Annotated in this window: 48 protein-coding genes and 4 pseudogenes (2 of these 52 only partly in view); 33 read left to right on the forward strand and 19 right to left on the reverse strand. The window is 70.5% G+C overall.

Annotated elements, in window-relative coordinates; all coding sequences use genetic code 11:
• From EDD93_RS14370 to EDD93_RS14380, 3 genes are all read left to right on the forward strand, one after another.
• Positions 1-4,637, forward strand: the 3' portion of a protein-coding gene (locus EDD93_RS14370; protein ID WP_260255736.1) for a putative T7SS-secreted protein. The gene continues 109 nt to the left of window position 1, outside the view; the window shows 4,637 of its 4,746 coding nt (coding positions 110-4,746); the start codon falls outside the window, past its left edge; the stop codon is at positions 4,635-4,637.
• Positions 4,638-4,702: 65 nt separating this feature from the next.
• A complete protein-coding gene (locus EDD93_RS39390) occupies positions 4,703-5,083 on the forward strand; it encodes a hypothetical protein (protein WP_148083864.1) in 381 nt (126 codons plus the stop codon).
• A 345-nt stretch (positions 5,084-5,428) separates the two neighbouring features.
• A complete protein-coding gene (locus tag EDD93_RS14380) occupies positions 5,429-5,902 on the forward strand; it encodes a hypothetical protein (protein WP_123525521.1) in 474 nt (157 codons plus the stop codon).
• Between the two features lie 268 nt (positions 5,903-6,170).
• On the opposite strand, the pseudogene EDD93_RS14385 reads toward EDD93_RS14380, so the two are convergent.
• Together EDD93_RS14385 and EDD93_RS14390 are read right to left on the reverse strand one after the other, a co-directional pair.
• A pseudogene (locus EDD93_RS14385) lies at positions 6,171-6,595 on the reverse strand (transposase); the annotation flags it as partial.
• A gap of 224 nt (positions 6,596-6,819) precedes the next feature.
• On the reverse strand, positions 6,820-7,521 hold the full coding sequence (locus tag EDD93_RS14390) for a TMEM175 family protein (protein ID WP_123525522.1): 702 nt from the start codon (positions 7,519-7,521) through the stop codon (positions 6,820-6,822).
• A 374-nt stretch (positions 7,522-7,895) separates the two neighbouring features.
• On the opposite strand from EDD93_RS14390, the pseudogene EDD93_RS14395 reads away from it, so the two are divergent.
• The 4 genes and pseudogenes from EDD93_RS14395 to EDD93_RS14410 form a co-directional block, all read left to right on the forward strand.
• Positions 7,896-8,216 (forward strand): annotated as a pseudogene (locus EDD93_RS14395) (transposase); the annotation flags it as partial.
• A gap of 288 nt (positions 8,217-8,504) precedes the next feature.
• Positions 8,505-9,254, forward strand: a complete 750-nt coding sequence (locus tag EDD93_RS14400) for a hypothetical protein (RefSeq protein WP_123525523.1) — start codon at positions 8,505-8,507, stop codon at positions 9,252-9,254.
• Positions 9,255-9,350: 96 nt separating this feature from the next.
• Positions 9,351-9,839 (forward strand): hypothetical protein, encoded by a 489-nt coding sequence (locus EDD93_RS14405; RefSeq protein WP_185092313.1) that lies wholly within the window; start codon positions 9,351-9,353, stop codon positions 9,837-9,839.
• Positions 9,840-10,266: 427 nt separating this feature from the next.
• Positions 10,267-10,677 carry a VOC family protein gene (locus EDD93_RS14410; RefSeq protein WP_123525524.1) on the forward strand — a complete coding sequence of 137 codons (411 nt, stop codon included), beginning with the start codon at positions 10,267-10,269 and terminating at the stop codon, positions 10,675-10,677.
• Positions 10,678-11,652: 975 nt separating this feature from the next.
• Here the strand turns inward: EDD93_RS14410 and EDD93_RS14415 are convergent.
• Together EDD93_RS14415 and EDD93_RS14420 are read right to left on the reverse strand one after the other, a co-directional pair.
• The gene (locus EDD93_RS14415) at positions 11,653-11,856 is read right to left on the reverse strand and encodes a DUF397 domain-containing protein (RefSeq protein ID WP_185092314.1); all 204 of its coding nucleotides are present in this window, start codon (positions 11,854-11,856) and stop codon (positions 11,653-11,655) included.
• On the reverse strand, positions 11,813-12,691 hold the full coding sequence (locus EDD93_RS14420; RefSeq protein ID WP_123525525.1) for a helix-turn-helix transcriptional regulator: 879 nt from the start codon (positions 12,689-12,691) through the stop codon (positions 11,813-11,815). Before EDD93_RS14420 ends, EDD93_RS14415 begins: the two co-directional genes overlap by 44 nt.
• A gap of 117 nt (positions 12,692-12,808) precedes the next feature.
• Here EDD93_RS14420 and EDD93_RS14425 point away from each other — a divergent pair, with 117 nt between their 5' ends.
• Together EDD93_RS14425 and EDD93_RS40810 are read left to right on the forward strand one after the other, a co-directional pair.
• Positions 12,809-13,042 carry a hypothetical protein gene (locus EDD93_RS14425; protein ID WP_123525526.1) on the forward strand — a complete coding sequence of 78 codons (234 nt, stop codon included), beginning with the start codon at positions 12,809-12,811 and terminating at the stop codon, positions 13,040-13,042.
• Positions 13,039-13,344 (forward strand): annotated as a pseudogene (locus tag EDD93_RS40810) (ATP-binding protein); the annotation flags it as partial. The gene EDD93_RS14425 and the pseudogene EDD93_RS40810, both read left to right, overlap by 4 nt.
• Positions 13,345-13,437: 93 nt before the next feature.
• On the opposite strand, the gene EDD93_RS39590 reads toward EDD93_RS40810, so the two are convergent.
• The gene (locus tag EDD93_RS39590) at positions 13,438-13,857 is read right to left on the reverse strand and encodes a hypothetical protein (protein WP_185092315.1); all 420 of its coding nucleotides are present in this window, start codon (positions 13,855-13,857) and stop codon (positions 13,438-13,440) included.
• 132 nt (positions 13,858-13,989) lie between these two features.
• Entirely contained in the window at positions 13,990-17,313 is a 3,324-nt protein-coding gene (locus EDD93_RS14435; RefSeq protein ID WP_123525527.1) for a S41 family peptidase, read from the reverse strand.
• A 181-nt stretch (positions 17,314-17,494) separates the two neighbouring features.
• Here EDD93_RS14435 and EDD93_RS14440 point away from each other — a divergent pair, with 181 nt between their 5' ends.
• The 3 genes from EDD93_RS14440 (at position 17,495) to EDD93_RS14450 (ending at position 21,934) form a co-directional block, all read left to right on the forward strand.
• The gene (locus tag EDD93_RS14440) at positions 17,495-18,067 is read left to right on the forward strand and encodes a TetR/AcrR family transcriptional regulator (protein ID WP_123525528.1); all 573 of its coding nucleotides are present in this window, start codon (positions 17,495-17,497) and stop codon (positions 18,065-18,067) included.
• Positions 18,068-18,191: 124 nt separating this feature from the next.
• Complete coding sequence (locus EDD93_RS14445) at positions 18,192-20,420, forward strand: MMPL family transporter (protein ID WP_123525529.1); 2,229 nt, start codon at positions 18,192-18,194, stop codon at positions 20,418-20,420.
• A 245-nt stretch (positions 20,421-20,665) separates the two neighbouring features.
• Entirely contained in the window at positions 20,666-21,934 is a 1,269-nt protein-coding gene (locus EDD93_RS14450) for an MFS transporter (protein ID WP_185092316.1), read from the forward strand.
• A gap of 26 nt (positions 21,935-21,960) precedes the next feature.
• On the opposite strand, the gene EDD93_RS14455 is transcribed toward EDD93_RS14450, so the two are convergent.
• Positions 21,961-22,332, reverse strand: a complete 372-nt coding sequence (locus tag EDD93_RS14455; RefSeq protein WP_123525531.1) for an SsgA family sporulation/cell division regulator — start codon at positions 22,330-22,332, stop codon at positions 21,961-21,963.
• Between the two features lie 200 nt (positions 22,333-22,532).
• Here EDD93_RS14455 and EDD93_RS14460 point away from each other — a divergent pair, with 200 nt between their 5' ends.
• From EDD93_RS14460 to EDD93_RS14490, 7 genes are all read left to right on the forward strand, one after another.
• Positions 22,533-23,600 carry an energy-coupling factor ABC transporter permease gene (locus EDD93_RS14460; protein ID WP_123525532.1) on the forward strand — a complete coding sequence of 356 codons (1,068 nt, stop codon included), beginning with the start codon at positions 22,533-22,535 and terminating at the stop codon, positions 23,598-23,600.
• Positions 23,600-24,361, forward strand: a complete 762-nt coding sequence (gene cbiQ, locus EDD93_RS14465) for a cobalt ECF transporter T component CbiQ (RefSeq protein ID WP_123525533.1) — start codon at positions 23,600-23,602, stop codon at positions 24,359-24,361. Before EDD93_RS14460 ends, cbiQ begins: the two co-directional genes overlap by 1 nt.
• Entirely contained in the window at positions 24,358-25,131 is a 774-nt protein-coding gene (locus EDD93_RS14470; protein WP_123525534.1) for an energy-coupling factor ABC transporter ATP-binding protein, read from the forward strand. The genes cbiQ and EDD93_RS14470 overlap by 4 nt, the downstream gene beginning before the upstream one ends.
• Before the next feature lie 66 nt (positions 25,132-25,197).
• Positions 25,198-26,358 carry a serine hydrolase domain-containing protein gene (locus tag EDD93_RS14475; protein ID WP_123525535.1) on the forward strand — a complete coding sequence of 387 codons (1,161 nt, stop codon included), beginning with the start codon at positions 25,198-25,200 and terminating at the stop codon, positions 26,356-26,358.
• Positions 26,355-27,149, forward strand: a complete 795-nt coding sequence (locus EDD93_RS14480) for an SDR family NAD(P)-dependent oxidoreductase (RefSeq protein ID WP_123525536.1) — start codon at positions 26,355-26,357, stop codon at positions 27,147-27,149. Before EDD93_RS14475 ends, EDD93_RS14480 begins: the two co-directional genes overlap by 4 nt.
• Before the next feature lie 83 nt (positions 27,150-27,232).
• Entirely contained in the window at positions 27,233-27,796 is a 564-nt protein-coding gene (locus EDD93_RS14485; RefSeq protein WP_123525537.1) for an RNA polymerase sigma factor, read from the forward strand.
• Positions 27,793-28,722, forward strand: a complete 930-nt coding sequence (locus tag EDD93_RS14490) for a CU044_5270 family protein (RefSeq protein ID WP_123525538.1) — start codon at positions 27,793-27,795, stop codon at positions 28,720-28,722. Before EDD93_RS14485 ends, EDD93_RS14490 begins: the two co-directional genes overlap by 4 nt.
• A 78-nt stretch (positions 28,723-28,800) precedes the next feature.
• On the opposite strand, the gene EDD93_RS14495 is transcribed toward EDD93_RS14490, so the two are convergent.
• From EDD93_RS14495 to EDD93_RS14505, 3 genes are all read right to left on the reverse strand, one after another.
• Positions 28,801-29,247, reverse strand: coding sequence for a DoxX family protein (locus EDD93_RS14495; protein ID WP_123527771.1), 447 nt, complete (start codon positions 29,245-29,247; stop codon positions 28,801-28,803).
• A gap of 18 nt (positions 29,248-29,265) precedes the next feature.
• Positions 29,266-31,023, reverse strand: coding sequence for a discoidin domain-containing protein (locus EDD93_RS14500; protein WP_123525539.1), 1,758 nt, complete (start codon positions 31,021-31,023; stop codon positions 29,266-29,268).
• A 208-nt stretch (positions 31,024-31,231) separates the two neighbouring features.
• Positions 31,232-32,341: a DUF1996 domain-containing protein gene (locus EDD93_RS14505; RefSeq protein WP_185092317.1), complete on the reverse strand. Its 1,110-nt coding sequence runs from the start codon at positions 32,339-32,341 to the stop codon at positions 31,232-31,234.
• Between the two features lie 497 nt (positions 32,342-32,838).
• On the opposite strand from EDD93_RS14505, the gene EDD93_RS14510 reads away from it, so the two are divergent.
• Complete coding sequence (locus tag EDD93_RS14510) at positions 32,839-33,516, forward strand: GNAT family N-acetyltransferase (RefSeq protein ID WP_123525541.1); 678 nt, start codon at positions 32,839-32,841, stop codon at positions 33,514-33,516.
• Here EDD93_RS14510 and EDD93_RS14515 read toward each other — a convergent pair.
• From EDD93_RS14515 to EDD93_RS14535, 5 genes are all read right to left on the reverse strand, one after another.
• Entirely contained in the window at positions 33,471-33,926 is a 456-nt protein-coding gene (locus EDD93_RS14515) for a hypothetical protein (protein WP_123525542.1), read from the reverse strand. The two genes, EDD93_RS14510 and EDD93_RS14515, sit on opposite strands and share 46 nt — an antisense overlap.
• An 86-nt stretch (positions 33,927-34,012) precedes the next feature.
• Complete coding sequence (locus tag EDD93_RS14520) at positions 34,013-34,864, reverse strand: EamA family transporter (RefSeq protein ID WP_123525543.1); 852 nt, start codon at positions 34,862-34,864, stop codon at positions 34,013-34,015.
• Positions 34,861-35,376 carry a YbaK/EbsC family protein gene (locus EDD93_RS14525; protein WP_123525544.1) on the reverse strand — a complete coding sequence of 172 codons (516 nt, stop codon included), beginning with the start codon at positions 35,374-35,376 and terminating at the stop codon, positions 34,861-34,863. Before EDD93_RS14525 ends, EDD93_RS14520 begins: the two co-directional genes overlap by 4 nt.
• Positions 35,377-35,497: 121 nt before the next feature.
• Entirely contained in the window at positions 35,498-37,153 is a 1,656-nt protein-coding gene (locus EDD93_RS14530) for a penicillin-binding transpeptidase domain-containing protein (protein WP_185092318.1), read from the reverse strand.
• A 140-nt stretch (positions 37,154-37,293) separates the two neighbouring features.
• Positions 37,294-39,072 (reverse strand): dolichyl-phosphate-mannose--protein mannosyltransferase, encoded by a 1,779-nt coding sequence (locus EDD93_RS14535; RefSeq protein WP_123525546.1) that lies wholly within the window; start codon positions 39,070-39,072, stop codon positions 37,294-37,296.
• A gap of 53 nt (positions 39,073-39,125) precedes the next feature.
• Here EDD93_RS14535 and rsmI point away from each other — a divergent pair, with 53 nt between their 5' ends.
• The 6 genes from rsmI (at position 39,126) to EDD93_RS14565 (ending at position 43,761) form a co-directional block, all read left to right on the forward strand.
• Positions 39,126-40,022, forward strand: a complete 897-nt coding sequence (gene rsmI / locus EDD93_RS14540) for a 16S rRNA (cytidine(1402)-2'-O)-methyltransferase (RefSeq protein ID WP_123525547.1) — start codon at positions 39,126-39,128, stop codon at positions 40,020-40,022.
• A gap of 160 nt (positions 40,023-40,182) precedes the next feature.
• Complete coding sequence (locus tag EDD93_RS14545; protein WP_123525548.1) at positions 40,183-40,614, forward strand: hypothetical protein; 432 nt, start codon at positions 40,183-40,185, stop codon at positions 40,612-40,614.
• 50 nt (positions 40,615-40,664) lie between these two features.
• On the forward strand, positions 40,665-41,531 hold the full coding sequence (locus tag EDD93_RS14550) for a TatD family hydrolase (RefSeq protein ID WP_123525549.1): 867 nt from the start codon (positions 40,665-40,667) through the stop codon (positions 41,529-41,531).
• Between the two features lie 151 nt (positions 41,532-41,682).
• Positions 41,683-41,907, forward strand: a complete 225-nt coding sequence (locus EDD93_RS14555; RefSeq protein ID WP_311318334.1) for a G5 domain-containing protein — start codon at positions 41,683-41,685, stop codon at positions 41,905-41,907.
• 61 nt (positions 41,908-41,968) lie between these two features.
• On the forward strand, positions 41,969-42,856 hold the full coding sequence (gene rsmA, locus EDD93_RS14560; protein ID WP_123525550.1) for a 16S rRNA (adenine(1518)-N(6)/adenine(1519)-N(6))-dimethyltransferase RsmA: 888 nt from the start codon (positions 41,969-41,971) through the stop codon (positions 42,854-42,856).
• Complete coding sequence (locus EDD93_RS14565) at positions 42,853-43,761, forward strand: 4-(cytidine 5'-diphospho)-2-C-methyl-D-erythritol kinase (RefSeq protein ID WP_123525551.1); 909 nt, start codon at positions 42,853-42,855, stop codon at positions 43,759-43,761. Before rsmA ends, EDD93_RS14565 begins: the two co-directional genes overlap by 4 nt.
• A 35-nt stretch (positions 43,762-43,796) precedes the next feature.
• Here the strand turns inward: EDD93_RS14565 and EDD93_RS40215 are convergent.
• Positions 43,797-43,934: pseudogene (locus EDD93_RS40215) on the reverse strand (type II toxin-antitoxin system prevent-host-death family antitoxin); the annotation flags it as partial.
• A gap of 27 nt (positions 43,935-43,961) precedes the next feature.
• Complete coding sequence (locus tag EDD93_RS14575; protein ID WP_123525553.1) at positions 43,962-44,621, reverse strand: lipoprotein; 660 nt, start codon at positions 44,619-44,621, stop codon at positions 43,962-43,964.
• Positions 44,622-44,780: 159 nt separating this feature from the next.
• On the opposite strand from EDD93_RS14575, the gene EDD93_RS14580 reads away from it, so the two are divergent.
• The 5 genes from EDD93_RS14580 to EDD93_RS14600 all read left to right on the forward strand — a co-directional run bounded on the left by EDD93_RS14580 (position 44,781) and on the right by EDD93_RS14600 (position 53,655).
• Positions 44,781-46,604: an ABC-F family ATP-binding cassette domain-containing protein gene (locus tag EDD93_RS14580; protein ID WP_123525554.1), complete on the forward strand. Its 1,824-nt coding sequence runs from the start codon at positions 44,781-44,783 to the stop codon at positions 46,602-46,604.
• A 164-nt stretch (positions 46,605-46,768) separates the two neighbouring features.
• Positions 46,769-48,565 carry a PQQ-binding-like beta-propeller repeat protein gene (locus EDD93_RS14585; protein ID WP_123525555.1) on the forward strand — a complete coding sequence of 599 codons (1,797 nt, stop codon included), beginning with the start codon at positions 46,769-46,771 and terminating at the stop codon, positions 48,563-48,565.
• Positions 48,566-48,816: 251 nt separating this feature from the next.
• Positions 48,817-50,700, forward strand: coding sequence for a PQQ-binding-like beta-propeller repeat protein (locus EDD93_RS14590; protein WP_123527772.1), 1,884 nt, complete (start codon positions 48,817-48,819; stop codon positions 50,698-50,700).
• Between the two features lie 115 nt (positions 50,701-50,815).
• Positions 50,816-52,714, forward strand: coding sequence for a PQQ-binding-like beta-propeller repeat protein (locus tag EDD93_RS14595; protein ID WP_123525556.1), 1,899 nt, complete (start codon positions 50,816-50,818; stop codon positions 52,712-52,714).
• A 248-nt stretch (positions 52,715-52,962) separates the two neighbouring features.
• Positions 52,963-53,655: a LuxR C-terminal-related transcriptional regulator gene (locus tag EDD93_RS14600; protein ID WP_123525557.1), complete on the forward strand. Its 693-nt coding sequence runs from the start codon at positions 52,963-52,965 to the stop codon at positions 53,653-53,655.
• Positions 53,656-53,696: 41 nt separating this feature from the next.
• Here EDD93_RS14600 and EDD93_RS14605 read toward each other — a convergent pair whose 3' ends face one another.
• Positions 53,697-54,005, reverse strand: a complete 309-nt coding sequence (locus tag EDD93_RS14605) for a hypothetical protein (RefSeq protein ID WP_123525558.1) — start codon at positions 54,003-54,005, stop codon at positions 53,697-53,699.
• 15 nt (positions 54,006-54,020) lie between these two features.
• Positions 54,021-55,691: a sodium:solute symporter family protein gene (locus tag EDD93_RS14610; protein WP_123525559.1), complete on the reverse strand. Its 1,671-nt coding sequence runs from the start codon at positions 55,689-55,691 to the stop codon at positions 54,021-54,023.
• Between the two features lie 298 nt (positions 55,692-55,989).
• Between EDD93_RS14610 and galT the strand changes: the two genes are divergently transcribed.
• On the forward strand, positions 55,990-57,033 hold the full coding sequence (galT, locus tag EDD93_RS14615) for a galactose-1-phosphate uridylyltransferase (RefSeq protein WP_123525560.1): 1,044 nt from the start codon (positions 55,990-55,992) through the stop codon (positions 57,031-57,033).
• On the forward strand, positions 57,030-57,671 hold the 5' portion of the coding sequence (gene galE / locus EDD93_RS14620; RefSeq protein ID WP_123525561.1) for a UDP-glucose 4-epimerase GalE. 339 nt of this gene lie beyond the right edge of the window; 642 of the gene's 981 nt are visible here — the first part of the coding sequence; its start codon is at positions 57,030-57,032; its stop codon lies off the right edge, out of view. Before galT ends, galE begins: the two co-directional genes overlap by 4 nt.

The following is a 57,671-nucleotide window of genomic DNA, read 5'->3' on the forward strand; positions in this document are numbered from 1 at the left end:
CGGCCGACCGGCTGGATGACGTCGGCTGGGAGTCCGGTGCGGACTGGGTGCGGGAGCAGTCGCGTTCGGTCGCCAACCGGATGGGTGCCGAGGTCGACGAGATGGACCTCGGGCAGACCGAGGACAAGACGAAGCTGATCTACGGCAGCGTCAGCAAGCTCAATGCCACCGTCACCAAGCTCCGCGCCTTCCAGGCGGCGTTCGACGGGACCGGTGACGGTCTGAAGGGGCTGGATTCCGGGCAGCTCAAGGGTGAGACGGCCAATGCGCTGCGCACGGCGGTGAGTACGCAGCCGCCGAAGTGGTACGCGGCCGCCGACGCGACGACGAAGGCGCTCGGGGCGCTGGATTCGTTCTCTTCCACGGTGAGCTGGGCGCAGGGCCAGGCGCAGACGGCGATCGACAAGTGGAAAGAGGGCGTCAAGGCGTCCGAGACCGCCGCCGACGCGCACCGTAAGAAGGTCGACGACTTCAACAAGGCGGTCGACCGCTACAACGCCAAGCCGTCCGACAAGCGTGATCCGTCCGAGCTGCCGCCCCGGCCCGCCTCGACGTTCGAGGACCCGGGCAAGAAGCTGATGAAGGATGCGCAGGACATCCTGGCCGAGGCGCGTGAGCAGCGGAACTCGGCGGCGCAGACCGCCCGCACCGCGATCAGCGCGGCCCGCGACATGGCCCCGAAGAAGCCCTCGTACTCCGAGCAGTTGCGTGACGGGTTCGACGAGGCGCAGATCATGGGGATGCATATAGACGGCGGGATCATCAAGGCCACTGCGGGCACGCTGAACTTCGTTCGCAGTGTGAACCCGATGGATCCGTACAACCTGACGCATCCGGCCGAGTACGTCACGTCCCTGAACAGTCTGGCCGCAGGCCTGGTGGTCGCCGCGAACGACCCGACCGGCACGGGCATTCAGATGGCCAAGGACTTCATGAAGGACCCGGCCGAGGGCTTCGGGCGGCTGATCCCCGATATCGCGATGACGATCGCCACCGGTGGCGGCGGCGCCGCGGTGAAGGGCGTCCGCGTCGCCGACGAGGCCGCCGAGGCCGCCCGGCTGCGCCGGCTGGTCGATGACGCCCCGGAGGGCACCCACGGCCGGACGGACGCGAAGCGGGTCAGCAAGGACACCGACCCGGTCGACCTGGCCACGGGCCGGATGTATCTCCCGCAGACCGATGTGGCGATCCCCGGGATCCTGCCGCTGGTCTTCAGCCGCCGTACCGAGTCCGGTCTGGCCATCGGCCGGTTCCTGGGCCCGTCCTGGACCTCTACCGTCGACGAACGCCTGCAAGTCGACGCCATCGGCATCCTCCACATCACAGCCGACGGACTCCTGATCCGCTACCCGCACCCGGTCCCCGGCACCCCCACCACGCCGGAGTCGGGCGCGTCCCGCACCCTGCTGGCCCGCGACGGCAACGGCGACTACACCCTCACCGACCCCGACAGCGGCCTCGTCCTCGACTTCAACGCCCCGGCCGGCGCCGAACCGGGGGGCGACGGCGTGGCCTGGCTGTCGGAGATCAGCGACCGCAACGGCCACACGATCGCGATCGACCGCGACGAGGACGGTGTGCCGCTGGCCCTGGCCCACTCGGCGGGCCACCAGCTCAACCTGTCCACCACAGGCGGCCTGGTCACCGCCCTGTCCCTGGCCGGGGCGGGCGAGGGCGGCACGGATCTGCCGCTGATGGGCTACGGCTACCGGGACGGTGTCCTGACCACGGTCACCAAGCCCTCGGGCGCCACGACCACCTTCCTGCACGACCACCGCCACCGCGTCATCGCCTGGATCGACTCGAACGGCAGCCGCTACGACTACGTCTACGACGACCAGGACCGGGTGATATCCGAGGGCGGTGAGGCCGGCCACGTCCACATCACCCTGGCCTACACCGAACCCGACCCGGAGACGGGCCACCGCACCACCACCCTCACCACCGCCGACGGGCACGCCACCCGCCATGTTTTCGGCCCCGGCTGCCTCCCGCTGGCCGTCACCGACCCGCTCGGCCACACCACCCGGTTCCACTACGACCCGCGCGGCAACCTCACCACCCGCACCGACCCACTGGGCCGCACCACCGCCTTTGCCTACGACGAGAACGACCGGCGCGTCTGCACCACCGGCCCCGACGGGGGCGAACTGCGCACCGTGCGAGGCCCGTCCGGTCTGCCGGTGGAGGTCGTGGGCCCGGACGGCAACCGCGTGCTCAACGAGTTCGACGAACGCGGCAACCGCACGGCGGCCACCGACCCGGCCGGCGCCACAACCCGCTACACCTACGACCGGGCCGGCCGGCTCACGTCGGTCACCAACGTCCTCGGCGCCACGAGCCATGTCGTGTGCGACGCGGCGGGCCTGCCCATGGAGGTGACGGACCAGGACGGTGCCGTCACCCGCACGGAGCGGGACGCCCTTGGCAGGCCGGTCCGCATCACCGATCCGCTGGGCGGTGTCACCCGCCTGGAGTGGCACGCCGACGGCCAACTCGCCCGACGCACCGGCCCCGACGGCGCCACCGAGTCCTGGACGTACGACGGCGAGGGCAACACCCTCAGCCACTCCGACTCGACCGGTGGCACCTCCCGCTCCGAATACACCCACTTCGACCTGCTGGTCGCCCGCACCGGACCCGACGGCGCCCGCTACGAGTTCGAGCACGACAACAAACTGCGCCTCACCCGCGTCACCAACCCCCAAGGCCTCTCCTGGGCCTACGAGTACGACGCGGCCGGCAACGTCGTCTCCGAGACCGACTTCGACGGCCGTACCCTCACCTACGGGTTGGATGCCGCAGGCCAGGTCGCCACCCGCACCGACGCACTCGGTGGGACCATTACGTTCGAGCGCGACCAGCTCGGTCAGGTGGTCGGCAAGGACGTCGACGGGCAGGCGACGACGTACGTCTACGACCGGGCCGGACGCCTGCTGGAAGCTGCGGGCCCGGACAGCCAACTCCGCTATCAGTACGACCGCCGGGGGAAGGTCAAGACCGAACTGGTCGACGGCCGACCGGTCTCCTATGCGTACGACGCCCTGGGCCGTCGTACCCGCCGCACCACACCCACCGGCCACGTCACCTCCTACACCTACGGCAGCGACGGCCGGCCCCAGCACCTGAGCAGCGGCGATCACCGGATCGACTTCACCCACGACGCCGCGGGCCGGGAGCTCACCCGCGCCTTCGGCGACACGATCACGATGACGTCGGCCTGGGACGAGGCCGGGCGGCTTTCGGCGCACCACATCACCGCCGGAGCACGCCCCGTCAACAGCCGCACGTACGCCTACCGCGCCGACGGCCATCTGGCCTCCGTGGCCGACCAGCTCTCGGGCACCCGGACCTTCGACCTCGACCGCGCGGGCCGCGTCACCACCGTCCACGCCAAGAACTGGACCGAGCGCTACGCCTACGACGACGCCGGCAACCAGACCTCGGCATCCTGGCCGGACCGCCACCCCAGCAGCGAGGCAACCGGTTCCCGCACCTACAACGGCACCTCCATCACCCGCGCCGGAGACGTCCGCTTCACACACGACGCACTCGGCCGGATCACCCAGCGCCGCAAGACCCGCCTCTCCCGCAAACCCGACGTCTGGCACTACACCTGGGACGCGGAGAACCGCCTCACCGCCGCCACCACGCCCGACGGGACCCACTGGCGCTACCGCTACGACCCCCTGGGCCGCCGCACCACGAAGCAACGACTCGCCGCCGACGGCGAAAGCGTGGCAGAGGAGATCCGGTTCACCTGGGACGGCCTGACGCTCTGCGAACAGACCACCCACCACCCGGACGCCCCGAACACGGTCGCCCTCACCTGGGACCACCGCGGCCACACGCCGCTGGCCCAGACCGAACGCATCCTCACCGACGACGACCGCCAGACCGAGATCGACCGCCGATTCTTCGCCATCGCCACCGACCTCATCGGCACCCCCACCGAACTCATCGACGAGACCGGCGACATCGCCTGGCGCTCCCGCTCCACCCTCTGGGGCACCACTGCCTGGTCCCGCAACAGCGGCACCTACACCCCGCTCCGCTTCCCCGGCCAGTACTACGACCCCGAAACCGGCCTCCACTACAACCTCTTCCGCCACTACGACCCGGAGACGGGCCGTTACGCCTCCCCCGACCCCCTCGGGCTGGCTCCAGCACCCAACCCGGTGGTGTACGTACACAACCCTCACACCTGGGTGGACCCGCTTGGGCTCGCTCCCGACTACCACGAGTTCCACACCGTCCAGGACGCCGCGAACGCGACTCGTCTGCGGGGAGACGGAACGCCCTGGCCAACAGAAGACATTCGTGGACAATACGGAGAAGGCGTCTACTCATGGAAGACGCCGGAGGAGGCAGCACGCTACGCGGAACGGCTCCGTGGCCGTGGAGTCGACGTCGAAGTCCTGAAATTCAGAATATCCGATTCCGATTTCTCATCCTTGCACAAAGCCGACGTCGTGGAGATGTCTCCCGCCGAAGCAGAATCGTTCATGGACAACTACAGCCGTCTCTACGGAGACGGAAATCCTCACGACTTCGACTACATCCGAGGCCACACAGGAATGGGCGACGAGCACTACTTTCACAGGCGCGTTTTCGATCGCCTCAACTTCGGGGACTGAAGGACATCGTGACCCAAGTATTCAAGTTCCGATATCGAGTAGCAGGGGGCAGGGGTGGGCTCGCAGTGGACCTGCGGGCCGAAACCGCTCCGCTCGAAGACGTGGTTCCGCCGCACAGCATGCAGATCCACAAAAAAGTCTGGCTCGGCCTACCCGCATCCGGCCTGCACTGGAAAGACGCCGCCTGGCTGGCCTTCGGGGTCGCCATCAATGCACCCGCCCTGAGCGAACTTCTTCCCGCTGGAGTTTTCATTCGAACAGCTTCACTCGATTATCCCCTCAGTGACTATCAGTCCGAGGTGGCGGCGTTGGCCATGGACGGGTGGCTTCATGAGCAGTTCGATATGGAGAGTTCAGGTGCTGCCGTCACTTACGAGGCTTCACAAAGAAATTTCGCATTCACGTGGGGGGATATCGCCCATCCCTTCTCCGACGCCCCGCATTGATGCGTATGAGCATGGATGACGACGCTGGCGGTGAGATCCAGATCTACTCGGTGGAGGAGAGGAGCGCTGCGACCGCAACGTGCGCCATTCGCTGCGTAGGGGGAGTGGTGCGCACCGGCCGGCCGTTCAGGCTTCGCCTGAACGATGTCACAACAGGCGACCCGGTAACCCTGAGCCTCGACTGGATCAAACTCTATGAAAGGGTTACGGACTCTCTCTATCCGCCCTGTAGTGCCTTGGTCCAGCTGTCGGGAGACGGTGTGAGTCTTCTGGTGAGAGGTCTGACCCTTACCTCTTCCGCGAATGATGGTTCATGAACAGAATGCCCGGGGGCAAGGTGGACCCGTGGGCGGGCTGACAGTGAGATTCCGCAAGTGGGAGACGCAGTACTTCCCGGCAGGAGAACCGGTCACGGCCGACGAGCCGATCGCCGGTTTCGACGAACTGGAGGACCGCCTGCTCGCGGACCGTCCCCGCATGCGCAGGATCGTGTTCCGCCTCCGTCCCGGCCGGCCGTTGCACCGCTACTACCTGCACTGGAGCGATGGCACCGACCTGGAATGCCTCGACAGGCGGGTCGCCGCCGGGACAGCGACCGAAGCGGACTTCGCCGGGGCCGTCGTCGGTGAGCCGTACAGCACCTCGCATCCAGCCTGCGGTGCGAGGTTCCGGGTGATCGAACTGACCACGGCCGTTCCGCTGTTCTCCGACAGCCTCGAACGCTCACGCGCCCACGCGTACCGCAACGAGTGCCCGGCCTGCGGAGAGCGCTTCACCGGCAACGCGCTGGAGTTCATCACCCCACCCGTAGCGCCGTGAAGGTGAGGATGACCATGAAACTGTCATTCGGTGGCGACTGGCACGCGACGGTCACGGATGGCCCGCTGCACATCACCCCCCGCTTCACGGGTGGCTCCGTGGAGGTGGCGCCCTGCACGGACAGGGCGGAGCGGGTGAGGTTCTTCGCTAACTCCTTCGGTAGTGAGCACTGGCTTTGGCCAACGAGAAGACCGGCACCGGGCCGAAGTCCTGCGCGGTCTTGTCACCACCTACCTGAAGGACTAACAACGGCTATCGCAATGAGCGGATCTGTCGGTGGGTGATGAGGCAGCAGACGAGTTGAGGAAGGCTTCGTGGATGTCGGCTCGGCGTTCCCAGCGGATGCGTGGCTGGAGTCGGCCACCGCCCGCGACCAGTCGAGGCGGGCCGCGGCGTTGAGCTCGGCCGGCAGCACTTCGTGCAGCTGCTGCCAGACGCCGGCCTCGTTCCAGTCCCGCAGCCTCCGCCAGCACGTCATGCCCGACCCGAAGCCCAACTCTTGTGGCAGGTACTCCCATTGGATGCCCGTGTGCAGCACGAAGAGGATGCCGCACAGCACCTGCCGGTCCGGCAGCGGCTTCCGGCCCGGGTGCCGGAACCGGCGTTCCTTGCGCGGCAGCAGCGGCTGTATCCGCTCCCACAGTTCATCCGACATGATCCACGGCGAAGTCCCCATGCCCGGCCAACGCCCAACTCCTGACGCGGAGACGGCCAACAGCACCGATCCACCTCATTGCGATAGCCGTCGTTACTGGCCCGCACCTCCGTACCTCGGGACGAGGCTTGTGCCGGCTTCTTCTCGCTCGTCTTCTTCGCCACGCCGTCCCCACCACGTTCACCTGATCGACGGGGACGGCTGGGAACGGCCTTCGCGGTGACCCACGCCCGGCGCGGGCCGCGCGCCGGTCTTCCAGTGGTCAGTGAGCGGCGCGCCAGCGCGTGAAGGGCAACCGCCCCGCCACGATCAGCAGCAGAAGGCTGTAGTACTGCAGGACGGGCACGGCGAGCGCGATGGCGAACGCGACGACCACGGTGAGGGCGTTGACGAAGCTCTCGGTGTAGAGGTTCGCGGTCCTTAGGCGGGTCCCTTCGCTGTCCCCCTCGACTATCCCCGGGTTGGACTTCAGGATCCTCAGCATGGCCACCCGGCACACCATCCCGGCCAGGAGCGCCGCGTAGTAGAACGCCCCCACGAACCGGTCGTGGCCCCCGAAGGTACCGATCATCTCCGTCGGGAGGGGAATGACGACGACGGAGAGCAGCCACCCCATATTCCAAACCGTCAGGGTGCGGGTGGCCGTCTTGACCGTCGAGAAGGCCCGGTGGTGCTCTCGCCAGATGTTCGCGATGACCACGAAGCTGAGCAGGAAGCTCCAGATCTGGCTGACGTGGCCGGTGATCACGTCGCTGGCGGGCTTGTGGGCGGACGCGACTTCCGGGACGAGCTCCACCAGCGGCAGGACCAGCAGGGTGATGGAGATCGCGGTCACCGCGTCGGTGAAGAGGACCAGGCGCTCCCCCGAGACGCCTCCCTCGCTTGCGTCCGACGCGGGAACCGACACCTCTGCCGGGTCACCCCTTCCAGCCCCGTTCTCGTCGACGACGTCACTGGCACCCATACGTTCGCACCTCTCCATGTCCGGTCCAACGCGTCCTGCCGTCCCTTTTGGAGCGAAGCTCCTCACTGGACGCTAGCTTTAGCTAATCAGAGTGAGGCTCCAGTCGGAGGGAGGGGGCGTGAGGTGAAGTGCCGCCCACCTCCGCGCGGGCGGGGTGCGGGGCGGAGCAAACGGGAGCGAACCGGCCCGCTCGGAGAGTGCATACGAAGTCGCCACCGATCTGCTGATCGACACCGCGGCTCGCGGCGACGCGGTGGCCCGCTGATAGGTAGAAGGCGGAACCGCTCCAGGGCCTGTTCTCGGCTGTCGTGCAGGGGCGAGTACGGCGGCAAGTCCTGCGCGGACCAAGGACCACTAACGACGGCTATCGCAATGAGGCCATCCCACCCATCAGAGGCAGGATCGGGCACCCGCGACCCAAGCCGGACTCACTCTTCGCCGACCGCGGATACGACCACGACATCTACCGCGACCAGGTCCGCCAACGCCGCATCGTTCCGGCCATCGCACGCCGCGGCACCCTCCACGGCACCGGACTGGGCACCTCCCGCTGGGTCGTCGAACGCAGCTTCGCCTGGCTCCACGGCTTCAAACGCCTCCGCATCCGCTGGGAACGCCGAGCCGACATCCACGAAGCCTTCCTCAAACTCGCCTGCTGCCTCATCACCCACCGACAGATCCGCTCATGGCGATAGCCGTTGTAGGGCTCTTGATCGAGCGGCAGCTTTCGTCGTGGCGGCTCACGAACATGGCAGGATTCGATGATCTCCGAACCGTCTCGCGATGGTGAGGAGCGAGTCCACCAAATGGCTTCAGCAATGGCGGAGACGGCCCGGGTCTCCGCCCGGTCTCGGTCGAGGGGGCCGGCGGCACGTGGAACCTCCCGGCGGCCGCCAACAACGCTGTCTGCGAGGTAACTTCGAGGTTCAGAGTGGCCACCGACGGGGTCGGAGATCGTTGGCCGGAACGGGGCGAAGTACATCATGAAACTGACTTTCAGCAACGGCTGGCGCGCGACGGTCGCAGAGGATCCGCTCCTCCTCCTTCCCCGCTTCGCGGGCACCTCTGTGCGCGTAGTGCCCTACACGGGTGAGACGGAGCGGGGCATATTCCTCCTGAACACGTTCGGCAGTCAGGAATTCTTGTGGGACGTCTCCGACGAATTCCGGTTCGCGCCGGACGGCCGGCAACTGGTCGGTGTCGATCTCTATCTGCCTGACAACTCTGCTTTCGCCGAGGACGCCGCCCGCGTCCCGACCACGCCTGCGGTGCGGCCGGGCGGGCTTCGCGCGGACGAGGCCCGGAACTTCCGCCACAGTGCGTGCACGGTGCTCTGCCGTGCTCCTGAGGACGCCGTGCTGACGTGCCTGCGTGACCTCGACGTCCTCGACGAGCCACTGGATGCCCGCATCGGCATCGCACCCGATGTGGCGCTTCTGGTCCAGCACGGCGCCGTCGTGGGGTGGAGCCTCACGGATCCTGCGCGGTACCTGACCACCCCGTTTGCCGCGCCCGACGCCGACCCGCCGTCCTTGACCACGCGTCGGCTGCTCACCGAGTGCCTGGACCTGATCACTCAGCCGGTGATCAGTGACGTGGAGGAGTCCGACCCGGCCGCCCTGGCCAGGCTCAGGACGCTCGACGACGCCCTGCGCAACCAGCGCGAGGACCGCCACCGGGCCGACGCCCTCCGCACGTTCATCGCGGAACTTGTCGAGATCTACGCGGCCTGATCGCGAACCGGTCGGTGGTGTTCGTGAGCAAGGTGGCCCCAGGGGCGGGCCGGTGGTGAGACCCGCCCAGACCCCCTCCGGTGAGGAGCCACCACCGTGAAAGTCACCATCAATGGCGACTGGACCGCGACCGTGGCGGGCGAGCCCTTGGCGGTCGTACCGCGCTTCGACTTCCGGGACTTCCGTGTGCACATCGGGACTTACGCGGACGCTGAGGAGCGCTCGCAGTTCCAGCTCGACACCTTCGGCAGTACGGAATGGCTGTGGGACACCCCTGACGAGCTCCGCTTCGACCGGGAGAGCCGGCAACTGGTCGGCGCGGAGTTCCGCCTCCCCGATGGGGCTGCGGACGGCGAGGACAGCGGTCGCGTACCCGTCACACCCGCCGTTCGGCCGGGCGGGCTTCGTGCGGATGAGGTTCGGGACTTCCGCATGGATACGACCACGGAGCTGTGCCGCGCTCCCGGGGACGCCGTACTGACGTTTCTGTGCGACCTCGATGTGCTCGACGAGCCGCTGGAGGCCCGCATCGGCATCGCCACCGGCACGGCGCTCCTCATCCAGGACGGCACGGTCGTCGGTTGAAGCCTCACGGATCCCGCGCGCTACCTGACCAGTGGGTTCACTGCCCCGGACCGGCAAGGCGTCCGCAGGTTCCTCGATGCGGGGTACAGCCTTGACGCCGCTGCCGGTCGTGAGTGCCGATCCGGTTTGGAGGGCCTCCAGGACCGAAATGAGCATATGGGACATGCTGTCTCACTGCTTTGCCCCGTTCAACTCGATGGACGGGTCCACTGTGACGGCGCAGCACAGTTGGCAAATCAGCGCGCTTGTTGGCAAACGACGCTGATGTCACCCTGTGGTTGCTTTGTGAAGTGATGTCCCGTCGCATTGAAGCTGTCGGATTCCCACCCGTTCTCGTTCGTTCTGTCGGATTCTCACTGAGGTGCGTGCTGAGCGGCGGCGTTGGGCCTGCCCGAAGCCTGGTGTCAGCTTGTGACAAGATCGCGAGATGCTGCGACTCACCGATTTCATTATCGACTGCCCGGACACGATGAAGCTGGCCGCTTTCTACTCCGAGGTGACGGGCCGTCCAATCAAGGAAGGCGGCTCCGAGGACTGGACTGGCATCCAGTTCGGCGAGATCGAGCTGGCATTCATCCGGGTGGACGACTACCGCGCTCCGCAGTGGCCCGACAGCGAGCACCCCAAGCAGTTCCACCTCGACTTCGAAGTGGACGAGATCGAGTCCGAGCAGCGTCGCGTCCTCGACCTCGGCGCGACGCTGAGGCAGGACTTCATCGGCCCCAACGGCTACGGCTGGCAGGTCTACACCGACCCGATCGGCCACCCCTTTTGCCTGTGCCGCAACAAGGGCGTCATATGGACCGAGCAGGGCCCGATCTGGCCCAAGCGCGACTAATTGGATTCCGGTCATGGAGAACGGTGACATCACGATCAAGTTCACCCCCGACGAGGCCCTGGTCCTCTCGGACTGGCTGGCTTGACCCTCTCCGACCTGGCCATGCGGGCATCGGCTCGGTCCTGGTCTACGCGGCCACCGGCCGGATGCCCTTCGCTACCACCCAGACCGGACCACACGTGCTCATGTTCCGCGTCGCGGAGGAGGAGCCCGACCTGGAGGGCGTCCCGGGGGGCCCTCGCGAGTCTCGTACGCGACTGCATACGGAAGGAACCCGCCGCGCGCCCCGGTCTCGCGGAGGCCCTGTGGTGCACAGGAGTGCAGGACACGGTCGCCGACGGCCGGTTCCCGAGCCGTGGCTGCCCGGCCCCCAGAAGGACGGCAAAGGCACCTACCACTGCGTCTTCAAAGGCGCCCTGGCGCACGCGCCGAGCTCCAACGGTTGGGTGCACATCGACCCGACCACCGAAGTGGTCGCCGAGCCGGCTTCCTCCTGCAAGCCGGGCAAATACATCACGCTCAGGCTGCTGTCGAACGGCGCCCTGCGCAGAGCGAAGGACGACGGCGGGGAGAGCCTGACCTACGCCCGCAGCCAATCGGTGCCCCGGCGTCAGCTGCCGAGCGGTTCTGCGAGTTCGCTGTCTCGGGCAAGTTCAAGTCACCTCTGGGCACCGAGTTCCCCACTGCGCGGGAAAGCGGTCCTGCCGCGACCACTTTCAACAGTGACACCAAGCAGTACAGGGGCACCGGCGTCGTCTACGACCATGACTCCTCCGGCGGCAAGGTCCGCAAGAACTACGTCTGCGCCCTGACTTCCAAGGGAATCGGCACCTGGCACGTCGACAACCTGGACATCGTCGGCCACTGAGCCGTCTTCAACCTGACGGGCCCGACGTCCTCCACACCCTCATCGCGCAGCTCGCCGAGATCTACGCGGCATGACTGCGAACCGGTCGCTGCGGCCCGCCAGGGGGCTCAGGACGCCTTGACGGACTCGATGAACGGAGTCCAGGCGGCCGCGTGCACGATGAGCGCGGGGCCGTCGGGGCGCTTGGAGTCGCGTACGGGGACGAGGCCAGGGAGCCCGTCTGCTACCTCCAGGCAGTCACCGCCGCTGCTGTTGCTGTAGCTGCTCCTACGCCAAGTGGCGGCGGTCAAGTCGTGCTGGCTGAACGCCATTTCGGTAGTCCTCTGCCGCTTCCTCGATCATGGTGAGGGACGCATCCGGCGGCGAGGCGGCGGCCCTCAGAAGATCGTACGACCTCCGATACTGCTTCACGAGGCCCGGATCGTCGACGGTGTTTCCGTGGTGCTGGCCCTCCATGTACACCAGCGGAGGAGCGTCCGCGAAGTCCAGCACCATCGCGTTGCTCAGCATGAGCGGGTGCGGCCCTGAGTTCCACGGGAGGATCTGCGTAATGATTCGGCCGCGCCTGGTGAGAGCGGTGATGTGGTCGAGCTGCTCCGCCATGTGCTGCGGCGACACGATCGGCAGCCGTAGCAGGGTTTCCGGCAGAATCGCCCAGTACTGCGGTGTCTGATGGCTTGCATCGAAGAGACTTGCCCGCGCAAGCCGAGCGTTGACCTTCGCGTCGGTTTCCTCCTGGAGTTCAGGCATACGCTCGGCGCAGATCACGGCTCGTGCGTACGCTGCCGTCTGGAGCAGGCCGGGGAAGACTCCTGGTGACCATTGCTCAATGGATGACGCGTGTTTCTCCGCCTCCAGCACACGCTCGAAGTAGTCCGCGTGCCCCTTGCGCCTCGCCTTCCGCACGTCTTCACAACGCCGCTGGAAGAACCCGTCCGTCTTCAGCACCCGGTCCACGTGCTGCGCCAGCTCCACCGGCATGCGACGGTGCCCGTGCTCGATCTCGCTCAGGTACGTGATGCCGAAGAAGCTGCCGTCCACCAGCTTCTCCAGGGTCAGGCCCGCTTCCTCCCGTTTGAAGCGGAGCTCGTTCCCGTAGAACTGCGGGACTCCCGCCGAGCCGTCGATTTCCTTGCGTGTGGCCACCGCTGACCGCCTTTCGCGCTGCGCTCTGTGGAGCGAAATCGCCTTCCACCGTAGAGGCGCATGCGGCAGCGTGTGAGGTGTTCGTCACAGTCAGCAACGAAAGGTGTACGGCTCCTCATGGACGACGTGACGCAGGACCGGCCCGACTCACCCACGTACGACATCGTCGAGGACATCGACGTGCTGCGCGCCGCGCTCGCCGCGCACGGCATCACCCTGCCGTCCCTCGGCGTCGATCCGCTGACGCTCGCCGGGTGGACGAAGCACCCGCCGCTGGTCGCGCTCGGCAACTGCACGGTGGTGACCGCGCGGCGGCTGGCCGAGGCGCTGCGTGCGGGGGCCGGGGGATGAGCGTGCTGCCGTTCACGGTGGAGCTCCTCGCCGTGCCGGAGGCCGTACCGGAGGTGCGGCGGATGCTGCGGTGGCGGTTCGGGGAGGTAGAGGTGCCCGATCTGCTGCTCTGCGTCAGCGAGTTGCTTACCAATGTGATCGTGCACGTGGGGGCGGGGGTGCCGGTCACGTTGCGGATCAGCGCTACGGGGTCCGGGCGCATCCGGGTCGAACTGAGTGATCCCGCGCCGGGGGTGTGGCCGGCGATGCGGTTCGCGGCGGGTGATGCGGAGACCGGGTGCGGGCTGTTGCTGCTGGACGCGTTCGCGCTGCGGTGGGGCGTGGAGCAGGGGCCGTACGTGAAGACGGTGTGGTGCGAGCTGCGCGCTCCCGGTCGTCGGTTCGGGCCGGGCGCCTCAGCCTGCCGCGGGGGCGGGTGGCCAGACGGTCAGCTGCGATCCGTCGCAACTGACCGTCCGGCCCGGGTACATGGCCTGGACGGCGGCCCGGTCCAGGCCGTCGATGTCGCCGCGCAGGATGACCGCGCCCGGCTGGTGGGAGACCCACACCGTGCCGACCGGCCACACCACGATCGTGTTCCGGCACCGGGTGACGTGCCGCCAGGGGTACACCCTGCGGAGGTCCGCCAGTGCGCTGTCCCCGCGACCGTCGGCGTAGTCGCCTTCCAGGCACACGAGGGTGTGGTGGCGGCTCGCCCGGACGGTGCCGTCGGGCCACGGCCGGTCGTAGGGTCGGGCGCCGCCGAGCGTGCCGGTGTGGTTGCGTCCGAACAGGAGATGTTCCGGAACGTGAACGTACTCATGTGAATCGGACACCGGGCAACCCCCCAAGTCGCTTGTCACCTCAAGAGGTTGCAGCACCCTCAAGGCTTTGCTTGAGGAAAGCTACAAGGTTGCTTCCGCGAATGGCAAGCGATATCGGGGGTCGCGACGCGGACGGGCGGGCGTTCAGGATGTCCGCGGTGACGGGCCTCCGTCCGCGGCGCCGGACCCGCGCGGCGGCAGCGGCGGACGCCTCCGGTCCGGGACCGCGTCGTAGGTCGGCGGTGTCGCGGGCGGGGTCGCTGTGAGGAGGTCCAGGGCCATCCAGACCGCGTCGTCCAGGACCGCGTGCCGGCCCTCCGCCCAGTCAAGGGGGGTGCGCAGGGCCTCCACGTCGGGGGAGACGCCGTGGTTCTCCACCGACCAGCCGTAGGCGTCGAACCACGCGGCGTTCATCGGGACCGTGATCACCGTGCCGTCGCCCAGCCGGTGGCGGCCGGTCATGCCGACGACGCCGCCCCAGGTGCGCTGGCCCACCACAGGGCCCAGCTTCAGCAGCCGGAACGCGGCGGTGATCATGTCGCCGTCCGATGACGTCGCCTCGTCGGCCAGCGCGACCACCGGGCCGCGTGGGGCGTTGGAGGCGTACGACACCGGTTGGGCGTCACGGGTGAGGTCCCAGCCGAGGATCGTGCGGGTGAGCTTCTCGATGACGAGTTCGCTGATGTTGCCGCCCGCGTTGCCGCGCACGTCCACGATCAGGGCCTGGCGGGAGACCTCCAGGCGCAGATCGCGGTTGAACTGGGCCCAGCCCGAGCCGCCCAGGTCGGGGATGTGCAGGTAGCCGCAGCGGCCGTCGCTCAACTCCCTTACGACCTGGCGGCGTTTGGCCACCCAGTCCTGGTAGCGCAGCGGGCGCTCGTCGACCAGCGGGACGATCGCGACCCGGCGGGAGCGGCCCTCGCCGCCGGCCGGGGTGAAGGTCAGCTCGACCGTGGTGCCGCCCGCCGCGGAGAGCAGCGGGTAGGGGCCGGTGACCGGGTCGACCGGGCGGCCGTCCACGTGGGTGAGGACCGCGCCCTCCCTGATGCCCGTACCGGCGAGCGGGGAGCGGGCCTTGGAGTCCGAGGAGTCGCCGGGCAGGATGCGCTGGACGGTCCAGTCGCCGTCCCGGCACACCAGGTTGGCGCCGAGCAGGCCCATCGCCCGCTGGTAGTGCGGCGGGCCCTCGTTGCGGCGGGCGGGGGCGACGTAGGCGTGCGAGGTGCCCAGTTCGCCCAGGACCTCGCGCAGCAGGTCCGCGAACTCGTCCGGCGTGGCGACCCGTTCGACCAGCGGACGGTACTGGTCCAGGATCGCGTCCCAGTCGATGCCGCACATGTCCGGCTCCCAGAAGTAGGAGCGGATGATGCGGCCCGCCTCGGCGTAGGCGCCCCGCCACTCCGCCGCCGGGTCGACGTCGTGCAGGATGCGCCGCAGGTCCAGGTAGACCGTGGAGTCGTTGTCGCCGGGCTCGGTCGCCGGGACGGCGCGCAGCTCACCGTCGTCCATCACCACCAGCCGGGAGGCGTCGCCGCTGACGGCGAACCAGTCGAGGTGGCCGACGAGTTCGGTCTTCTTCGCCTTGGCGATGCTGAAGTGCTCCAGGGTCGGGCGCCCCGACATGTCCGCCGGGTTGGCGAAGGTCTCCCCGAGCGCGCCGGAGATCGGCCAGCGCAGCCAGACGAGGCCGCCGCCACTGACCGGGTAGAGCGCCGAGTACTTGGAGGCGGCGACCGGGAACGGCGTGACCCGGCTCTCCAGGCCCTCGAACTCGACGGTGACCGTGGACCCCTCGGCCGCGCCCGCCTCGTCGGAGTCCAGCGGGTCGAGGCCGCCTGCGGCCGGGCGGCCGTCGGGGGAGAGCGCGAAGGGCGAGGGCGTCGCGGAGGAGAGCGGGACCAGGTAGGGGCGGCAGCCGAGCGGGAAGGACAGGTCGCCGGTGTGCACGTCGTACACCGGGTCGAAGCCGCGCCAGGACAGGAACGCGAGGTAGCGGCCGTCGAGGGTGAAGACGGGGTTCTCGTCCTCGAAGCGGCCGTTGGTGACATCGACGATCACGGGTGATCCCGCGCCCGTGATGCGCGCGAGCTTGATCTGGCGCAGGGAGCGGCCGATGCCGGGGTGCGACCAGGTCAGCCAGGCCCCGTCCGGGGAGAACGCCAGGTCGCGGACCGGGCCGTTGACCGAGCGGATCAGTTCGACGGGTTCGCCGTCGGCGTCCTCGTCGGTGTCCAGGAGGAGGAGGCGCCCGTCGTGCGAGGCCATCGCGAGGATCTCGCCGTCCGGGTCGGCGATCAGCTCCTGGACCCGGCCCACCCGGCCGGAGGCGAGCCGGCGCGGGGCGCGGTCGCCGCTGGCGCGCGGCAGGGAGGCGATCTCGATCGCGTCCTCGCCCTCCGCGTCCGTCACGTACACCACCTGGCCGCCGCTGCCGAGCATCTCCGGGAGCCGGACCCGGACGCCGGGGGTGTCCGCGATGGTGCGGGCGGGGCCGTCGCGGTGGGTGAGCCAGTACAGGCTGCCGCGCACCGATACGGCGCTGGCCCGGCCGGTCTCGTCCACGGAGAGCGAGTCGACGTGGCTGGAGGCGGGCACCTGGTAGGCGCGCCGGCCGGCCCGGGGGCCGCCGAGCCGTACCTCCAGCCTGCGCGGGAGGGCGTCGGGCGATTCCAGGTCGTCGGCCAGCCACAGCTCGCCCGCGCACTGGTAGACGACCCGGTGCCCGTCGCTGGAGGCGTGCCGGGCGTAGAACGCGTCGTGGTCGCTGTGGCGGCGCAGGCCGGTGCCGTCGGGCAGGCAGGAGTAGAGGTTGCCGACGCCCTCGTGGTCGGAGAGGAAGGCGATCCGGCCGGCCACGAACATCGGTGAGCCGAGGTGCCCGCCGATGTCCGGGAGCAGCCGCTCGCCGTGCAGCCACAGGCGCCCCGTAGCCCCGCCCCGGTAGCGCTTCCAGGCGGCGGGCTCGTGCGGCGGGGTGCCGGAGAGCAGCAGGGTGCGGCGCTCCCCGCCGATGTCCGCGACGGCGATGTCGGAGACCGGCCCCCAGGGCAGCCGGCCCCCGGGGCTGCCGTCCGTGGGCACGCTGTAGGCCCAGGAGAAGTACGAGAACGGCTGCCCGTGCGAGGAGACGGCGAGGATCTGCGCGGCGTCCCCGGCGTCCGGGGTCCAGCCGCAGACCCGGGCGTCCGTCGACCCCCAGTGGGTGAGCCGGCGGGCCGGGCCGCCGGTGACCGGGGCGAGGTGGATCTCCGGGTCGAGGCTGCGCCAGGTCGTGTACGCGATCCGGGTCCCGTCGGGTGAGAAGCGCGGATGGCTGACCCGGGTGCGGTCGACCGTCACCCGCCAGGCGCGTCCCGGGGTCTCGCCCTCGGGGGCGAGGGGAGCGACCCAGAGATCGTCCTCCGCCGCGAAGCAGAGGAGATCCTCGTGGAGGTGCGGGAACCGGAGATACGAGACGTCGTCACTCACCCCCCAATGCTTTCCGCGTGAGCGGGCCGCGGCAACTTGTGGTGCGGAACACAAGCGAAACGATTTCGTTTCGCTGGGCGCCCGGGGTACCGTCGAGGTGTACGAAACAGTTTCGTTCGATTGACTCACGTTCGATCGAGTGACGTACACATCGCACGAGCTCGGGAACGGGGGTTGGCACATGGCACGCACACGGCTCACGCCCGAACGCGAGAGCGAGCTGTACGCAGCTGTGCTCGACCTGCTCCGCGAGGTCGGCTACGACGCCCTGACCATGGACGCCGTCGCCGCACGCACCCGTTCCAGCAAGGCCACCCTCTACCGCCAGTGGGGGAGCAAGCCCGAGCTCGTCGTCACGGCTCTGCGGCACAACAAGCCCGTCTCCCTCGGCGAAGTCGACACCGGCTCGCTGCGCGGTGACTTCTACGCCGTCCTGAGCCGTACCGATGACTGTCAGATGGAGAAGGACGCCGCGCTGATGCGGGGTCTGAGCCATGCCGTCCACGACAACCCCGACCTGCTCCAGGCCCTGCGCGCACTGCTGGTCGAGCCGGAGCTCTCCGGTCTCGAAGTGCTGCTGAACCGAGCTCTGGACCGGGGTGAGCTGCGTCCGGACAATCCGGCGCTGAAGTACGTACCGCACATGCTGATCGGTGCTTTCACCGCTCGGCAACTGATCGAGGACCGCGCTGTAGACCACGCCTTCCTCACCGACTACGTCGATTCCGTGATTCTCCCCGCTCTCGGAGTCTGACAGCCGTCCCCACGGCACCCGCACGGCCCTCTCCCCAAAAGCCCCACCTGACACGCCGCTCTCGTCGTCGGGCTGGTTCCTCACGCCTTTTTCCACTCAACGACCTGACCGGGAGTACGCCTCCGTGGCCACATTCCTCTACAAAATCGGGCGGCTCGCCTTCCGGCGCCGCCGCTATGTCGCCCTGATCTGGGTGGCCCTGCTGGCGCTCGCCGGATTCGGCGCGGCCTCCGCGTCCACCGCCACCTCCAGCTCCTTCTCGATCCCGGGCACGGAGGCGCAGAAGGCCTTCGACCTGCTGGAACAGCGATTCCCCGAGGCCAGCGCCGACGGCGCGACCGCGCGCATCGTCTTCAAGGCACCCGCGAACGAGAAGATGACGGACCCGGCCAACAAGGCCGACGTCAAGAAGATCACCGCGCAGCTGAAGTCCGGCTCGGACCAGGTGGCCTCGGTCGCCGACCCGTACACCGGTGACGCCGTCTCCAAGAACGGCTCGACCGCGTACGTCTCGGTGACCTACAAGGTCAACTCGATGGAGCTGACCGACGCCACCAGGGACGCCCTGGAGGACGCGGGCGAAGCGGCCCAGAAGACCGGGATGACCGTGGAGATCGGCGGTGACGCGCTCCAGGTGATGCCGGAGACCGGTGCCACCGAGGTCATCGGCATCGCGCTGGCCGCGGTGGTGCTCGTCATCACCTTCGGCTCGCTCATCGCGGCGGGGCTGCCACTGCTCACCGCGCTGATCGGTGTCGGCATCGGCGTCTCGACGATCACCGCGCTGGCCAATGTGCTGGACCTCGGCTCCACCACCTCGACCCTCGCGATGATGATCGGCCTCGCGGTCGGCATCGACTACGCGCTGTTCATCGTCTCCCGCTACCGCGCCGAACTGGCCGAGGGCCGGGAACGCGAGGAAGCGGCGGGACGGGCGGTCGGCACGGCCGGCTCCGCGGTCGTCTTCGCCGGGCTCACCGTGGTCATCGCCCTGGTCGGACTGGCCGTCGTCAACATCCCGATGCTGTCGAAGATGGGCTTCGCCGCCGCCGGCACGGTCGCCATCGCCGTCCTCATCGCGCTCACCCTCGTCCCGGCCATGCTGGGCTTCGCGGGCAAGCGGGTCATGGGGCGCAAGGCGCGCAAGGCCGCCGAGGCCGAGAACCGGCCCGAGGCCAAGCCGAACATGGGCACCCGCTGGGCACGGTTCGTGCTGCGCAAGCCCGTGTGGGTGCTGCTCGTCGGCGTCCTCGGCCTGGGCGCCATCGCGATCCCGGCCGCCTCGCTGGAGATGGGCCTGCCGGACGACGGCTCCCAGCCCACCAGCACCACCCAGCGCCGCGCCTACGACCTGCTTTCCGACGGCTTCGGCCCCGGCTTCAACGGCCCGCTGATGGTCGTCGTCGACACCGAGAACAGCTCCGACGGCAAGGCGGCGGCCAAGCGGGTCGGTGACGAGATCTCCGAGATGAAGGGTGTCGTCGCCGTCACCCCGGCCCACTTCAACAAGGCCGGCGACGCGGCGATGATCACCGTCGTCCCGAAGGACCGGCCGAGCTCGGTCGAGACCGAGAACGTGGTCCACGCGATCCGCGACGCGGGTACGGACATCAAGGCCGACACCGGGTCCCAGGTCCTGGTCACCGGTGCCACCGCGATGAACATCGACTTCTCGCAGAAGATGAACGACGCGCTGCTGCCCTACCTGGCCCTCGTCGTCGGCCTCGCCTTCCTGCTGCTGATGGTGGTCTTCCGGTCGATCCTGGTACCGCTGAAGGCGGCGCTCGGCTTCCTGCTCTCGGTCGTCGCGGCCCTGGGCGCGGTCGTCGCGGTCTTCCAGTGGGGCTGGCTCGGCTCGCTCTTCGGGGTCGAGCAGACCGGTCCGATCATGTCGATGATGCCGATCTTCATGGTGGGTGTCGTCTTCGGTCTCGCGATGGACTACGAGGTCTTCCTCGTGACCCGGATGCGGGAGGCGTACGTCCACGGCGAGAAGCCCGGCCAGGCGATCGTCACCGGCTTCAAGCACGGTGCCCGGGTGGTCACGGCCGCAGCCGTGATCATGATGGCCGTCTTCTCCGGATTCATCGGCTCCAGCGAGCAGATGATCAAGATGATCGGCTTCTCCCTGGCCATCGCCGTCTTCTTCGACGCGTTCATCGTCCGGATGGCCATCGTGCCCGCGGTCCTCGCCCTGCTCGGCAAGCGGGCCTGGTGGCTGCCGCGCTGGCTGGACCGGGTGCTGCCCAACGTCGACGTGGAGGGTGAGGGGCTGCGCAAGGAGCTCGGCGCCTCCGCCGACGACGGCGCCGGTCCCGACCACGGCGGCGAGCGCGAGCTGACCCGCGTCTGAGCCTCTCACCGAGAGCCGCTGACCTCCGGAGCCGCGTCTGAGCGGAGCGCGGCCCCGGAAGCGCCGGTTACCTGTGGGGACGGGGGACCGGAGCGACGAGAGCCCCCGTGCACCTGGTGTGCACGGGGGCTCTCGGCATGCCACGGGGCGGGCCTGGGGCGTCGTGGGACGCCCCCTTCCGCCGGGCTTTCGGCGGGTCCGGGGGCGCCGGTGCGGCCGGGGCGGCGCCGAGTACGGTACGTCGCGTGAGCACGTACTCCGTGGCCTCGACGAACTTCAGGCGGTTCTGGTTCGGGCAGACGCTCTCCCAGTTGGGGACGCGCGTCGGCACGCTCGCACTGTCCGTCACGGCTGTCGAGCTCCTGCATGCCGGCAGCCGGGAGGTGGGCCTGCTCGGCGCCGCGTCCACCGTCTGCTACCTCCTGATCGGCCTGCCCGCAGGCGTGTGGGTGGACCGGATGTTCAAGCGCCGGACGATGATGTGGGCCGCCCTCGCCCGCGCCCTGGCCGTACTCGTCATCCCCGTCCTGTGGTGCACGGGCGACCTGGGGATGGGGGCGCTGTACGCGGTCGCGCTGGTCGTCGGCGTGGTCACGGTCTTCTTCGACGTCGGCTACCAGTCCTACGTCCCCGTCCTCGTACCCGGGCGCGACATCGCCCCGGCCAACGCGCGCCTGGAATCGACGGCGCAGGTGTCCACCCTGGCCGGACCCGCGCTGGCGGGGCTGCTCATGCGGGCCGTGAGCGCGCCCGTCGTCCTGCTCGTGGACGCCTTCGCCTACCTCGCCGGCTTCCTGTGCCTGGCGGTGACCGAGGACGGTGAGCAGAGGTCCGACCTGGCTCCCCGGACCAGGGGGCGGCTGGGGGCGGACATCGCGGAAGGGCTGCGCTTCGTCCGGGACCAGCCGGTGATCCGGCGGCTCGCGGTGTCCATGGGCGTGTCCAACTTCTTCGCCACGATGGTGGCCACCCTGGTCCCCGTACTGGTCATGCGCACGATCGGCTTCGACGCGTTCATGCTCGGGCTCGTCATGAGCTGCGGCGCCGTCGGCGGAGTGCTGGGAGCGGTGCTCGCCCCCCGGGCCCGGCGGCGGCACGGGGCCGGCGCGATCATGTCGGCTGGACTGCTCACCGCCGCGTTCTTCACCGCGGCCAGCCCCCTCGCGGCCCTGGCCGGCGAATCCGACCGGGCCCTGGCCGCAGCGGTCCTGCTGGTCGGGGAGTTCGGGCTCACGGCCGGGGCGCTGCTCTACAACGTGACCCAGGTCAGCCTGCGGCAGCAGCTCTGCCCCAGGAACCTGCTCGGCCGGATGAACGCTTCCATCCGCTTCGTCGTGTGGGGCAGCATGCCGCTCGCGGCGCTCGCGGCGGGCTGGCTGGGCACGGCGATCGGCGTCGTCCCCACCCTGTGGATCGGCGTGGCCGGAGGCGCCGCCACCGTCCTGCCCATCCTCACGATCGACAAGGTCGTCCGGGCCGCCGGCGCGCGCCCCGGCGGCGTGGTGGTTCCGTGAGCGCTTGAGCCCGCTCCCGGCGCGGGTCAGGCGGGAGCGGCCTCGGACCTGGCTCCGGGGGTTTCGGCCCTGGCCCCGGTGTGGGTGCGCCGCAGGAAGCGGATCAGGGGGGCGCTGTCGAACTGGACCACCTCGACGCCGGCCGCCGAATGGAGCTCGACGACCAGCTGGGCCCGGCCGCACGGCCAGATCCGGTAGCTGTCGTGCTCGACCGGGGCGCGCAGCCCGCGCTCCAGCAGTTCGCGTTCGAGGGCCCACTCGGTGCCGCCGGGGAAGGCGACCCGGATCGTATGCGGATCGTCGGCGGTGTCGTAACGCAGCTCGACCGGGACCACGGGCAGGTCGCGGGCGTCTGTGACGAGCCGGGCTCGGGCATGTTCTCTGATCACGGGGGACATGGGCCGGCTCCTCCTGTACATACGCCTTTTCTGTACGTCTTCGTCCTCCAATGTCCCATATTTTACGAAAAGAGCACTGTGAGGGCCTTGGGTAGTTGTGACGGCAACGCTCTTGCGAACGGTTCGCAACAGCGCTCTATTATTGAGAGGTTCATGACCCCGCGCAGCAACGCAGTAACGCAGGAAGCGGAGCCTCCCCCATGCATGTACCCGACGGATTCATCAACGCCCCCGTCTCCGCCGTAGCCGGAGTCGTGGCCGCCGGTGCCGTGGCCGTCAGCCTGAAGGGGGCCCGCCGGGAGCTGGACGAGAGGACCGCGCCGCTGGCCGGGCTGGTCGCCGCGTTCATCTTCGCCGTGCAGATGCTGAACTTCCCGGTGGCCGCCGGTACCAGCGGCCACCTGCTGGGCGGGGCGCTGGCCGCCATCCTGGTCGGGCCGTACACCGGAATCCTCTGTATCTCCGTCGTCCTGCTGATGCAGGGCATCCTGTTCGCCGACGGCGGGCTCACCGCGCTCGGCGTGAACATCCTGGACATGGGCATCGTGACCACCGTCGTCGCGTACGCCCTCTTCCGCGGCCTCACCGGCCTGCTGCCGCGCACCCGCCGCTCGATGACCGCCGCCGCCTTCGTCGCCGCGCTCGTCTCCGTACCGGCCGCGGCCTGCGCCTTCACGCTGATGTACTGGATCGGCGGCACCACCGACATCCCGATCGGCAAGGTCTTCACCGCGATGGTCGGCGTCCACGTCCTGATCGGCATCGGCGAGGCCGTGATCACCGCGCTGACCGTCGGCGCCGTCATCGCCGTACGCCCCGACCTCGTCCACGGCGCCCGCGGACTCACCGCCCCGCTCAAGCTCCGCATCGACGGCGAACTCGTCGACGCACCCGCCCGCGAGCCCGTCGCCGCCGCACCCGCCGCCCGCTCCAACCGGGGCCTGTGGGCCACCGGCCTGGTCACCGCGCTGGTCCTGGCCGGCTTCGTCTCCTTCTACGCCTCCGCCAACCCCGACGGCCTGGAGAAGGTCGCCACCGACCAGGGCATCGACAAGAAGGCCGAGGAGCACGCGTCCAAGGACTCCCCGCTCGCCGACTACGGCGTCAAGGACGTCTCCGACGCCCGGATCTCCGGCGGCCTGGCCGGCGTGATCGGCGTCGGCGCCACCCTCGTCGTCGGCAGCGGCGCGTTCTACGTCGTCACCCGCCGCCGTCGCAAGGGCGACGAACCGGCCGGCAGCGACTCCCGCACCGACGAGAAGGTCTGATGGGCGCGGGGCACGCCCACAAGCTCTACCGGCACGGGCACTCGCCGGTCCACGACCTGCCGCCGCACTGCAAGCTTGCCGCAGTCTTCTGCTTCGTCGTGGTCGTCGTCACCACCCCGCGCGAGGCGGTGTGGGCCTTCGGGCTGTACGCGCTGCTCATCGCGGGCGTCACCGTGCTGGCCCGCATTCCGGCCGGCTTCCTCCTCAAGCGGCTGCTGATCGAGGTCCCGTTCGTGGCGTTCGCGCTGCTCATGCCGTTCGTGGTGCCTGGCGAGCAGACCCACGTGCTCGGCCTCTCCGTCAGCGTCCCCGGCCTCTGGGGCGCCTGGAACGTGCTCGCCAAGGGCACCCTCGGCGTCGCCGCCTCCGTACTCCTCGCCTCCACCACCGAACTGCGCTCGCTGCTGCTCGGTCTGCAACGCCTCAGGCTGCCGCCGCTGCTCGTCCAGATCGCCTCCTTCATGATCCGGTACGGCGATGTGATCACCGACGAGATGCGGCGGATGTCCATCGCCCGCCGCTCGCGCGGCTTCGAGGCGCGCGGGGTGCGGCAGTGGGGCGTGCTGGCCAAATCGGCGGGCGCGCTGTTCATCCGGTCCTACGAGCGCGGGGAGCGCGTCCACCTCGCGATGGTCAGCCGCGGCTACACCGGCACCATGCCGGTCATCGACGAGGTGACCGCCTCGCGCACCCAGTGGGCGTACGCCTCGGCACTCCCCCTGCTCGCCCTCGTCGTGTGTCTGCTGGGATGGACCGTATGAGCCCCGATCCCGACCCCGTACCGCCCTCCCTCGAAGTCAGCGGCCTCGCCTACGCCTACCCCGACGGCCACCAGGCGCTCTTCGGCGTCGACCTGACCGTCGCCCGCGGCGAGCGCGTCGCCCTGCTCGGCCCGAACGGCGCCGGCAAGACCACCCTCGTCCTGCACCTCAACGGCATCCTCGACGCGGGCGCCGGCAGTGTCCGGGTCGCCGGGCTGCCGGTCGAGAAGCGCAACCTGGCCGAGATCCGGCGCCGCGTCGGCATCGTCTTCCAGGACCCTGACGACCAGCTCTTCATGCCCACCGTCCGCGAGGACGTCGCCTTCGGGCCCGCGTCCGGCGGACTGCGCGGCGCCGAACTGGAGGAACGGGTCACCGACGCGCTGAAGCAGGTCGGCATGGAGGAGTTCCTCAACCGGCCCCCGCACCACCTCTCCTTCGGCCAGCGCCGCCGCGTCGCCGTCGCCACGGTCCTCGCGATGCGGCCGGAGATCCTCGTCCTGGACGAGCCCTCCTCCAACCTGGACCCGGCCTCCCGCCGCGAACTGGCCGACATCCTGCGCTCCTTGGACGTGACCGTGCTGATGGTCACGCACGATCTGCCGTACGCCCTGGAGCTGTGCGGCCGGGCCGTCATCCTCAGCGAGGGCGTCATCGCCGCCGACGACCGCACCCAGAACCTCCTCTGCGACGAGGAACTGATGCGCGCCCACCGGCTGGAGCTCCCCTTCGGGTTCGACCCGCGCTCCGTGACGGTGAACATCGGGTAACCCGCCCCTCCTGCGACCTGCGGCGCAATGCACCATGGAGGGATGAGCGGGAGCGCGGGAACAGGCGTGGACGTACGGGGCGCAGTGGTGCCCGGATTCGAACCGGTCCGGGATGCTTTCATCCGTAACTTCGAACAGCGCGGCGACCGAGGGGCAGCGGTCACCGTCTACCGGCACGGGCACAAGGTCGTCGACCTGTGGGCCGGGACCAGGGACGTCGACGGCGCCGAACCCTGGGCCGTGGACACCGTGCAGGTCGTCCGCTCGGCCGGCAAGGGCATCGCCGCCGCCGTCCCGCTGCTGCTGCACCAGCGCGGCCAGATCGATCTGCACGCCCCCGTCGGCACCTACTGGCCGGAGTTCAAGGCCAACGGCAAGGAGCGCGTCCTCGTCCGCGATCTCCTCGCCCACCGGGCCGGCATCCCCGCCCTGGACCGGGCGCTGACCCCCGACGAGGCGGCCGACGGGGTGAGCGGGCCGCAGGCGGTCGCCGCCCAGCGCCCCCAGTGGGAGCCCGGCACCGACCACGGCTACCACGCGCAGACCTACAGCTGGCTCGTCGGCGAACTGGTGCGACGCGTCACCGGGCGCACCGTGGGCCGCTGGGTCGCCGAGGAGATCGCCCGCCCGCTCGGCCTGGACTTCTGGTTCGGCCTCCCCGCGGACGAGGCCCACCGGGTCGGCCGGATCGGCCCCGTCGAGGCACCTGCGGGCGAGGGCACGGGCGCGCTGCGGATGCGCCCCAAGCGCTCGGTCGTCGACGCCTACCGCGACCCGGACTCACTGACCCGCCGGGCGTTCGGCGCCATCGACCCGTTCCCCGACGAGAACGAACCCGGCTACCGGGCCGCCGAACTCCCCGCCTCCAACGGCATCGCCACCGCCCGGGGCCTGGCCCGCTGCTACGCCGCGATGATCGGCCCGGTCGACGGCCACCGGCTGTTCGCCCCCGCCACCCTGACCCTGGCCCGCACCGAGGAGTCCGCCGGCCCGGACCGGGTGCTGGTCGTCAACACCCGTTTCGGGCTGGGCTACATGCTCCACGGACCGGCCTCCCCGCTGCTGGCCCCGGGCTCCTTCGGCCACCCGGGCCGGGGCGGTTCGCTCGGCTTCGCGGACCCCGAATCGGGCATCGCGCTCGGCTATGTGACGAACGGTCTGCAGAAGGGAGTCACCGCCGACCCCCGCGCCCAGGCACTGGTCCGGGCAGTACGGTCGGCGCTATGACTTCTGCCACGCTCACGCGATTCGACGGATACGGCGTCCTCATCACCGGTGCGGGCCAGGGCATCGGCGCCGCCACGGCCCGACGCCTCGCGGCCGAGGGCGCCCGGGTCCTGGTCACCGACCTGGACCCGGACCGGGCCGCGCGGGTGGCCGCGGACATAGCCGAGGCGGGCGGCCGGGCGCGGTCGCTGGCCTGCGACGTGACGGACCGGGCGGCGGTCGAGGCGGCGGTTGCGTACGCGGTCGCGGAGTTCGGCGCGCTCGACGTGCTGGTGAACAACGCCTACTCGTGCGCCCCCGACCAGGCGCTGTTCGAGGACGAGCCGGACGACGTCTGGGAACGGGACCTCGACGTCACCCTCAGCGGCGCCTACCGGTGCGCACGCGCCGCGCTGCCGCACCTCGCGGCGTCCGGCCGGGGCGCGATCGTCAGCATCGGGTCCGTCAACGGAATCCAGGACTTCGGCAACCACGCCTACAGCGCGGCCAAGGCGGGCCTGACGAGCCTCACCCGGACCCTCGCCGGCCACGCCGGACCGCGCGGCGTGCGGGTCAACCTCGTCGCGCCCGGCACGGTCCGTACCGACGCCTGGTCCGGCCGCGAGGGCGAACTCTCCCGGGTCGGCGGCCTCTACCCCCTCGGCCGGGTCGGCGAGCCCGAGGACATCGCCGCCGCGGTCGCCTTCCTCGCCTCCCGCGACGCGGCCTGGGTCACCGGCACGACGCTGTGCGTGGACGGCGGGCTGACCGCGGTGAACACCGGCTTCCGGCAGGCGCTCACCAAGGAGTAGCGGGCCGCCGCGAACGCCCGCCCCGCTCCTGTGCAAGTACGGGGTGAGACCGCCACCCCGGGCGGGATCGGACAGGAGACTCCATGGATCCGGACGAGGATCTGCTCAGTCGCGCCGCACGGGAGCCGACGGCCTTCGAACCGCTGGTCGCCCGGCACTCGGCCGCCCTGCACGGCTATCTCGTACGCCGGGCACCCGCGGCCGCCGACGACCTGCTCTCCGAGGTATGGCTCCAGGCCTACGCCCACCGCCGCACCTACGACGCGGTACGCGGCTCCGCCAGGGGCTGGCTGTTCGGCGTCGCCAGGAACGTCCTGGCCCGGCACCGGCAGACCGTGGCCCGTGCCGCCACCCGCCCGCAGGTGTCCGCCGACGCCACCGTGGGCGACCCGTGGCAGGCCGTCGACCAGCGGCTCGACGCCGCTGCGGTGGGCGAGGAGCTGCGCGACCGACTCGCTGAACTGCCCGAGACGGAGCGAGAGCTGCTGCTCCTGGTGGCGTGGGAGCAGCTGACCCCAGCCGAGGCGGCCGCCGCCGTCGGCATACCCACGGGCACGGCCCGCTCCCGGCTGCACCGGGCCCGCACCCGGCTGCGCGACGGACTCTCCGGCCCGGCCCGCACCACCCTGATGGGAGACTTCGCATGACACACACGGACCGCCACACCGATCTGCTCGACTTCCCCGGCGCCGCCGCCCTTGAGCGTTCCGGACGGATCGAACCGCTGGACCCCGCCGTGCAGGCGCGGGCCCACTCCCTCGTCCTCGGAGCGATCGCCGCGGAGACCGGGGCCCCTGCGGCTTCCGCCCCCGCGGCCGGCCCCCGGCCCGGTCGCCGCCGGATGCTCGTCTGCGCCGCCGCGGTCGCCGCCGTCGCGGCGGCAGTCGCCGTGTTCCCGGTCACCGGGGACGAGCCCACGGCCACCGCATCGGCGTCCGAGGTGTTCACCGCCATGGCCGACCGGGCCGCCGCCGGCCGAGCGAGCGACGCCCCGTACTGGAAGACCACCGTGCGGCGGTGGGTGGAGGGCAACGGGGTCCACACCGACGACACCTATCTGAGCCGCGACGGCGTCTTCATCCGGATGCAGAACGGTAAGACCGTCATCAAGGAGAACCCGGCGGGCACCAGTTGGCTCGTCGGGGACCGGGAGGTGGGCTGGGACGGCCTCGGCGCTCTGCCCACCCGGCCGGACGCCCTGCGCCGGGCCCTGGCGGCCGGTGCGGGGGGAGAGGAAGCCGCCGCCGAGCAGACCGTCATGCAGGCCGGGCAGCTGCTGACCGACGCCCCCGTCCCGCCCGGCCTGCGGGCCGCGCTCTACCGGGTGCTCGCGGGCACTCCGGGCGCCCGGGTGACCGAAGGGGTGAAGGACGGGGCGGGCCGGACCGGCACCGAGGTCTTCTGGAAGTGGACGCAGAACTCCCGCGAGCACAGCGACCACAATCCGCACTGGATCATGAAGCCTTCGGACGGCCGGCTCCTCGAACGCAACTACACCCCGGGCGGCGAAGACCACCACACCAGCCAGCGGGACACCTACCTGCACGCGGGCCCGGCGAACAGCACCCGCTGAGGCCCCGGGCCGCGCACAGTGCGACACCGGCCCCCCGGGGGCAGTCCCGGGAGGCCGGTGTGCGGGGTACCCGTCCCCTCAGGCGGGTACCCGCAGGCGCCGCTCGCGCCGGACCTCCGTCTCGTCCCGGGAGGCTCCGCGGGAGGAGAACAGCCGGTCGGCGGCCAGCGGGCCCGGTCCGGAGAAGACGATCAGCAGCAGGGTCCAGCAGAAGAAGACCGCGGCCTCGCCGCCGTTCTCCATCGGGAGCAGGCCCCGCTGCTGGTGCACGTCGAAGTACGCGAACGCCATGGAGCCGGAGCCCACCAGAGCGGCCGTTCTGGTACCGAGACCGAGGAGCACCAGGGCGCCCCCGGCCAGCTGGATGACGGCCGCGTACCAGCCCGGCCAGGTGCCCGCAGGCACCTGCGCACCGCCCAGGAGCCCGAACAGCGAGGCGGTCCCGTGGCAGGTGAACAGCAGCCCGATGACGATGCGGAACAGGCTGAGTGCGTAGGGCTGTGCCCGCCCCAGGTTATTGATCATCATGAGGCCGTTCTCCTGTCAGCTGTAGACGCCGAACTCGTAGAGCGAGTAGCCGTAGCCGGAGCCACGCGCCGTACCGTTGATCCGCACGTAGCGGCCCGTGCCGTTCACGTCGACGTCGTCGATGTCGCCGTTGCCGTCGGTCACCGACTTCACCGTCGTCCAGCTCTGACCGTCCTCGGACGTCTGGATGTCGTAGGCCTTGGCGTACGCGGGGTCCCAGGCGAGCTGCACGTGCTTGAAGGTCGTGGAGGCGCCCAGGTCGACCTGGACCCACTGCGGGTCGCTCCAGTCACTGGCCCAGCGGGTGTCGAACTTGCCGTCCACCGCGTTGGCCGCCGCGCAGGGGCAGCCGCCGGTCGGGTCGGTCTGGAACGAGGACGCCGTGGCGGTCTTGCCCTGGGACACGTTCGTCCCGTCCACCTTCGGCGGGATCACCTTGACGGACTTGGTCTCGATGCCCTCGTTGCCCTTGCCGTCCGTGGCCTTCACGTAGACCTTGTAGACGCCCGTCCTGCCCGGCGCCTTCGCGGTCAGGGTGCCGTCGCCGTTGTCCTTGGTCTCGGCCGGGACGAGTGCCTTGTTCTGGTCGATGTAGTTGCTGCTGAACAGCACCTGGTAGCTGATCGCGTCGCCGTCCGGGTCGGACGCCTTCGTGCTGATCCGCACGTCGCCGCCGGTGGGTACACCGGTGGTGGCGTTGTCCACGGCCATGTCCGTGATCACCGGCGGGGTGTTGTCGCCCGAGGTGCCGGCGCCGTACGCCTTCTTCACGGCGTAGTACGAGAGCCTCTTCTCGCCGCCGGGCAGCAGGTTGAACCAGACGCCGCCGAAGTCGTCCTCGGTGCCGTAGTGGAACATCGTGGCGCCCAGCGCCACCCCGGTGTGGCCGGTGATGCAGCCCCACGCCTTGGTGTAACCCTCGGCCTTGGCGACGTCGGCCGGCTCGGTCGGCACGCCGTTCGCGTCGTCGTCGACCTCCCACTCACCGGCCGGGCCCGTCTCGGTGACGATGTAGGGCTTGTCGTAACCGCCCTGCTCCCAGTCGGACTTGACGTTGCACACCGCGTTGTAGGCGTTGACGGCGTACAGGTCGAGGTCCGGCGCGTTCCTCTTGTAGTACGGCCAGGCGCCCGTCCAGGCGTCGGTCGAGGTGACCGGGTGGTTGGGGTCCACCGTGTGGATCTTCTTCGCGATGTCGTTCACGAAGGTGGTGTAGGCGTTGCGCTGGGCCTCCAGCTCGTCACCGCCGTAGCAGTTCTGCAGGCCGAGCGTCGACTCGTTGCCGACGTTCCACATCAGCACGCCGGGGTTGTCCTTGTAGGTGTCCACCCACTTGGGGAACTCCGCGAGCATGTCGTTCTTGTACTGGGTGTCCGTCAGGTAGTTGACGCAGCCACCACTGCCCGGCCCGCCGCCCGGCTGGAGCCAGAATCCGGCGATCACCTTGACGCCGTTGGCGGCCGCCGTGTCGAAGAGCGGCTTGCTGGTGGCGTCGGTGCCCCAGGTGCGGATCGTGTTGACGCCCATGGACGCCACGTCCGGCATGTACTTCTCGGCGTCGGCGACCGATGGGCCCCAGGTCAGGCCCTTGACGGTGTACGGCGAACCGTCGACGGTCAGCTGCCAGGCGCCCTGTGAACCGGTGACCTTGACGACGCTGCCGGCCGCCTGGGCGGCGGGTGCCTGGAGGGCGACCATCGCGCCGGCCAGCATGGCCGCCGCCGCGAAGGGGGCTACGAGGCGCTTGGCCGTACGAGTGGGGGGATGGTGCATGTGACTCTCCTTGAGGGTGGGGAAGGAGGCGGGTGGCGAAGATGGGGCAAGTGGGGGGCGGGGTACGTGGGGAAAGTGGCTGGTGGCGAGACAGATGGGGGCGGAGTGACCCCGGGTGATCTTGGAGAGCGCTCTCCAAGATGGGCCGAAAAAAGACCCCCCACCCGGGGTTCGGCCGACCGGTCGCGCGACCGTCCGGCCGTGCGGGCTACGGGAGTTCGTAGTCCCCGTTGAGCACGGCGCCCTTCTCGGGGTGGTTCTCGTCATAGCCGTGCGGGTCGCACTGGAGCCCGCCCTTGACGCAGTGGGTGACCATCGCGTCGAGCGTGGCGGCGTCCCACCCGTTCATGAAGTCGTAGTGGAACGAGAAGCCCTTGCCGCTGGCCAGTTTCACCTGCGACATGTTGCCGTTGACCGGCCAGGCCATCTTGAACTCGATCATCGGCAGGGCGACGGGGTGGTCGGCCGGGCACGAGTTGTAGTTGGCGCCTCCGGCGACCGGGTACGCCATGTGGCTCTTGTGGTCGGGCGTGTCCAGGTGGATGCCGTCCCAGCAACTCGGCGCCTGGAGGCGCAGGTTGAGGTAGGTGTCCCGGCTGGTCGGGCAGCTGGCCGGGAAGTCGTAGTTCTTGAACGACTCACCGCACTCCCAGCCCTCGACGGTGCCCTTGAGGTTCTTGAACTCGTCCTGGGTCTGCATCGGGCTGCCGACGACGTACCGCAGTCCCTTCGGGAAGGGGCGCACGCTCCGGTAGTCGGTGACTCCCGACTTGTAGTAGATGGTCTGGACGCCCTCGGGGAGGATCTTCTGCTCCCCGTTGAAGAGGCTCGGCATCCAGTACCCGGACTTGTCACCGGGCGCCAGGCACGTCGTGTCGCCGGTCTCCAGCGATGCGGCGGTGGTGTAGGCGTTGGTCGTGGTGTTGCCCATGAACGTGTGGTCGTGGGACTTGCCGGGCTGGCCCGGGTAGACGATCGGGTCGTCCGGGGCCGTGTGCGTCGGGGCGCACTTGGCCTGGAACTCGTGGAAGTACGCCGACGGCGGCACCTCCATCGAGGGGGTCACCCCGGTGACCGGCGGGTCGGCCATGATGTAGCCGTCGCCGTCCGGGTCGTCGCCCGATGCCTTGGTGGAGGCGGCCATCCCGGGCATGCCCGGCATGGAGTACGCGGCGTGCCCGGCATGCGTGCCCGCCGCCGCGACCGGCTTGTCGGTGGACGCGTTCGCTGTCGCGGCGATCCCGGCGACCCCTGCCGTGGTGAGGGTCAGCGAGGTGAACAAGAGCAGTCCGGTGAGTGTTCTCGACCTCCGTGGCATGGAGACCTCCTGCTGCGTGGGTGGGGGTGCATGAAGGTGGGAGAGCGCTCTCCCATTCCGGAGTGTTCCGCTCCTGACAAGAGCGTGTCAATAGTTGGTGAACGACCGCCGACCCGCCCGGAGTTGCCGGGGTGCGGCGGGTTACTTCTGGTAACAGGCTGTGGCCTGGGCCGGATTGCGGATCGGCCGGTCTATGGGGCCGGGCGCCGGACTTCACCTGTGTGACAGACGGGTTCCGGGGTGGTGTCGGGCAGGTGGTTCCTGAGGGCGGACGGCACACTTCACCGGTCGGCACCCTCGCCGTGCGCCGGCCTCCGCCCGGTTGCGTACGCTGCCGGGATGACGGCCGAACCACGTGCGTGCGAAACCGGACTGCGGCAGCGACTGCTGCGGCCGGCTGATGACCAGCCGCACCGGGAGACCGGTGACGGCCGGCGCCGGACCGGGCAGCGGACCCCGCGTTCGGCGTGGTTCCCGCTCGCGATGCCGGCGGCACGATGAGCATCGACGTACGGCCCTTCGGGCCCTTCGACCTGCCCGGCATGTACCGGGTGTGCCTGCGCACCGGCGACTCCGGCCGGGACGCGAGCGGGCTCTACGGCGACCCCGATCTGCTCCCGCACATCTACGCGGGCCCCTACCCGGCCGCCGACCCCGGCCTCACCTTCGTCGCCGCCGACGAGCAGGGGGTGCTCGGCTACGTCGTGGCGACCGCCGACACCCATGCCTTCGACGGCTGGCTGGAGGAGCACTGGTGGCCGCCGCTGCGCCGCCGCTACCCGCACCGGCCGGCCGCAGGCCCCGGCGACGGCACGCGGGACCGGAGTTGCGTGGAGCGCATCCACCGCCCCGGACCGCCGGAGCCGGACGCGGTGTACGAGCGCTACCCGGCCCACCTCCACATCGACATCCTGCCGCGCGGCCAGGGCGCGGGGCTCGGCCGCCGGCTGATGGACGCCCTGCTGGCGGCCCTGCGCGAGCGCGGGGTGCGGGGACTGCACCTGGGCGTCGGCGGCGGCAACCCGGGGGCGCACGCGTTCTACCTCCGGATGGGCTTCACGGAGGCGGACCGGCAGGACTGGGGCTCGGTGATGGTGATGGACCTGACGCGGGACGCCGAGGACGGGGCTCAGCCCTCGGGCGGCGGCATGAGGACCATCGGCCAGCCGTCGTAGTCCGCGAGCAGTGCGTCCGGTGCGACGTCCGGGCCCGCCACGTAGACGGCGGTGCCCCCGGACAGCGGCAGCGGCGCCTTCGGGGCGTCCGCTGTCCGCACGCGCAGGATCACCACGGCCTCCGGGTCGGCGGCCGAGCGGCCGGGAAACCCGTCGGGGTCCACACCGACCGCCCGCAGCCCGGCCGGGTGGACGGCGACGTCGACCGTCAGTCCGCCGCCGTCGCGGGTGTGTTCGGCCCAGCCGTCGGTCTGCAGCAGGTACGCCCACCCGTTCGCCTCGTGACAGCAGTCGCCGAGCCGGACCAGGGCGCGCTCCCCCGGGCCGCCCTCGGGATCGACGATGAGGACGGCGGCGGGCGCATCCGGTTCGTCGGGGTCGATGCCGGTACACACATGGAGCCGGGCCATGGGGAGCCTCCGGGGGAGTCGGTTCGTACGGGCGGCAGTACAGCACGCGGGCAGCGGACCCCGCGGGGGACGAAGGGCCCTGGCCCTCAACTCGTGTGCAGCATCAGCCCGATGCCGACCACCATCAGCCCGGCCGCCGCGACGCGCGGGGCGCCGAACCGTTCCTTGAAGAACACGGTGCCGATGGCCGCGCCGACGATGATCGAGGACTCGCGCAGGGCGGCGACCGGGGCCAGCGCCGCCCGCGTCTGCGCCCACAGCACGAGCCCGTACGCCACCACCGACAGGGCCGCGCCGAGCAGTCCGCGTACCGCGTAGGGGCGGAGCTGGGCGGTCAGGGCGGAGCGGCGGCGGTACAGGGCGTACGCGGGGATCGCGATGCCCTCCAGGATCATCAGCCAGGCGATGTACCCGAGCGAACTGCCCGAGGCCCGTACGCCCACGCCGTCGACCGTCGTGTAGCCGGCGATGGCGAGACCGGTCGCCAGCGCGGCGAGGATCGCGGGCCAGTGCGGGCGCTTGCCGGAGCCCCGGATACCCCACAGGGCCAGCCCGACCAGCCCCGCCGAGGCCACCGCGACGCCCGCCGTGGCCCAGCCGTCCGGGCGCTCGCCCACGAAGACGGCGGCCAGCACGGTGACGACGAGCGGGGCGGTGCCCCGGGCGATCGGGTACATCTGCCCGAAGTCGCCCAGGGTGAACGAGCGCATCAGCAGCAGCATGTACGTGACGTGCAGGGCGGCGGAGAAGGCCAGGTACGGCCAGGCCTCCGCGGCCGGGAACGGGACGAAGCCCGCCGCGGCCGCGCCGATCAGCAGCCCGCCGCCGGAGATCAGGGTGAACGAGACCAACTGGTCCTTGATCGCGTGTGCGATGGCGTTCCAGCCGGCGTGCGTGAACGCGGCCGTCAGGACGGCTATGGCGACCAGCGGCGTCATGCGGTCTGCTCGCGCACGTCCACCACCGTGCCGCCCGCGTGCTCGATCAGCGTCGCCGGATCGAGCGGGAAGACCGTGTACGGGGTGCCGGCCGCCGCCCAGACCACCTCGTGCGCGAGGAGCCCCCGGTCGGCCAGCACCCGGGTCCTGGTCCGGTGCCCGAACGGCGGAACCCCGCCGATCGCGTACCCGGTCGCCTCGCGCACCACGTCGGCGCCGGGCCGGCGGACCTTCACCGCGCCCAACTCCGCCCGCAGCCGCTCCATGTCGACCCGCGAGGAGCCGTCCATCAGGACCAGGACCGGCACCCCGTCGGCCTCGAAGATCAGCGACTTGACGATCTCGCTCAGCGCGCAGCCGACCGCGGCGGCCGCCTCGGCGGCGGTCCGGGTGGCCTCCGGGAAGCGGCGGATCTCGACCTCGAGACCCAGCTCGCGCAGTGCCTCGGCGAATCGGGGATGGGCGGCGGCGGTGCTGCCGCCCGCCGGTGCGTTGGTGTCGGAAGTGCTCATGCCCCGCACGCTATCGGCCGTGGTCGCGGGCGTGCGAGCCGGATTCGCGCAGCGGTCGCGGCGGCCGTTCCGCCCGGCCGGACGGGACGGCTCCCCGCACCTCGCTTCCCGCCCCCCGCCGTCACGGTCCCGCGCGCAGGACCTCCGCGACGACCGGGCCGGCCGCGTCGCCGCCGTGGCCGCCGGACTGGACGAGGGCCGCCGCGGCGAGGTCGTTGCTGTAGCCGGTGAACCAGCTGTCGGACGTGGCGTGGCCGTCGATCTCCGCCGAGCCCGTCTTGGCGCCCTTGTCACCGCCGACGTTCGCCATGGCCTGGGTCGCGGTGCCCTCCGGGGCCGTCGCGGTGTAGTGCAGCATCTCCTTCAGCTGCGCCGAGACTCCGCCCGGCAGCGGGTTCGCCGTGGCGAAGACCCGGTTGTCCAGGTTCTGCGGGACGATGTAGGGCTGCCGGAACCGGCCCCCCACGGCCGTGGCGGTGACCGACGCCATGTTCAGCGGGTTCATCTGGATCTTGCCCTGGCCGATGAACGACGCGGCCGTCTCCGCGCCTTCGGAGAGCGGCACCTTGCCGTCGAACGTCGCGATGCCGGTCCGCCAGACCTGGCCGATTCCGAAGTACTCACCGGCCTCCTCACGGAGCGCGGTGTCCCGCTTGCCGCTCCCCAGCGGGAGTATCGGCTTGATGAAAGCGGTGTTGCAGGACCTGGCGAAGGCCCGCTTCAACGTGGGGCCGTCCGTCATGGAGAAGCCGTCCAGGTTGTTGAACGTCACGCCCTCCCAGGTCAGCGAGGACGGGCACTCGACCGCCCCGTTCGCGCTGCCGAGACCGTGCTGGATGATCATCGCGGCGGTCACGATCTTCATCGTCGAGCCGGGGGCCACCGAGCCCTTCCGTGCCGCGTCGTAGCCGTCCGACCGGTTGTTGGCGATGGCCCGGATCGCGCCGGTCGACGGTTCGACGGCCGCCACGGACGACTGGTCGAACTTCTTCACGCCCCGCTCGGCCGCCGCCTGGATGCGCGCGTCCAGCGTGGTCTGCACCCTGCCCGGCTTCCCCTTCGTCAGGGTCAGCAGCGTCGTGTCCGGGGCGTCCGCGTTCTCGCTGTTGATCCAGGTCTCGATGCCCGCGGTGCCGCCGGCCTTCTCGCCGTACTTCTTGCGCAGTTCGTCCAGGATGCCGCCGAGCGAGGGGTACTTCTCCTTGGTGAGCACCTGGCCGTTGCGGTCGACCGCCTCGATCGACGCGGTCGAGGCCTCGCCCGTCTCCAGCGTCTCGCCCTTCTTCAGCTGCGGGTGGACGACGGAGGGCTTCCAGTCGACGAGCGCGTGGCCGGTGGACACCCCGCGCACCACGGTCAGTTCGGACTCGTACGACCAGGGCTTCGTCTTCCCCTTGTAGGAGACCGTCGCCCTGACCGTGTACGGGACCTTCGCGCCGGTTGCCGTGCCGGGGGTGATCACGGCCTTGGTGACGTGCGCGGACTCGCTGTACTGCGTCAGGAGCGGTCCGGCGTCGGCCGGGTTGTTGGTGAGCTGGGACGCGATGTCCGCGTCGCCCTTCGCCCACGCCGCGAGAAACTTCTTCGACGTCTCGGCTGTCTCCTGCTTGGTGACCGGGCCGGTCCGCACCTCGTCCGACGAGGCCGTGGTCTCCGTACCGCCCCCGACGCCGCTGTCCCCGAGCCCGTCCAGGATGTTGTACGCCCCGTAGCCGACCCCGCCGACCACTACGGCGAACACCCCGCCGATTATTCCTACCTTCGCTCCACTGCGCATTCCTGCAGTCCCCCTCCCCAGGAGGCCTCCTTGAACGTGTTCAAGGAGGCTTTCCCGGCACCCTACGGGAACGCTGAGACAGCGGAGACGGTTGTTATCGGAATGCGATCCGTGATCCGGCCTGATGCAAACAAAAGGCCCTAGATCCAGGTGTCCAGCCACATCCGGTCGCGCCAGGAGTTCTCCGGAATCGGGGTCCCCGTGTACAGCGGCCAGAAATAGATGAAGTTCCAGACGATCAGCAGGACCAGCACGCCCGCCGCGACCGCCCCCAGCGTGCGGCGCCGTTCGCCCGAGGGGTCGCCGGTGGACAGGCCCAGTTCGTGTCTGGTTCCGGTACCCGCCGCCGGCCCCAGCATCGCGCCGATCATCATCGCCACCGCGAGGCACAGGAACGGCACGAACACCACCGCGTAGAAGACGAAGATGGTGCGCTCCTGGTACAGGAACCACGGCGCCCAGCCCGCCGCGACGCCGCACGCGATCGCGCCCGCCCGCCAGTCGCGGCGGAAGACCCAGCGCCACAGCACGTACACCAGCGCGAAGCATGAGGCCCACCACAGCAGCGGTGTGCCGAGTGCCAGCACCTCGCGGGCGCACTTGCCGGTCTCCGACGCGGCGCAGCCGTTCTGCTCCTCGTAGAAGTACGAGACCGGGCGGCCCATCACGATCCAGCTCCACGGATTGGACTGGTAGGTGTGCCCGGACGTCAGGTTCACGTGGAACTCGTAGACCTGGTACTCGTAGTGCCACAGGCTGCGCACCCAGTCCGGCAGCCAGGTCCAGCTGCCGCCCTTGCCGTCGGTCGCCGCCCAGTCCCGGTAGTAGCCGTGCCGGGCGGGGGAGTTCTGGATGATCCAGCCGGTCCACGAGGCCACGTAGGTCAGGATCGCCACCGGCACCGTGGAGACGAACGCCGGGACCAGGTCCCGCTTCAGCACCGCCAGGTACGGCCGCATGGCGCCCGCCGTACGCCGCGCGCCCACGTCCCACAGGACCGTCAGCAGGCCGAACGCGACCAGGACGTACAGCCCGTTCCACTTGGTGGCGGAGGCCAGTCCGAGCATGAGCCCGGCCGCGATCCGCCACGGCCGCCAGCCGAGCCGCAGCCGCTCCGCCACGGCGACGTCCGGCCGCAGCACCCCGTCCGCGTCGACCGGCAGCGCGGCTGCGAGCCGGCGCCGCGCCCAGTCCCGGTCGATCAGCAGACAGCCGAACGAGGCCAGCACGAAGAACATCAGCACCAGGTCGAGCAGCGCGGTGCGGCTCATCACGAAGTGCAGCCCGTCCACCGTGAGCAGCGCCCCCGCCAGACACCCCAGGAACGTCGAGCGGAACAGCCTGCGGCCGATCCGGCACAGCATCAGCACCGACAGGGTGCCGAGCACCGCGACCATGAACCGCCAGCCGAACGGCGTGAAGCCGAAGATCTGCTCGCCGATCCCGATGATCCACTTGCCGACCGGCGGATGCACCACATAGCCGGGGTCGACCGGGATGTTCACCTTGGACGGGTCGGCGAGGATCAGCTTGTCGACGTCCTTGGGCCAGGCCCCCTCGTAGCCCTGGTTGACCAGCGCCCAGGAGTCCTTGGCGTAGTACGTCTCATCGAATATCACCGCGTGCGGGCTGCCCAGGTTCCAGAACCGCAGCACCCCGGCGACGAGCGCCACCAGCAGCGGACCGCCCCAGGCCGACCAGCGCAGCAGCCGGTCCGCGAGCACCGGGGGCACCCCGAGTACCGCCCACAGCCGGCTCCCGGGGCGGGTGTACGGCGGAACCAGCCGTTCCCGCAACCCGATACCGGGGCGCGGTGAATGGCCGAAGCGGCGCAGCCGCTGCTGCCAGGAAGTCGGCTCCGGGCCGTACTGATCCCCGGCGTCTTGGCCCTGCCGGGCATCGGGCGCTGTACTCGTCACCGCGCCATCGTAGGGAACGCATCTGTGCGAGTGGTGCCGCCCGTGCTGGGAGGATGGACGTTGTGACGGAGACGACTGGAACGCTGGTACTCGCAGGGACCCCCATCGGCGATGTGGCGGACGCCCCGCCACGCCTCGCCGCCGAACTGGAGACGGCCGACGTCGTCGCCGCCGAGGACACCCGCCGGCTGCGCCGGCTGACCCAGGCGCTGGGCATCCACACCACGGGGCGTGTCGTGTCCTACTTCGAGGGCAACGAGTCGGCGCGCACGCCGGAACTCGTCGAGGCGCTGACCGGCGGGGCCCGCGTGCTGCTGGTCACGGACGCCGGGATGCCGTCCGTCTCCGACCCCGGCTACCGGCTCGTCGCCGCAGCCGTGGAGCAGGACATCAAGGTCACCGCGGTGCCCGGACCGTCCGCCGTGCTCACGGCGCTCGCGCTGTCCGGGCTGCCGGTGGACCGGTTCTGCTTCGAGGGCTTCCTGCCGCGCAAGGGCGGCGAGCGCCTCGGCAAGCTGCGCGAGGTCGCGGGCGAGCGCCGCACCATGGTCTTCTTCGAGGCCCCGCACCGGCTCGACGACACCCTGGCCGCGATGGCCGAGGTCTTCGGGGCCGACCGGCGCGCCGCCGTCTGCCGGGAGCTGACCAAGACCTACGAGGAAGTGAAGCGCGGTCCGCTGGGCGAACTGGCGGCCTGGGCGGCCGAGGGCGTACGCGGCGAGATCACCGTCGTCGTCGAGGGCGCGGCCGACTCCGGGGCCGAGGAACTGGACGCCGCGGAGCTGGTGCGCAGGGTGCAGGTGCGAGAGGAGGCGGGGGAGCGGCGCAAGGAGGCGATCGCCGCCGTCGCCGCCGACGCCGGCCTGCCCAAACGCGAGGTGTTCGACGCGGTGGTGGCAGCAAAGAACGCGGCTCGGACCGGCCCGTCGGAGGGCAAAGGACTATCGTGAAAGGCAAAGCGAAAGCCGCGTACCGGCCCCTTTTGCCACGAGAAGGCCAAGACCGCTCAAACACTCGACAGGGGCTGGTGCGCTCCCGCCGGTAAAGGCGTCCACTGGATAACAGGACGCATTCTCCGGAGTGCTTGTCCGGCGGACAAGAGGAGCAGGCATGAGCGAGATCGCAGCAGCCACCGTGCACGAGGCGTATTCCTTCGCCTGCATGAGGTGCGGACACGGCTGGGAACAGGCCTACGAGATAGAGCACCACGTCGACGCCTCGGGCCACGCCTTCGTGGTCTACAAGGCGGACGGCCAACGCGTTCCCTCCCCCCTTTCGACGCCCACCTGCACCAACTGCGGCGGGCACGTCGTGCGCATCATGCGGTCCGGCCGGGTCTCGACCGTTCAGCAGCTGATGCAGAACCGCCTGCCCGCCGGAAACCACCCCGCCGGGACCCCGGCCGGCACCCCTGCCGACGACGCCGGCCTCGCCGACGACGCCCGGGACCGCAAGGCCGAGGCCGTCGCCGCCACCGCCGTGCCGGCGGGCGAGCACCACTGGCACCTCGCGGACCTGCTGCACCCCTTCCACCGCAAGTGAGCGCCCACCGCACATGAGCCGCAGGCCGCGGTCCTCGTACGATCGTGGCCATGAGCCGTACCGAAGCCCCGCCGCTGCCCGAACCCCTCGGGGTCCCGGTCGCTGACTCGCACACCCACCTGGACATGCAGGACGGCACCGTGGAGGAGGGCCTGGCCAGGGCCGCCGCGGTGAACGTGACCACCGTGATCCAGGTGGGCTGCGACGTGAAGGGCTCGCGCTGGGCCGCCGAGACCGCGGCCGCCCACCCGAGCGTGCACGCGGCGGTCGCCCTGCACCCCAACGAGGCCCCCCGGATCGTGCACGGGGATCCGGACAACTGGTCGCGGCAGGGGGCCCGCGAGGGCGGCGGCACGGCGGCGCTCCACGAGGCGCTCGCCGAGATCGACGCGCTGGCCGCCCTCGACCACGTACGCGGCGTCGGGGAGACCGGGCTCGACTACTTCCGGACCGGCCCCGAGGGCATGGCGGCCCAGGAGGAGTCCTTCCGGGCCCACATCGAGATCGCCAAACGGCACGGCAAGGCGCTCGTCATCCACGATCGCGAGGCGCACGCCGATGTGCTGCGCATCCTGGCCGACGCGGGCGCCCCCGAGCGGACCGTCTTCCACTGCTACTCCGGCGACGCGGACATGGCCCGGATCTGCGCGGACGCCGGGTACTTCATGTCCTTCGCGGGCAACATGACGTTCAAGAACGCCCAGCCGCTGCGCGACGCGCTCGCCGTGGCGCCCCTGGAGCTGGTGCTGGTCGAGACCGACGCGCCCTTCCTCACCCCCGCCCCGTACCGCGGACGGCCCAACGCGCCGTATCTGATTCCGGTCACGCTGCGCGCCATGGCCGAGGTGAAGGGCGTCGACGAGGACACGCTGGCTTCGGCGATCGCCGGCAACACGGCTCGCGCGTTCGACTACTGACGGGTACCGGCCGGGCCGTCGCGACAGCGGGTGGTCGCGCCGCTTTGGAGAGTCACATCCGCTCCTGTCGTCCCGGGCGCCAACGGAATCGCGAGGGCCAGACCGTCTCGGTCCTGCGGATCACCACCACCCGCCGGACCGGCAGGAGCCGCTGCCGTACGCCGTCGAACGGTCCGGGGACGGCTCGCCGGCCGCCGGCACGGAAGTGGTCGAACGGGAGGGGCGCGACGGCGCGCGCCGGGTCATGTACCTCCTGCGGACCGTGAACGGCGTCCGGCAGCGGCCCCGGAAGATCGACGCCGAGGTCGTACGGGAGCCGGTCAGCCAGGTCGTCAGGGCCGGCACCGGGCCGCGTGCGGCCGGGAACCCGCGCTGAGGCCCCGCACCCGCCGGCGGCGGGCGCGAGATCCGGCGCCGCCCGGCCGTAGGCTTAACGGGTGAGCACCACAGAGCCCGACGCCCTCCTGGGCCCCGCAGACATCCGCGAGCTGGCCGCGACGCTGGGCGTACGCCCCACCAAGCAGCGCGGCCAGAACTTCGTCATCGACGCCAACACCGTCCGCCGGATCGTGCGGACCGCCGAGGTCCGTCCGGACGACGTGGTGGTCGAGGTCGGCCCCGGTCTCGGCTCGCTGACCCTGGCGCTTCTGGAGGCGGCCGGCCGGGTCGTCGCCGTGGAGATCGACGACGTGCTCGCCGCCGCCCTGCCCGCCACGGTCACTGCCCGGATGCCGGGACGCGCGGACCGCTTCGCCCTCGTCCACTCGGACGCCATGCTGGTACGGGAACTGCCGGGACCGCCGCCCACCGCACTGGTCGCCAACCTCCCGTACAACGTCGCCGTGCCGGTGCTGCTCACCATGCTCGACCGCTTCCCGACCATCGAGCGGACCCTGGTCATGGTCCAGGCCGAGGTCGCCGACCGGCTGGCCGCGCGGCCGGGCAACAAGGTCTACGGAGTGCCGTCGGTCAAGGCCAACTGGTACACCGACGTCAAGCGCGCCGGCTCCATCGGCCGCAAGGTCTTCTGGCCCGCCCCGAACGTCGACTCCGGGCTCGTGTCCCTGGTGCGCCGGGCCGAGCCCGTCGCGACCACGGCGAGCAAGGCCGAGGTCTTCGCGGTCGTCGACGCCGCCTTCGCCCAGCGCCGCAAGACCCTGCGCGCGGCCCTGTCCGGCTGGGCGGGCTCCGCGCCCGCCGCCGAGGCCGCGCTCGTCGCGGCCGGGATCTCGCCGCAGGCCCGCGGCGAGGCGCTGACCGTCGAGGAGTTCGCCGCCATCGCCGAGAACAAGCCCGCCGACAACGAGCCGGAGCAGTCCGCATGAGCGAGCGCGTCACCGTCCGGGTACCCGCCAAGGTCAACGTCCAGCTCGCCGTCGGCGCCGCCCGCCCCGACGGCTTCCACGACCTGGCCAACGTCTTCCTCGCCGTCGGCCTGTACGACGAGGTCACCGTCACCCCCGCCGACGAGCTCCGCGTCACCTGCTCGGGGCCGGACGCCGCCCAGGTCCCGCTGGACGCCACCAACCTCGCCGCCCGCGCCGCGATCGCCCTGGCCGCACGGCACGGCATCGAGCCCCTGGTGCACATCCACATCGACAAGGACATCCCGGTCGCCGGCGGAATGGCGGGCGGCAGCGCCGACGGGGCCGGCGCCCTGCTGGCCTGCGACGCGCTCTGGTCCACCGGCGCAACCCGCGAGGAACTCCTCGCCATCTGCGCGGAACTGGGCAGCGACGTCCCGTTCAGCCTGGTCGGCGGCGCGGCCCTCGGCGTGGGCCGGGGCGAGCAGCTGACCCCGGTCGAGACCGGCGGCACCTTCCACTGGGTCTTCGCCGTCGCGGACGGCGGCCTCTCCACCCCGGCCGTCTACCGCGAGTTCGACCGGCTCACGGCCGGCACACGGGTGCCCGAGCCCGCAGCCTCCCCCGCACTCCTGGACGCCCTGCGGACCGGCGACGCCAACGCCCTCGCCGCCGCCCTCGGCAACGGCCTCCAGCCCGCGGCGCTGTCGCTGCGCCCCTCACTGGCCGACACCCTCGCGGCGGGCACCACCGCGGGCGCCCTGGCCGCGCTGGTCTCCGGCTCCGGCCCGACCACCGCGTTCCTGGCCGGGGACGAGGCGTCGGCCAGGAAGATCGCGGACGCCCTGACCGCCTCCGCGACCTGCCGCACCGCCCGGGTGGCGGTGTCCCCGGCGCCGGGGGCCACGGTGGTTCAGCGGCCGTAGCGGTAGCGGCAGGAGACGACGCGGACCTCGTCCTCGGCCACGCGGTAGATGAGCCGGTACTCATCGAGCGCCACGATCACCGCGGGCTCATGGCCGGCCCGCGTCACTATGACCTCTTCGCGGTCGTCGACCACCGCGTCGAGGGTTTCGGCGTACCGGGCCGCGTGGGATGTCCGAGGGCAGTGACGATCCTGCCCCGCTCAGCCCAGCCGGACGCTCCGCTTCGCCAGTTCGAACGCCGGCAGCATCCCCGCGTGCTCCTGCGCGTCCAGCCCGCCCAGGTGCACCACCACCGGCCCGTCCGGGGTGGCGACGGCGAAGGCGCGGGCCGGGCGGGACTCGTCCATGACCTTGCTGTGGACGGTGTAGCGGGCCTCGGCCACGGACAGCTTCCCGGCGGTGGACGTGGTGTACGTGATCTTCGAGGCGTTCTCGTCGGCCTTCACGAAGCCCTCCAGCGCCTGGCGCGGGGTGCCGGACTTGCCGTCGCCCTGCCACACCCGCAGGAATCCGATGTGCCCGGCCGGCTTCGCGTCGATCTCGCACACCATGGCGACCGGGCCCTGCCGGCTGAGCGCGGCGAACTCCGAGCCCGGCTCGTCGGGCACCACGGCCTTCGCCTTCCAGCGCTGCGCCAGGTCGAAGACGACGGGCAGCTCGCAGCCGGAACCGGAGCCTCCCACCGTGCCGCCCTTGGCGGCGGCCTCGCTGCCCTTGGCCGCGACCTCGCCGCCGGGCTTCGGGCCCGCCTCCGTACCGCCGCCCGACCCTGAGGAGCAGCCGGTCAGTGCGATGGCGGCCAGCAGCGCCACGGATGCCAGCAGGACGGGCGCAGGCCCGTGAACCGTACGTCGTGTCATGAAGTTCCCCACCCCGGTGAGACCCGGGAACCCGCCCGGATCTTGATCAATCCGGGCAACGTACCGCAGGAATCCGGGGTGAGCGGGCGCTCGTAAGGAGCTCCGCGCCGCGGCGACTACGCTGAAGGTTCAGTGTTCTCCCTTCGAGCTGGAGCGTTTGTGGCCGTCAACCTCGTCAATGTCGAGCAGGTCAGCAAGGTGTACGGCACCCGTGCGCTGCTCGACGGTGTGTCCCTCGGTGTGTCCGAGGGGGACCGGATCGGTGTCGTCGGTCGTAACGGAGACGGCAAGACGACGCTCATCCGGATGCTCGCCAAACTGGAGGACGCCGACACCGGACGCGTCACCCACAACGGCGGGCTGCGCCTCGGTGTCCTGACCCAGCACGACTCCCTCGACCCGAAGGCGACGGTCCGCCACGAGGTCATCGGCGATCTGGCCGACCACGAGTGGGCGGGCAGCGCCAAGATCCGCGACGTGCTCACCGGCCTGTTCGGCGGCCTGGACCTGCCGGGCTTCGAGCACGGCCTGGACACCGTCATCGCCCCGCTCTCCGGCGGTGAGCGCCGCCGCATCGCGCTCGCCAAGCTGCTCATCGCGGAACAGGACCTGATCGTCCTCGACGAGCCGACCAACCACCTCGACGTCGAGGGCATCTCCTGGCTGGCCGGCCATCTGCGCGCCCGCCGCTCCGCGCTCGTCTGCGTCACCCACGACCGCTGGTTCCTCGACCAGGTCTGCACACGCATGTGGGACGTCCAGCGCGGCACCGTCCACGAGTACGAGGGCGGCTACAGCGACTACGTCTTCGCCCGCGCCGAACGGGAGCGGATCGCCGCCACCGAGGAGGGCAAGCGGCAGAACCTCATGCGCAAGGAGCTGGCCTGGCTGCGGCGCGGCGCCCCCGCCCGCACCTCCAAGCCGCGCTACCGCATCGAGGCGGCCAACGAGCTGATCGCGGACGTGCCGCCGCCCCGTGACACCAGCGCGCTGATGAAGTTCGCCAACGCCAGGCTCGGCAAGACCGTCTTCGACCTGGAGGACGTGACCGTCCAGGCCGGGCCCAAGACGCTGCTCACCCACCTCACCTGGCAGCTCGGCCCCGGCGACCGGATCGGCCTGGTCGGCGTCAACGGCGCGGGCAAGACCTCGCTGCTGCGGGCCCTGGCCGAGGCCGCCCGCACCCAGGGCGAGGAGCAGCCTGCGGCCGGGAAGGTCGTCGTCGGCAAGACGGTCAAGCTCGCCTACCTCTCGCAGGAGGTCTCCGAGCTGAACCCGAACCTGCGGGTGCTCGAAGCGGTGCAGCAGGTGCGCGACCGGGTCGACCTCGGCAAGGGCCGGGAGATGACGGCGGGGCAGCTCTGCGAGCAGTTCGGCTTCACGAAGGAGAAGCAGTGGACCCCGGTCGGCGACCTGTCGGGCGGTGAGCGGCGCCGGCTGCAGATCCTGCGGCTGCTGATGGACGAGCCCAACGTCCTCTTCCTCGACGAGCCCACCAACGACCTCGACATCGAGACCCTGACCCAGCTGGAGGACCTGCTCGACGGCTGGCCCGGGTCGATGATCGTGATCTCCCACGACCGGTTCTTCATCGAGCGGACCACGGACCGGGTGCTGGCGCTGCTCGGCGACCGCTCGCTTCGGATGCTGCCGCGCGGCATCGACGAGTACCTGGAGCGCAGGCGGCAGATGGCGGCGGCCGGCACCCCGGCCGCGGTGGCGCCCACGACGTCCTCGCAGCCCGCCGCAGCACCGGCGCCGGGCGTTTCGCCGCAGGAGGCGCGTGCGGCGAAGAAGGAACTGCAGAAGGTGGAGCGGCAGCTCGACAAGATGTCGACCCGCGAGACGACGCTGCACGCGCAGATCGCCGACAACGCGACGGACTTCGAGAAGGTGGCGAAGCTGGACGCCGAGCTGCGTGAACTGGTCGCGGAGCGCGATGTGCTGGAGATGCGCTGGCTGGAACTGGCCGAGGACGCCTGACCGCTGAGCCGCACCGCCGCACAACCCGGGCGGCTGGTGCGGCCGGTGTGGTCGATGGGGGTCTGTGGGGCTCGTGGGGCGGATGGTAGAAAGAGATCTTGCCCGCGCGCGGTAGCCGGACCGTGCCACACCGCAGGTGACACCAGGAACAGGGGGACGGGCCGATGAGCCAGCCGCCCGGACAGCAGCCGCCGCAGGGTGAGTTCGGAGCCCCGTACGGCCCGCCGCCCGAGTCGTTCCCGCCCCCGGGCCAAGGCACGGCGCAGCCGTCCGGCCCCTACGCGGCGCCCGCGCAGCCCGGCCCGTACACACCACCCGCGCAGCCCGGCCCCTACGCACCACCCGCGCAGCCCGCGCCCGGTTACGGGTACCCGCCGCAGCCCGCGCCCGGTTACGGCTACCCGGCGCAGCCCGGCCCGCACGCGCAGCCCACCCAGCCCGGTTACGGCTTCCCGGCGCAGCAGCCACCGCCGCAGCCGCCCCGGCCCGGCGGGTCCGGCGGCGGGCGTTTCCGCGGCGGGACCCGGACGATCGTCGGTGCCGTGCTCGCGGTGGCGCTGCTGGCCGGCGGCGGCATCTGGTTCGCGCTCGACGGGGACGGCGGGAGTGGGAAGCCCACGGCCGGACCGGCGCACAGCTCGGGGCAGCCGGACACCTCCCCGTCCCCCTCGCCGACCGTGAGCAAGGGCGGGGACGAGGACCTGATCAGCCCCGCCGAGGAGACGGCCGCCGTCAACGCGAAGCGCAAGCCGGGCGAGGCGAGGATGCTCTGGCTGCAGAAGGGCGGCGTCGATCTGCCCCAGGGCGGCGAGGACGTGTACGGCCCGTGGTTCTCCGGCGACACCGTCGTCACCGCGGTGTACCGCACCGTCACCGGGTACGACATCAAGGACGGCTCACGCAAGTGGAGCCTGCGGCTCAGCACCACCGCGTGCGCAGCGCCCTCGCAGCCCACCGCCGACGGCAAGATCGTCCTGGGCGTCAAGCGGACCACCGCCGGCGACTCGGAGTGCAACGGCCTCCAGATGGTCGACCTGGACACGGGGAAGGCCGGCTGGCACAAGACGTACGTCCGCCAGGGCATCTGGGACGGGCTCTCCGACCTCAGGATGTCCACCAACGGCGACACCGTGACCGTGGGGCGCACCTCCAGGAGCGACGCCTTCCGGGTCAGCGACGGAAAGGCGGTGTTCGGCAAACTGCCGGGAAACTGCCAGCCGTTCGGGTTCGCCAGCGGTGACATGGCCATCGCGGCGGCCAGTTGCCAGACCGCCGCCGACGACCACAAGGAACACCAGGTACAGCGGATCGACCCCGCGACCGGCAAGCGGCTGTGGACGTACAAGGTCAAGAAGGGCTGGCAGGTCGCGCAGATCTACTCCGCCGACCCCATAGTCGTCTCGCTGGAGCAGTCGCAGAAGTGGGCCATCCTCGTCCTCAACGCCGACGGCACCTACCGCACCCAGCTCTCCGGCGGACCGGGCGACTACCAGGTCGCGTGTGACGCGGACCTGATCGTCAAGGGGCCCAACCTCGACAACTGCCTCGGGGTGGCCGCCGACGCGAACACCTTCTACATGGCGACCAAGGCCGTCGACCTCAAGGTCGGCGACGGCAACAAGGTCGCCGCCTTCGACCTGAACACCGGCAAGTACAAGTGGTCGGTCCGGTCCCCGGCCGAGCAGTCCCTGACCCCGCTGCGGACGGAGGGCGGCAAGCTGCTGATGTACCTCGGCGCCGCCAAGAACAAGGGCGGCGGCATCGCCTCCGTACCGAGCACCGGGGGAAGTTGGGGCATGGTGCTGCGGCATCCGGTGTCGGGCGTGCCCACCGAGCGCGGCTTCTCCCTCTCGCGCATCACCTACGTGGGCGGACGCTCCTACCTCACGCAAGCGAGGATCAGCGGCATCGAGGACGGGGACGAGATCGAGGAGCGGTCGATGGTCGCCTTCGGGAGCTGACGGACCGTAGGCGTAACGGCAGCATCACGGCCCGGTTCTCCCTTGGGCACAGGGGTGGACCGAACCGGGGCCCGTGCTGGGGCGGGTGGTAGAAAGAAGCCCCGCTCGACTGTCGTAACACTGCGGGATCCATGCCCGATTCGCTCCATTTCGCTGGAGATTCAGGGGGTCTTGTCCGACTCCCGGGAGCCCCGGCGAGATCGCGGGGGAGTCCGGAACGGGCACCGGACCGCACGAAGGGGGACGTGCTGATGACCCAGCCGCCCAGCCAGCAACCGCCGCAGGGAGGCTTCGGCGCTCCGAAGGAGCCGCCGCACGGGGTCCCGCAGCCGCCCCAGGGCCCGCCGCAGACGCCGCCGCCCCCCGCGCAGCCGCCCCAGGCGCCGGCCACCCCGCCGGGCCCGCCGGCCGCGCAGCCGGGGTACGGCTACCCGCAGCAGCCGGGTCAGCCGCAGCAGCCCCCGTACGGTCAGCAGCCCGGTCCCTACGGCCAGCAGCCGCCGCAGCAGCCCGGCCCGTACGGCCAGCAGCAGCCGGGCCCCTACGCCCAGCAGCCCGGTCCCTACGGCCAGCCGCAGCAGCCGGGCCCGTACGGGCAGCAGCAGCCCGGGTACGGCTACCCGCAGCAGCAGTACCCCACCGCGCCGCTCCCCGGCGGTCCGGGTGGTCCCGGCGGACGCAGCCCCTTCAAGGGGAAGCCCGCGATGATCATCGGTGCCGCGGTCGCCGTGCTGCTGGTGGTCGGCGGCGGTGTCTACCTGGCCACGAGCGGCGGCGACGACGACAAGAAGCCCGTCGCGAAGGGGAGCACCAGCGACCCGAAGCCGTCCGTCTCGCCCTCCGTGGACGAGGGCGACGGCAACGGGACGGGCCGTGAGGGCAACGACGACCTGAACGCCGGGCGCAAGGCCGGCGAGGCCAAGGTCCTCTGGCTCCAGAAGAACGACGTCGACCTCCCGCGCAACGGCACCGACGTGTACGGCCCGTGGATAGTCGGCGACACCATCGTCAAGGGCATGTACCGCACCGTCTCCGGCTACTCGGTGGCCGACGGCAAGCAGAAGTGGACGCTGAAGCTGGGCACGGACATCTGCTCCGCACCGGCGCAGACCACCACCGACGGCAAGATCGTCATCGGGGTGAAGGACGGCACCACCGACAAGGCGGACTGCGCGGACCTCCAGCTGATCGACCTCAACACCGGCAAGGCCGGCTGGAAGAAGTCGATCAAGAGCAGCGGGCTGTTCGACATGCTGTCGGACATCTCCCTCGCGATCAGCGGCGACACCGTGACGGTCGGCCGCACCGGCGCCTCCAACGCCTTCCGGGTGAGCGACGGCAAGGCACTGTTCGGCAAGCGCGCCGGCAACTGCCAGCCGTTCTCCTTCGCGGGCGGCGCCAAGCTGATCGCCGCGACCAACTGCCGCACCGAGGACGTCGAGAACCCGCAGCAGGAGGTCGAGGAGATCGACCCGGTCACCGGGAAGCCCAAGTGGACGTACAAGCCCGCGCGCGGCTGGGAGATCGACCGGTTTTACTCGGTGAGCCCGCTCATCGTCTCGCTGACCAAGGGCAGCGGCGACGCCAAGAAGTGGAGCATCCTCGCGCTCAAGGAGAACGGCTCGCTCCGCTCCCAGGTCATCAGTGACAAGGGCGACTCGTTCGCGACCAACTGCGGCGGCACCTTCGCCATCTTCGGCAAGTCCGTCGACGGCTGCGCGGGAGTCGCGACCGACCCCAACACGCTCTACATGGCGACGCAGGACGACACCAGCGGCACCGCCAGGACCAACAAGGTCGTCGCGTTCAACCTGAACACCGGCAAGACCAAGTGGAAGGCGAACGCCCCGGCCGAGCAGACGATGCAGCCGATGCGCATGGAGGGCGGCAACCTGCTGCTCTACGTCGACGCCGGCTACGGCAAGGGCGGCGGGATCGCCAGCCTGGCCCCGACCGGCGGCACCCCGCAGATGGTGCTGCAGCACCCGGACTCCACCTCGGAGATCGAGAGCTCCTTCTACAACGAGAAGATCCTCTACGCGGGCGGCCGTTCGTTCGTCACGAGCGGGCGGGTCAGCGCCAGCAACGACAAGGAAGAGCTGGAGACGAAGACCATGATGGCCTTCGGCAAGTAGCGGCTCACCGCGGCACCCGCAGGAACCCGCCGGCCGGCGGACGGCAGCAGAACCGTCCGCGGCCGGCTCAGGCCCCCCCCGACTGACTCTCCTTCTCCCAGAGGTACCCAACGCCATGACGCAGCCGCCCCAGCCGCCGCCCAACGAACCGCCGCAGGGCGGGTTCGGCGCACCGCAGGACCCGCCGCCCGGCGGTTTCGGCGCACCGACGCCGCCGCCCGCCGACCCGTTCGGCAAGCCGCCGGCCGGTCCGCCGGCCACCCCGCCGCAAAGCGGGTACGGCACCCCGCCGCCCGCCGGCCCGCCGCAGCAGCAGCCGGGCTACGGCTACCCGCAGACGCCCCCGCCCGGCCAGCCGCCGCAGCAGCCCGGCTACGGCTTCCCGCAGGGCCAGCCGCAGCAGCCCGGTTACGGCTTCCCGCCCGGCCAGCCGCAGCAGCAGCCCGGTTACGGCTACCCGCAGCAGGGCCAGCCGCCGCAGGGCTACGGGTACCCGACCGCCCCGATGCAGCAGCCGGGTCAGCCGCCGCAGAACGGGAACGGCCCCAAGAAGTTCTCCACCCAGGCACAGATCATCGTGGCCGCGGTGGTCGCCGTGGTGCTGATCGTCGGCGGCGGCGTCTGGTACGCCTCCAGCGGCGGCGACGGCGACGACAAGAAGGACGAGGCGTCCACCTCCGCCGGCGCCGACGGCGAGAACAAGGGTGGCGACGGCAAGGACCTCGGCGGCGGCAGCGGCAAGGAGAAGGTCCCGGCGAACACCAGGAGCATGGTCGCCTTCCAGCTGCCGCAGCCCAAGGTCACCGACGTCACCACGGTCGACGGCTCCTGGCTGACGGACAAGGCGTACGTGAAGACGGGCGTCAACGAGATCATCGGCTACGACCCGGCCAAGGGCACCAAGCTCTGGTCGATCCCGCTGCCCGGCCAGCTCTGCGCCGCCTCCCGGCACATGAGCAAGGACTTCAAGACGGCCGTCGCCTTCGAGGGGGCCAAGCGCACCGCCGCGAAGAAGTACCAGAGCTGCGACCACGTGGGCGCCCTGGACCTCAGCACCGGCAAGCTCATGTGGAGCAAGTCGGTCACCGCCGCCACCGGCGGTGACGAACCCGTCCGCTTCGCCGAGATCACCCTCAGCGGCACCACGGTCGCCGCGGCCGGCACCGACGGCGGCGCCGCCTTCGACCTGAACACCGGCGCCGAGCGCTGGAAGCCCAAGGTGAGCACCGACCGCTGCTACGACAGCGGGTACGGCGGCGGCGACGCACTCGCCGTGGTCCGCAAGTGCGGCGCGTACGACGACCCCCAGCTCACCATCCAGGCGCTGAACCCGACCTCGGGCGCTCCGCTCTCCTCGTACAAGATGCCGCCCGGTGTCGAGTACGCGAGCATCGTCTCCACCAAGCCCCTGGTGGTCGCGGCGGACGTCGGCGACACCGCGGGTGACGGCAGCGGGATCTCCGACTTCTTCTCGATCGACGCCGCCACCGGCAAGCTGCTGGCCCGGATTCCGGCCGACGGGGAGAAGTACGCGGCCAGCTGCCGCTCCACCGAGGTCGAGAGCTGCCAGCAGGTCGCGGTCGGCAACAACCGCATCTACGTGCCCACCGAGGAGCACGACGGCAGCAACGACTCCGCCGGCGACACCAACGAGATCGTCTCCTTCGACCTGGCCACCGGCAAGCAGACCGGCGACCGGGCCGACGCGGGCGACGACTACACGCTGTTCCCGGTCCGCATGGACGGCGGCAACATCATCGCCTACAAGGAGCCCCCGTACGACAAGGGCGGCCAGGTCGTCTCCATCGACGGCAGCACCTTCAAGCAGACCGTGCTGATGGAGAACCCGAGCGACGAGACGATCCGGGACGCGGAGACCAGCTTCTCCCCGGAGTACGCCGAATACCGTTACAGCGGTGGGCGGTTGTTCATCTCCGAGACGATGATCAGCAAGTCGGGAGAGAGCTCGCTGGACGACAAGGAGTACCTCGTCGTCGCGTTCGGTGCGAACTGACCGGACGTCAGCACACCCCCCGGCCCTGCCGGTCGATCAGTCGACCGGCAGGGCCGGCCGCGTTTGCGCAGTCAGGTTATGACCCTCAAGTGGGCCGGAACAGAACACGATTGGGTAATCCATGGCCATTCCACGGGCCTTCTGCGGCTAAGACGCACGCGGCGTCGAACATCCGTGTAACTTGCCGGGTCTAGTGCACGGCACTAGAAGTCCGGGGGCCCGGCGCCAGTGCTACGGGGGTTTGCTCGATGAGCGTGCGGCTGATGGTGGTCGATGACCACCGACTGCTCGCCGAGGCGCTCGCCTCGGCGCTCAAACTACGCGGTCACCGGGTGCTCGCCGCCGCCGCGCCCACCTCGGGAGCGGCGGACCTGGTGGTCGGCCGGGCCCCGGAGGTCTGCCTCTACGGCACCGCCGCGCCCGCCGCCCCGGGCGCCTTCGACCCGATCGTGCGGATCAGGCGCGAGCGCCCGCAGATCGCCGTGGTGGTGCTCGGTCCGGTGCCCAGCCCGCTGGGCATCGCGGCCGCCTTCGCGGCGGGCGCCGCCGGCTACGTCCGCCACGACGAGCGCATCGAGGGCGTCGAGCGGGCCATCGTCAAGGCGCGGGCGGGCGAGGCGGCGGTCGCGCCGCAACTGCTCCAGGGCGCTTTCGCGGAGCTGCTCAACCCGGCGGTCCAGCCGGACGACGAGGGGCAGCGGCTGCTCCAGCTGCTCACCCCGCGCGAGGTCGAGGTCCTGGTCCGGGTCGCGGAGGGCGAGGGCACCCGGCTGATCGCGGCCGGCATGCGGATCGCCCCGAGCACCGCCCGTACCCATGTGCAGCGGGTCCTGATGAAGCTGGGCGTCGGCTCCCGGCTGGAGGCGGCGGCGCTGGCCGCCCGCACCGGGCTGCTGGACCGGGCCGCCGGTACGCGGGAGGGGCCGGACCCCGTCGGCTGACGGTGTCCGGCCCCTCCCGGCGGTGACTGCGCGGCGGCGGATCAGCTGCCGGGCGTGCCCGTGGTGTCCTGGGCCGCGTCCGACGGCGGGACGGGCGCCTGGACCGGCCGCAGCTTCATCCAGACCAGGAAGAACAGCCCCAGCGCCAGCATGGCCAGGCCGGTCCACAGGTTGATGTGGACGCCCTCTGCCTTCTTCAGGTCGGCGTCGGACGGGCTGATTCCCGCGATGGTGACGATGACTCCGTAGACCACGAAGAGACCGCCGATGATCGTCCGGATGTCGAAGAGGCGGGCCGCCGTGGCCGACTTCTTCTCCAGCTCGGAGACTTCCTTGTGCAGTTCGGACATGGTGAGTTACTCCGATCAGAACGAGTAGGGGACGTAGCACAGGGCGGCGAGCACGATCGCGCCCCAGCCCAGCAGGGCCGGCTTGCGGTACCAGGCGTCGTCGCCCTCCGCAGGCGCCTCTTCGAGGCCCGGCGACTCGGTTCCGTATACGAGACCGGCCAGTTCGGCCTCCGGCTTGGGGGCGGTGAACAGCGTGACGACGATCATCACGACCGCACCGGCGACGAACCCGACGATCGCGGAGACGAAGTTGGCGCCCTGGTCGCTCGGGATGTCGATGATGCCCTGCTTGTAGATGACGAAGTAGTTGACCATCGCGGCCGTGGTACCGGCCAGCAGGCCCCAGACACCGGACTTCATCGAGGCGCGCTTCCAGAACATCCCGATGATGAAGACCACGAACAGCGGGACGTTGAAGAAGGAGAACAGCGTCTGGAGGTAGCTCATGATGTTGGAGAAGCTGGCGGCGATGAACGCGGTGCCGATGGAGGCCAGCACCCCGACGACCGTGATCCCCCGGCCGAAGCGCAGGTAGTACGCGTCCGACTGGTCCTTCTTCACGTACCGCGCCCAGATGTCCGTGGTGAACACGGTGTTGAACGAGGAGACGTTGGCGGCCATGCCCGCCATGAACGCGGCCAGCAGACCGGTCACCGCGATGCCGAGGACACCGTTGGGCAGCAGCTCCCGCATCAGCAGCGGGATCGCGTCGTTGTACGTGGTGCCCGAGCCCGCGGTGCCGATGTTCGGCACGATCACGGCGGCGACCAGGCCGGGGATCATCACGAGGAAGACGATGAACATCTTCGGGAACGCGGCGATCAGCGGGGTGCGCTGGGCGGCCGAGAGGTTCTTCGCGGACAGCGCGCGCTGCACCTCGGCGAAGTTCGTCGTCCAGTAGCCGAACGAGAGCACGAAGCCCAGGCCGAGGACGATCGTCAGCCAGTTGGCGCCGAGCGGGTTGGCGTCACCGATGCCGGTGCCGCCCCAGGCGCTCATGAAGTTCGAGCCGTGGCTGGAGGTCAGCGAGTCGCTCAGCCCGTCCCAGCCGCCGACGCGCTTGAGACCCAGGATCGTCAGCGGGATCAGCGCGGCGAGGATGACGAAGAACTGCAGTACCTCGTTGTAGATGGCGGAGGAGAGCCCGCCGATGGTGATGTAGATCAGGACGAAGAGGCCCGCGACGACGATCGCGACCCACTGCGGCCAGCCGAGGAGAGCCTCCACCACGATCGACAGGGCGTACAGGTTGACGCCCGCGATCAGGACCGCCGAGAAGGCGAAGAGTATGGAGCTCAGCAGGTGTGCCGACTTGTCGAAGCGGTGGAGCAGGAACTCCGGTACGGAGCGGACCTTGGACTTGTAGTAGAAGGGCATCATCACGAGGCCCAGGAAGACCATGGCCGGGATGGCGCCGATCCAGTACCAGTGGACGACCGCGACGCCGTACTGAGCGCCGGTTGCCGCCATGCCGAGGATCTCGGTGGCGCCGAGGTTGGCCGCCACGAAGGCCAGACCGGTCACCCATGCGGGCAGTGACCGTCCGGAGAGGAAGAAGTCGAGGCTCGTCTTCACGCTCGCGCGAGCGGCGAAGCCGATGCCGAGAACGACGACGAAGTAGATCGCCAGGATCGTGTAATCGAGCCCGTTCGTGGGGAGCCGGAGCCCGGATGCCAGAGAGTGCATGGGGGGAACTCGCTTCGTTGCGTGTACTGAACCCGAAGGAAACTACGCCCTTGTGTTCAGAAAATGAACAGTTCCATTGAGGTTCTTTGTTTGATTGTGATCGTATGGCCCGGAAACCCGGCCTCAACCCATGGGAACCCCACAGGAACGGGGCGGAACCCGGCGGGAATCGCGCGTAAGTCACGCGAAAGCCGCGCGAGACCCAGATCACATCCGGCCGCACTCGGCGGGCGTCGGCTCATTGACGTGTCTGTTGATTTGTGGTTCATTGTGTTGGGTTATGTTTGGGAGGAGTCTGGTGAAGAAGACGGTTACGACGCTCGCCGACGGCCGGGAGCTGCTCTATTTCGACAGCCGCGACGACGTGGTCAGGGACGCCGTCGACCGGCGGCCGCTCGACGCCGTCGCGACTTCCTCCGAGATCCGCCGGGACCCCCTGCTGGGGGACAGCGTCGCCGTCGCCTCGCACCGTCAGGGCCGCCCGTACCACCCGCCGGCCGACGAGTGCCCGCTCTGCCCCTCCCAGGAGGGACGGCTCAGCGAGATCCCCGACGACCACTACGACGTCGTCGTCTTCGAGAACCGCTTCCCCTCGCTCGCCGGTGACTCCGGCCGCTGCGAGGTCGTCTGCTTCACCTCCGACCACGACTCGTCGTTCGCCGGTCTCAGCGAGGAGCAGGCCGGCCTGGTGCTGGAGGCCTGGACCGACCGCACCGCCGAGTTCGCCGGGCTCGACCAGGTCGAGCAGGTGTTCTGCTTCGAGAACCGGGGCGCCGAGATCGGCGTCACGCTCGGCCACCCGCACGGGCAGATCTACGGCTACCCGTTCGTCACCCCGCGCACCGAGCTGATGCTCCGCTCGATGGAGAAGCACCGAGCGGAGACCGGCGGCAACCTCTTCGACGACCTCGTCGCCCGCGAGCTGACCGACGGCGACCGGATCGTGATCTCCGGCGAGCACTGGGTCGCCTTCGTGCCGTACGCGGCCCACTGGCCCTACGAGGTCCACCTCTACCCGCTGCGCCGCGTCCCCGACCTGCGGGAGCTCGACGACGCCGAGCGCACAGAGTTCGCACAGATCTATCTGGAACTCTTGAGGCGGTTCGACCGGATATTCGGCCCCGGCCGGCCCCCGACGCCCTACATCTCGGCCTGGCACCAGGCACCCTTCGGCATCCCCGACCGGGAGGAGTTCGCGCTCCACCTCGAGCTCTTCACCGTGCGACGGACCACCAGCAAGCTGAAGTTCCTCGCGGGTTCCGAATCCGGCATGAGTGTGTTCATCAACGATGTGCCGCCGGAGGCTGCGGCCGCGCGACTGCGAGAGGTAGCGAGCGAGTGAGTAAGACCCCCAAGAAGTACCTGGTGACCGGCGGCGCGGGATACGTGGGCAGCGTGGTCGCCCAGCACCTGCTGGAGGCCGGGCACACCGTCACCGTCCTCGACGACCTCTCCACCGGATTCCGCGCGGGCGTCCCGGCCGGCGCCGAGTTCGTCGAGGGCCGCGTCCAGGACGCCGCGAAGTGGCTGGACCCCTCCTACGACGGGGTGCTGCACTTCGCCGCGTACTCCCAGGTCGGCGAGTCCGTCGCCGACCCGGAGAAGTACTGGGTCAACAACGTCGGCGGCTCCACCGCCCTGCTCGCCGCCATGCGCGGGGCCGGGGTGCGCACCCTGGTCTTCTCCTCCACCGCCGCCACCTACGGCGAGCCGGTCTCCAGCCCCATCACGGAGACCGACCCCACGGCCCCGACCAGCCCCTACGGCGCCACCAAGCTCGCCGTCGACCACATGATCACCGGCGAGGCGGCCGCCCACGGGCTCGCCGCTGTCTCGCTGCGCTACTTCAACGTGGCCGGGGCCTACGGCAGCTGCGGCGAACGGCACAGCCCCGAGTCCCACCTGATCCCGCTGGTCCTCCAGGTCGCCCTCGGGCAGCGCGAGTCGATCTCCGTGTACGGCGACGACTACCCCACCCCC

Source organism: Streptomyces sp. 840.1 (assembly GCF_003751445.1).
GTDB lineage: Bacteria > Actinomycetota > Actinomycetes > Streptomycetales > Streptomycetaceae > Streptomyces.

Coding starts and splice junctions, on each gene's coding strand:
- EDD93_RS14390 (WP_123525522.1), bottom strand. CDS start 7,521: ATGGGTGCCAGTGACGTCGTCGACGAGAACGGGGCTGGAAGGGGTGAC.
- EDD93_RS14400 (WP_123525523.1), top strand. CDS start 8,505: ATGAAACTGACTTTCAGCAACGGCTGGCGCGCGACGGTCGCAGAGGAT.
- EDD93_RS14410 (WP_123525524.1), top strand. CDS start 10,267: ATGCTGCGACTCACCGATTTCATTATCGACTGCCCGGACACGATGAAG.
- EDD93_RS14415 (WP_185092314.1), bottom strand. CDS start 11,856: ATGGCGTTCAGCCAGCACGACTTGACCGCCGCCACTTGGCGTAGGAGC.
- EDD93_RS14425 (WP_123525526.1), top strand. CDS start 12,809: ATGGACGACGTGACGCAGGACCGGCCCGACTCACCCACGTACGACATC.
- EDD93_RS14440 (WP_123525528.1), top strand. CDS start 17,495: ATGGCACGCACACGGCTCACGCCCGAACGCGAGAGCGAGCTGTACGCA.
- EDD93_RS14455 (WP_123525531.1), bottom strand. CDS start 22,332: ATGTCCCCCGTGATCAGAGAACATGCCCGAGCCCGGCTCGTCACAGAC.
- EDD93_RS14460 (WP_123525532.1), top strand. CDS start 22,533: ATGCATGTACCCGACGGATTCATCAACGCCCCCGTCTCCGCCGTAGCC.
- cbiQ (WP_123525533.1), top strand. CDS start 23,600: ATGGGCGCGGGGCACGCCCACAAGCTCTACCGGCACGGGCACTCGCCG.
- EDD93_RS14470 (WP_123525534.1), top strand. CDS start 24,358: ATGAGCCCCGATCCCGACCCCGTACCGCCCTCCCTCGAAGTCAGCGGC.
- EDD93_RS14480 (WP_123525536.1), top strand. CDS start 26,355: ATGACTTCTGCCACGCTCACGCGATTCGACGGATACGGCGTCCTCATC.
- EDD93_RS14485 (WP_123525537.1), top strand. CDS start 27,233: ATGGATCCGGACGAGGATCTGCTCAGTCGCGCCGCACGGGAGCCGACG.
- EDD93_RS14490 (WP_123525538.1), top strand. CDS start 27,793: ATGACACACACGGACCGCCACACCGATCTGCTCGACTTCCCCGGCGCC.
- EDD93_RS14495 (WP_123527771.1), bottom strand. CDS start 29,247: ATGATCAATAACCTGGGGCGGGCACAGCCCTACGCACTCAGCCTGTTC.
- EDD93_RS14500 (WP_123525539.1), bottom strand. CDS start 31,023: ATGCACCATCCCCCCACTCGTACGGCCAAGCGCCTCGTAGCCCCCTTC.
- EDD93_RS14505 (WP_185092317.1), bottom strand. CDS start 32,341: ATGCCACGGAGGTCGAGAACACTCACCGGACTGCTCTTGTTCACCTCG.
- EDD93_RS14510 (WP_123525541.1), top strand. CDS start 32,839: ATGAGCATCGACGTACGGCCCTTCGGGCCCTTCGACCTGCCCGGCATG.
- EDD93_RS14515 (WP_123525542.1), bottom strand. CDS start 33,926: ATGGCCCGGCTCCATGTGTGTACCGGCATCGACCCCGACGAACCGGAT.
- EDD93_RS14520 (WP_123525543.1), bottom strand. CDS start 34,864: ATGACGCCGCTGGTCGCCATAGCCGTCCTGACGGCCGCGTTCACGCAC.
- EDD93_RS14525 (WP_123525544.1), bottom strand. CDS start 35,376: ATGAGCACTTCCGACACCAACGCACCGGCGGGCGGCAGCACCGCCGCC.
- EDD93_RS14530 (WP_185092318.1), bottom strand. CDS start 37,153: ATGCGCAGTGGAGCGAAGGTAGGAATAATCGGCGGGGTGTTCGCCGTA.
- rsmI (WP_123525547.1), top strand. CDS start 39,126: ATGGACGTTGTGACGGAGACGACTGGAACGCTGGTACTCGCAGGGACC.
- EDD93_RS14545 (WP_123525548.1), top strand. CDS start 40,183: ATGAGCGAGATCGCAGCAGCCACCGTGCACGAGGCGTATTCCTTCGCC.
- EDD93_RS14550 (WP_123525549.1), top strand. CDS start 40,665: ATGAGCCGTACCGAAGCCCCGCCGCTGCCCGAACCCCTCGGGGTCCCG.
- EDD93_RS14565 (WP_123525551.1), top strand. CDS start 42,853: ATGAGCGAGCGCGTCACCGTCCGGGTACCCGCCAAGGTCAACGTCCAG.
- EDD93_RS14575 (WP_123525553.1), bottom strand. CDS start 44,621: ATGACACGACGTACGGTTCACGGGCCTGCGCCCGTCCTGCTGGCATCC.
- EDD93_RS14585 (WP_123525555.1), top strand. CDS start 46,769: ATGAGCCAGCCGCCCGGACAGCAGCCGCCGCAGGGTGAGTTCGGAGCC.
- EDD93_RS14590 (WP_123527772.1), top strand. CDS start 48,817: ATGACCCAGCCGCCCAGCCAGCAACCGCCGCAGGGAGGCTTCGGCGCT.
- EDD93_RS14595 (WP_123525556.1), top strand. CDS start 50,816: ATGACGCAGCCGCCCCAGCCGCCGCCCAACGAACCGCCGCAGGGCGGG.
- EDD93_RS14600 (WP_123525557.1), top strand. CDS start 52,963: ATGAGCGTGCGGCTGATGGTGGTCGATGACCACCGACTGCTCGCCGAG.
- EDD93_RS14605 (WP_123525558.1), bottom strand. CDS start 54,005: ATGTCCGAACTGCACAAGGAAGTCTCCGAGCTGGAGAAGAAGTCGGCC.
- EDD93_RS14610 (WP_123525559.1), bottom strand. CDS start 55,691: ATGCACTCTCTGGCATCCGGGCTCCGGCTCCCCACGAACGGGCTCGAT.